Here is a 56,246-nt window from a genome sequence, read left to right as displayed (position 1 = left end):
TGTAGGCTCTGTGGAGAAACACGCGAGCTACAGAACAGCCACATCATCCCTCGATTTGTGATTCGGTGGATGAAGAAGTCTGGTCCGACCCCCTTTCTCAGAAAAGCGGTTGATCCGAATACTCGGATTCAAGACCATCACGAAAAGCTACTCTGCGAAGATTGCGAACAGGTTTTCTCCGACTGGGAGGCCAAATTCGCCTCTCAAGTGTTCTACCCGCATATTCGTGGCGAGAAGGAGGAGTTCGAGTACGGTGAGTGGTTGTACAAGTTTGTTCTATCTGTCTCTTGGCGGCTTCTTGTCTCCGAAATGGCTGTCTGGCACGAAGAAGATCACCCTCAGAATGCGGTCGTCGAAGAGCGGTTGGAGACGTGGGAAGCGATTTTGCTGGGTGAGAAACCGATCTCGGAGGACCCCTCTCAGCACCACATCTTCTTTGCCGACGAGATCGACCTAGTCAAGTCAGATCCGGGGGCACCCGAGGGGTTTGAGGTGTATATACAGCGGAACCTTGACGGCACTAGTGTCTACGGTGACGACCAAATCCACGCCTATTTCAAATTCCCCAGAATCCTGTTTTTCTCGACGATTGTCCCTCAGGATCCGGGTGGATTCACAGGGACTCGTATCGACGGAGAGGGGATTATCGAGCAACCGCAGGAACTGGGTGAGCTATGGGGGAGTTTCCTGTACGGTCGGGCTGAGATATTCGGACAGGTATCGATGTCTGAATCGGAACGTGAGAAGGTACAAGACCGTATTCTAGAGGACCCGGAGCGATTTTTCGAGTCGGACTACTTCGAAGCGCAGCTCGCAGAGATGCGGCGTCAGTACGCTGAGCACGACCTCCTGGATTATTTAGATGAGGAGGAGTGTCCTGTTTGTTTCACAAATCACAGGAAAGTCGATAGCTTGCCAAACAAGCCGTTGACGAAATCTACTGTTGAGAAACTAGACGAGCAGCTTCCGTTTGTCCGGGGGACGTTCCCGAATCCGGACGAGGTGGTGGATGAAATTCCGACACATATCACAGATGTGCTGGTAATCTCAACAAAGGATTCTACGCGTATTCTACAGTTCTACGTCGACCACGGCTGGATTGTCGGTGAGGAACGAGAGCATCCTGAAGAGGTGGAACCGGAAGAATTCGGCCAAGCAGCTTGGGAGAAGTATTCCGAGGACTTCCACAGGCAAATGCGGCAACGATTCGGCCGTTAGATGCGGCGTCATCGTCGACACTGTACATAGGTGATTTTGGAGCTGTTATGGTACGGCAACGTCCTCGAAGACTCCCTCAAACTCGCCCGGCCCGAGTGTTGGTGACGAGATCAGCCAAGAATCGTCCCCAGTCTTCCAGTCCTGGCGACGGCGTTGAACCTTGATATACGGAGTCCCAGTGTCGTCATTCCATTTCATCCGGAACTGTTTGCGAAGACTGTCCTCGTGACCGACCTCAGCGATAACATCGTCACCGTGTGTCTCGAGCCAGCCACGAAGCGGTTCGAAATTCGGCGCAGTAAAGGGATCGTCAACCTCAGATTTGACTTGCTCAATCATTGCCCGGAGTTCTGCCGGTGTGAATCGGACAGCTGGTGGGTTTCGGGTGTCGTCTTTGAATTTAGACCGGAATTCGTAGCCGACTTCCGCTTTTGCATAGTCTTGAACTGGTTCGACGGTGCTGCCATCCACGATATTGAGCTGGGTAATCCCGTTCCGCCAATCGCCTCGACCGAGTTCCCCATACATGTCGGACTGCAACGAAGTCGCATCTGTTAAATAAAGATACCGGTAGAATAGGCTCATTCAGGCCACCTTCACGGGTTTGGTCGAGCCTGTGAGTTGTCTTTGTCCAGTGTCATCGAGGTGGTCTCGGATTATCGGGGACAGCCAAAGCTCCGGAAACGATGGAGGGGCTTCCTCCGATTAACCAACACACCCGATTCGACCCGTTCTGTTGGTTATCGTCGCGATGCAATCTACTCTCGCAATTGCTATAATAATATCTATAGAATTTCCTATAGCCATTTCTCTTAGAATTCAGTGAGCTGTGGGTCGTGACAGCTTCCGACCGCTTGTCGCCGTCGTATTTTGTATCGCTCACGCCCAAAGTCTCAATTGGGGGGCACGAGATTGCTTACCCACGAATGGACGAGACGACGGCTCGCGATCTTCTTTCTCTGATTGACCAACCATCGCAGCGCGAGTTACAAGCGTTACAGGAGTCAGCCATCGACGATATCGAGTCGGTTCTGTCACAGGCAGGCTTCCCCGTTCAAGCAGAGGTTTGCAGGCGTCTCTCGTACACGTTCTACTACGACTGGGAAACTGACGATCCGGATTACGTGTTGCTGGTACAAGATCCGGGGAACCTCCACGAGCGACACCTCTCGGAACTGCGGCCCCACAATCCGCTTGCAGGCGACTGTGCTGCCCGCGATCAGATTGGTGTCTACCGGGCGTTCGGACAGAGCTGGTTGACTGGCCGCAACGCCGATTTCACCGAACGATTCTTCGAGACGCTTGCGAACCACGATCTCATCTCGCTCCCCAATGGCTGGCACCAGTACGTCGCCTCTGGGCAGTTCTACCACGACTTCTACCTCGGTGATGTAGTGAAATACCGTGTCGACGGGTTTGGAACGAGGGAGGAACGTGTATCGTATCACGCGCTGCTCGAGCGAGAACTCCAAGCGCTCGATCCGGAGGTGGTGTTCTCCTTTGGCGGCAACGCGTGGCCGGCACTTCGCCGGCACACGTCACCGGAGCCCGTTGTAGAGACGGATGCTGATCCAGCTAGTGTGATGGACATTCACGGAACGCTGCATCGGATCAGCGATCCCGTCGATACCTACGTGCTTCCCTTAGCGCATATGAGTGGGCAAGTCTGGTGGCGGTTCCCGCCCGACGAGTACATCGCCCGGCTCAGTACCGCACTCCAGGTCCTCCAGCAGCATAGATAGTATCAACGCTAGATTTGGGTCGACAGATTCTCGTGAGTCATCACGGCTTACCCGTTCACCCCTCCGTCGTCGTGAGGGTATCCCGTTGGACGACGAGCGTTGTCCAATACACGTCGTCTTGGTACCGAACCAGATACGTGCCGCTCAGGTCACCTTTACCGTCTTCGTTGAGCCCGTGGGCCTGTTCGTGTCCACGAAACCTGGTTGCGAGCGCCACAAGTGCATCAGACGACGTCTCATCGGGCCCGACAACGTACGGTCCGTCCGTGATCGCCGTCTTGACGATCTCTCGTTGGGCGTCTGGAAGATCCGTAAGTTCGAACGTAAACCGCTCGCGCATCTGTTGGCCGTACTCGGCGGCCGGTGCCACCTGGTCAGCCGTGTAGCGATAGGTGTTCAGCGTCGTGTCATACGCGTCGTCGACGACCCATTCGGCTTCAGTCCCATCGTCCCAGATGATATACGAGTACTCCGACTTGGGGATGAGGACGGATTGCTCGCGTTCGGCATCCGTATAGAGGAACGTCGTCCCGATCCCGACCGGGTCACCATCAGCGAGTCCGTGCGCGGCAAATTCCTCTTGATCAACTTCGGGGAGGTCAGCGAACTGGATAGCCTCTGCCTCGGTCACCGAGCCGGTGACGATATCCACCTTCACGGAGTACCTGGTGGCCGGCGTTTTCTCGATCACTTCGTATGCCAGCTCGTAGACGCCGTCTTGGTAGGCGATATGTTGTTGTTCGGGCAGTGGCGGCCGTGTGGCCTTCGTTGTCGTGCCACCGTCGAGAATCCGATCGAACAGTTGTGCCGTTTCGTCGTTGCCTTCAGCAGGGCGGACTGTATAGAGGACCTTCGTCGGGAGTTTTGCGTCGGCAATCGTCGTCAGTTCGAGGCGTGCTGTAGGGGCTTCTGCAGCGGCGTTGCTTCCACCCAACCCACCGGGACTGGTGCAGCCAGCGACTACTGCGGGGAGGGACGTAGCGGCGGTCGCGAGGAGGGCACGGCGGCGCATAATCGTGATTCCACGGAGACGCTCGAAAAGCCTTGTGTCGGACAGACGAAGACAGCAATAGCTCCGGAAACAGTGGAGGGGGCAGAATATTAACCAACAAACTCTGTTCCTGATTCGGATTGTTGGTTAACAGCCCGTACTTGTCCACTGTCGAGTTCGGACTGTGAACAAGCCGTCCCCTCAGTATATCGAGATGATGGGTTGTAGTACTGTCTACCTTGTACTGAAACCCCGTCGGGCAATTTTGAGTGGGTTTAGCGTCCCGAATTCGCGGGAATCGGGGGTCTCTTTCGGCATCTCACGGGAGAGCGCAGCCATCCAGCAAGGCGTTCTTGACACAGGGCTATTCGTATCTCTCATCAGTACTTCCCGAATTTACCCCGCTTACCCCGTGGTCGAGCAATTTTAGCGAAATAGTGGTGAGTCGGCAGCTCGTCGAGGTATTTTCTACCGTCTCAAATTGGCCCGACGAGGTTCTTCTGCGATTTGAGCGCGTTATTTTGCCTTGCATATCGCGGTTTTCGTCCAAAGAAAGAGGCGATATGCAATGTGCGAAGGCCGCCGGCTCTCTCAGGCCGAGGGCCATCACAGGGATATTGGATTCAGAGATATATCAGATTTAGTGGATAGAGTGAACAGATGCATTTCGGTGGTGTCTGTCGCCCCCGCGAGGGGGTGGCGGGGCACATCATGTGCCCCCGATAGACGATGGCTTCGGAACGAATCAGCGAGAAACGGTCAGCGGATCAAGCAGGAACCAATCCCGACGGTGAGGCTCCGTGGGCGGATATCGAGGTGACAGTGCCGACCGACCGGGATCACGCGTCGGTCGTCGCGCTCGTGGAGTGTGCTCTCGTCGAGTTGACGCACGAGGCCGTGGGTGCCGTCTTCGTCTCACGGCAGGTCGGGCGGTCGACGCGCACCCAGTACGTCGCCGTCGACGACGTCGGCGAGCAGTTCCAGAAGCGCCACTTCGACGACCGGCTGGGCTGGCACGAGACCACCGTCCCTCGACGGACTGTTCGAGACGAGCTCATCACCCAGCTCACGCAGTCAGCATCCCCGATGACGGAGCACCCACGTGAGGCGGCAGCTAGCGAGCCAGACACGTTCGCGGTGAAGCCAGTTCGAGAACTCCAGGCTCCATAGCGGTTAATCTTAACCAACATCCCGGTCTGACTCCGGCACAGTGTTGGTTAACGCTGAGGGCTGGATACACTCCCCCGACCCCACCCGTCGCCCAGTCCCTCAAGGTAGCGTAACCTGGCGGCCGGTCGGCCCGAACGTTCGTCGCGACGGGTTTTATCGGGCCGCTGGTCGTCGAAGGCCAGTATGGTCGTCGTCGAGCAGGTCACCTGATTGAGCGAGCGCCGCACCCAGACCTCGTCCGAGGCGTTCCCGGACGAAGCACTTGTGTCGATTCGGTCGGCCGTCGATGCCGTCCCGGCGAGCGTCTTCGACGGCTCGACGAAACACAGCGAAATCGGCGCGTTCGATGCCGCGATCGCCGACGGCCTCCCCCCCCCCCAGTACGGGTACGAAGGGGACGCCACCGGCGGCTACAACCCGAACTGCAAGCTCTGGTCGCATCTGGGCTTCAACTACAGCGTCGACCTCTACGACGCCGACGCCCGCATCGGCATCGAGGTCGAGAAGAGCGATCGGAAAAACGTCAGCGACGACCTGCTCAAGTTCCAGAAAGGGCATCGCACCAAGAAGGACGGCCGGCCGAAGATCGAGTTCGGCTGCCTGATCGTGCCGCTGAACTATCTCGGACAACATAACCTGTACCAGCACAGTCTGACGAAACTCGACTTCATGAAGGGCGTCCTGTTCATCGACGACGTCGCCGTTATCGGCTATCGCGACCCGCGACCGGACTGACGCTGTCCGACCTGGCCTGTTTGTCGGCGCCGCGAGGCGTGCAGCGCGCGACAGCGTGCGCGGCGTGATCACCATGTCTGATCCCAATCCTCGCGACGACACAAGTGCCGACTACGAACAGTTCGAGGCCGAACTTCTCGCCCAGGACCGCGACATCGCCGGCGTCGACACGGCGGACGTCGACGACGCGACGGCCCAGAACCTGGTCAGCGAACTCGTCGACGCGGACGTCGTCACACTCGTTCCCGAGGACCAAGTTCTGGTCCACGAGCCGAGCGGTAACGCGTTCGATTCATCCACGCAGCTAGCCGTCTTCCACCAGGGCTGGACGGCCGGCCGCGACGCCGACAAGGAGGGCGAGTGATGCAGCAGACGCTTACCGGCTGTGCCTTCTGCGATGCACCTCCAGGCGCCGAGACTGGCGAGGCACATACCTGGGGACAGGACGAGCGGGTCACCCATCCGGTCTGTGTCGACTGTGCCATCCAGGTGGAGCCGGATCCCGACGAGCGTGATCACTTCGCCTGCGACGGGTGTGGGCTCGTCGTCGACGCGCTCGCGGCGCTGACGCGGTTCCGCGTTGAACTCGGACATCTCGAAGGCCCGTTGCAACTGTGCGAGCACTGTAGCCCAGGCGGGCTCGCGACGTACTGGACGCGCGACCTCAAGGAGCATCTCGTCGCGACGCCGGCAGAGTGACCCAAACACTCTTTACTGTTTTTCTGTAAACTGTAATCAAGAACGACCCGTGTCACGCACCTCAAACCGCGCCAACGGCGACATCGTCCGGGACTTCCTCTCGGTCGCGGACCTCCTCGAGGAGCCGCAGCTGGCCCAGCTGTACGCGTATCTCGCTCGAGAGGACGAGGCGACCGTCCAGGATGTGATGGACGAACTCGAGCTCGCCCAGGGGACGGCCTACAGCTACGCCAACCGACTCGTTGACACCGGCGTCGTCGAGGTCACGCAGGACGAGCAGCCTCGGCGGTACGCCGCTCGCGAGATCGACCTGACCGTGACGACGACCGCGGGCGACCGGGAGTACACGATCACGCCGGTGCTGATCGACGCGGTCGGCCGTCGCGAAACCAACGGCGATATCGACACCTACATCGACCGCCACGGCGTCGCCGGCCTCGCAACAGCACTCACCTACGCCGTCGCCCGCGAACGCGGCGAGGTGACCCACTGGCTGATGGCCGAGGATCTCGATATCTCCCCGCTAGCTGCGGAGATGACCCTGCAGGCGCTCCGGCCCGTCGTCCACGAGCACCACAACATCGAGGCTTCGGGCGCGTCACTCGACGAACTGGACGTCGACGACGGCGACACAGCTAACGACGCGTGAGCGCGCTCCACATCGCCGACACCGGCCTGTTCGTCGCAATGGGCCAGCCGTCGAACAGCCGTTACCAGGCTGTTCGGCGATTCGCTCGCCGGAACGACATCACCTTCGTCCTCCCTGAACGGATGTGCGACGAGTTGGCCGTCGACGACCCTGACGTCGAGGCACCGCCCATCGACGCCGCGATCGACGAGGAGTGGACAACAGTCGCGTCGCCGCCCAAGTTTTCTGATTCCATCGTCTCGCGGGCGATGGACGGTGTGCAGCGGTACATCGAGAACTCTTTTCACGGATCAACCAATCACGTTCAGCGTGAACGGGGATTCGAGCGAGAGTACCAAGCGCCGGGCGCAGGAGCTCTTGGAACGTAGTATCGGACCGGGGGCGGAATTCCGCACAGATCAGTGGGAGGCTATTGACCGGCTGGTCAACCGACAGGAGCGAGTCTTCCTCGTTCAGCGGACTGGGTGGGGCAAGAGCACGGTGTACTTCATCGCAACTAAACTACTCCGTGAACAGGGCCACGGCCCAACGCTCATCATCAGTCCGCTACTGGCGCTGATGCGTAACCAGATCCAGGACGCCGAAACGCAGCTCGACCTGAACGCGTGGACCATCAACTCCAAGAACAAAGAGGAGTGGTCCGAGGCAAAAGACGCCGTTCGCGAGGGGCGCTGTGATCTGCTGCTGATCTCACCGGAGCGACTGGCGAATCCCGAGTTCCAGGAGGATGTGTTACTCGCGATGGACGAGGAGTTCGGGCTTCTTGTCGTGGACGAAGCGCACTGTATCTCCGATTGGGGGCACGATTTCCGCCCGGATTACCGCCGAATTAGACGCATCCTCCAGCAGCTACCGGACCACATCCCGGTGGCGGCGACGACTGCAACCGCCAACGATCGAGTCGTCGATGATGTTACCAATCAAGTTCCCGATCTCCAGGTAATCCGTGGTGATCTCGTCCGGAAGTCACTGCGTCTCCAGACAAACAAGCTGGGGTCACGGGCCCGGCGGCTCGCCTGGCTCGCTGAGAACGTCCCCGACCTGCCATCCTCGGGCATCGTGTACTGCCTGACGACCGACGAGGTTGAGACGGTCGCCGAGTGGATGCGACAACAGGGCCTCGAGTTCGAGCCATACCATGGCGGAATGGACGACGAGCGTCGCCGCGAACTGGAAGCCCAACTCATGGCGAACGAAGTGGACGGCCTGGCAGCCACGAATGCCCTCGGGATGGGGTTCAACAAACCAGATCTGGGCTGGGTTATTCACTTCCAACGTCCGCCGAATCTTATCCGGTACTACCAGGAGATTGGACGGGCGGGGCGTGACCTAGACGACGCCTTCGCTGTCCTTCTCTCCGGCGACGAGGACAACCAGATTGCGGAGTACTTCATCGAGGAAGCGTTTCCCGACCCCGAGGAGTTCGAGATCGTACTTTCGACGCTGGCGGACAGCGAGGTGCCATTGCACAAGTACCAGCTCCTCAAACGGGCGAACATCTCCTGGAAGGCGGCCTCCCAGTGTCTAGACATGGTTCGGGTCGACAACGCCGTCATTCGGGTTGAGGACGGATTTGAGCGGACAGCCGCCGACTGGAACTACGACCACGACCGCATCGCGTCAGTCACCCAGCAACGTCGACGGGAGCTCGAGCGTATCAAGCAGTTCGTCCAAACCGACGACTGTCTGACCCGGTTCATCGACGACGAATTAGATGGCTCCCTCGAGGAGGATTGTGGCCGCTGTGCCTCCTGTAGGGGGCCGGTCCTCCCGACGGAGGTGCAGGACGAAAGCCTCGTTTCGGCGGCCGTAGAGCACTACCGGGCTGAATCGGTAGCCGAGATATCGCCCCGATACTACATGCCCAAGGAAGACGGCCGCTCGAAAATCGCTGAAGAGCGGAAACCTGAACCGGGGCGTGCATTGGCAGTTTACGGTGACCCAGGGTATGGCGCGCTGGTCAGCCAACAGTTTGACCAAGACAATGGGTACAGCCAGAAGCTGGTTGACGCCGCAGTCGAGTACATCAAACAGGAGTGGACACCGTCATCAAGTCCGACCTGGGTCACTGCTGTTCCCTCCCCGACGGGCGAGGAGAAGGTTCAGGATCTCGCCAGACGAATCGCGACCGGACTGGGAATCGATTACGTCCACGCCGTCGAACAGGTCGAACCGATGCAGCCCCAGCACGAACTGGCGAACTCCTACCAGAAACGCTGGAACGTCGAGGGGGCGTTCGCGACGACTGATGAGGTTCGGGCCGAGCCTGTCCTGCTGATCGACGACACTGTCGGCTCACGGTGGAGTTTCACAGAGGCGGCACTGATGCTTCGCGATGCCGGGAGCGGTCCAGTTTATCCCTTTGCGTTGGCAGAACGGACCCGGTGGTAACACCGGCCGTTGCTGTCCGAGCCATCTCTGTTCGGTGACGATTCATCTCCGTGATGAGGCCGTTGTGTCGTTCCCGGCACGCCCCACTCGCCGCATTCCGCCCTCCGCGTCGCTCGCGACCGACCATTCCGGGCGTGCGGGCGCTCTCCGCACCGCGAGCGCCCGTTCCGGGCTAAAATGAATGTGCCCTCGACGCCAGCGGGTATCCCCGTCGGTTGCGCCCCTCGCGGGCTTTCGCGTTCCAGCGCTTTGTCCCGCCTGCGCTGTCGCGCGCCGCGGTGTGGCGCGCGTTCTCGGCGACAGTCGCTCTGGACACGAACCCACAGTCCGGGCCGGACACGAGCGGGCATATCGGTATCGGCACACCTCTGCACTGACTACGTCGCCGGTGGTTCTTTTTGCGCCTGCAATGGGTGCAGGCTCGAAGCGATCGTGCCTGCATGGTAATACAGGTGATTTCTGATGGAACAACGCCACCGGCGACAGGTGTATCGTCAATCAGCGGGGGACTGGCCGGATGTCCGTTGATCTTAACGGGATTGAGCAGGCCGAAGACGAACTGGAAGACTGGCTGGTCGACCAAGCCGAATCCGGCGTTCCCGAAGTCGTCCTCATGGGGCTCCTTCGTGACTACGCTGACGACATCGAGCATCTCGGCTATGTCCCGCGGATGTGGGGTCACAGCGACCAATGATGTGACCCCAACTCGACTTGCTTGTGTTGGTTTTTCGCGCCCGGAACGGGCGGAGGCGCGACGTGATCGTGCCTTCACCAGAGAGGAATTGAAAACGAGACGACGTTGCCAGACCAGCTCCGACAGTAGTTTTCCGAGAATCGTGCAGTCAACTGGAATCGGCGAAGGCGTGCCCTGGATGTAATATCGTTCAGATCCATGAAACGAACGAATACATTCGATATTGCTCCCGACTCTGAAACAACAGAAGAAATCCTTACGCGAGTGCTGGACGCGTCGGCAAGTCTCTGGAATAAACTCACCTACGACCGCCGCCAGCAGTTCTTCGACGGCGAAAGTGTCTGGGAGTGCGATGGCTACTACGACGAGTACGTCGACGTGCTAAGCGGAGCGACGACCCAACAGATTGCTCGCGTGAACGATACTGCATGGCGATCCTTCTTCGAACTTCTCAACGATCCTGAGTACGATCCGAGTCCCCCCGGCTACTGGGGGAATCAAGACGATGGCCGAGAACTCCGAACGTACATTCGAAACGATTCGTACACCATTCAGTGGAACAGGCGGTCCCGACTGGAAATCCGCATCGGCATGGATCTCAAAGACGAGTACGGATTCGGAATGTACGAACGGCTTCGGTTACCGGTTCGGGGCAATCCGAAGTGGCGTGGAGACAGTGGTCGACTCGAAATCTCGTACGACTCGGTCGAAGAGACGTACCGTGTGCATCAATCCGTAACCATCGACGACGTCGAAGAGAGCAGATCAGATGGCTCCGAGGCCGCTGCACTCGATCTCGGTGCAAACGTGCTCGTTGCCTGTACGACAACGACCGAGGAGCAGTATCTCTACAGTGGACAAACCCCGTTCGAGCAGTTTCGAGAGACGACTAACGCTATCGCCAGCGCTCAAGCGAAACTCCCTGATGGACGACACACGAGTCAACGAATCAAACGGCTCTATCGCAAACGCTCGCGGCGACGTGACCATGCAGTGAACGCACTCCTTCGGGACTTAGTCGAGCGTTTAGAGGCGGCTGGTGTCTCAACGCTCTACCACGGCGATCTCACCGGGGTGCTCGGTGAGTACTGGTCAGTCGAAGCGAACCTCAAAGCACAGACCTTCTGGGCTCACCGGCAGTGTATCGATCGACTCGAATCAGTCTGTGAAGAGTACGGAATCGACGTAGGAGCACTCTCGGAGGCGTGGACGTCCCAAACCTGTCCAGAATGTGGCGAACGGGACCGAACACGCCGGCATCGAGAGACGCTCACCTGTCCGTGTGGTTTCGACGGCCACGCCGACCTCGTTGCTTCGAGAACATTGCTCGAACGAGCAACGAACACAACAGTCAGGCCGACGGCACGGCCCGTGCGGTTCCAGTGGGACGATCACCAGTGGTTTCCCGTCGAGGGAGCCACAGTGACGCCCAACGAATAGCGCACAGACCCGCGAGGTGCCGCCGTAGCGTCCTCAACGCTAGCGAGCGGACGCTCCTATCTGTGGAGTGGATGTCGACCCGCTGGTCGCTTGCTTTTTGAACTGATACGCCGAACACACCTATTACAGCTCTGAATAGTATTACTAAATTCAGACACATTCTCAGGAGCGTGCTGTATACAGGGCGCGAATGCAGCAAACTCCGTAATGTTGAAAATAACGATATCTGCGACCTGGTTATTGTGGAGGTAAATCCGACTCGAAAAACACCAAATCATGTATTTGGGAAGCCCCGGTCAGTTCAGGATGAAACGCGGTGCCAACAACAGGAGGTTCCCGGACGGCAACAACCCGCCCATCATGCTCAGCAAGCACCTCAACCCCCTCTCCCACTTCTGTTATCGAGGGAGCCCGGATAAAGACGGCTGGAAACGGCTCATCTAACCCTCTGATTTGTAGATTCGTTTCAAAGCTATCTTTCTGCCGACCGAATGCATTCCGATCGACGCTAACTTCAATCAAGTCTAACGTCTCTACGCGGCTATCTTGGGCGTCTTGTGCTGCAAGGATCAATCCAGCACATGTCGCCAAAAGTGGCTTTCCGGCATTAACATGGTCGACGATTTCTGAAGCGATTCCTTCACGATGGATGAACTGGGAAATAGCCGTGGACTCTCCCCCTGGCATCGACAAAACATCACACTCAGGAACTTGTCCCGATTCACGAACTTCCAGCACTTCAACTGTCTCTCCGTGGCGGGATCCAGCGTGTTCGATGGCGGTGACATGCTCACTCACGTCGCCTTGCAGAGCAATGACACCAGCAGTCAGGGTCATAATTCCAGTTCGAGATGACTCGTGTTCACACACCGCGCCCCTGAAGGCGCTCATCTTCGGGGATATCTGCGTTGGCTTCGCCTTCCATCCCCTGACCAGCACCTTCAGCAATCGCAGCCAGCGTCTCGGGGGAGTCCCAGTTGTTGACCGCCTCAACTATCGCTTCACCCATCGCCTGAGGATTCTCGGCACCAAAGATGCCGCTACCGACGAAGATGCCGTCGCAACCGTGGTGCATCATCAGCGCCGCGTCCGCTGGTGTGGCTATGCCACCAGCAGCGAAGTTCACCACTGGCAGCCGACCCATTTCCGCAGTTTCGTGGACGAGTTCTGCAGGAGCCTCGTGTTCACGAGCCCATGACTCCCGCTCTTCATGAGTCATCCCTTCAAGCTGCCGGATTGCGCCCTTGATATTGCGCTGGTGATGGACGGCCTGGTTCACGTCACCGGTTCCGGCCTCTCCTTTGGTACGAATCATGGCGGCGCCTTCATCGATCCGCCGGAGTGCTTCGCCGAGGTCGCGAGCGCCACAGACGAACGGCGCGGTAAATTCGCGTTTATCGATATGATAGCGGTCGTCCGCAGGAGTAAGCACCTCGCTCTCATCGATCATGTCGACGCCTGTCGTCTCCAAGATCTCTGCCTCTTTCGTGTGGCCGATCCGTGATTTACCCATGACTGGAATCGATACCTCATCGATTATTTCCCGGACCTCCCCGGGATCGGCCATCCGGGCAACACCGCCACGCTTGCGGATATCTGCCGGAACGGCCTCAAGCGCCATCACTGCGACGGCCCCTGCATCCTCGGCGATCCGGGCCTGCTTCCGGTTGACGACGTCCATAATGACGCCCCCTTTCTGCATCCGGGCAAATCCCTGCTTGACGAGATCAGTGCCGTGACGAAGTTCCTCAAGATCTGTCGCTTCAGCCATGAGAACCATTCCCCCATTCAGGTTTCTAAAGGCTTCGATGGACAGGTGGAAGTGTAGTGACGATCATGACAATTCGACGGAAACCAACAAGTGTGACTGTATCCTGGCATCCTACGAAGAGCTATGATAAACGTGACGCTGGAAGAAAATGGGATTACAACTCGGTATTTTGAAACCGAGTCAGAGCGGGTGCTTGAATTTGGACATGCAGGACGTACCGCGGCAGTGATTCAGAATCGAGAAGGGTATGCGATGGTGAAAGTGCGAACGACACCGGATGGCGATGAACTGGAGCGGTACTATGGGTTCGACATGGCGCTCGATCACGCAGCTGAACTGCTCGGGGTCGCCCCTCCAGATCTTCCAATCCCCGGTGAAGCTGTCGATATGGGAATGTGAGCCAACCCACACGCCGCCCTCTCAGATATCAAGACAATCCATCGCTACCGCTCTACTAAATAGATGGTCTGTATGCAGCAGGCCTGTTTTCTCAAATTATAGAAATTTCAGCACAAGATCGAGGTTCGGTAAGCAGGCGCACTGACACCTCCTATTTTGGTGTTTCTCTCCGGCCCGTCCCGCTCGCCGCATTCCGCCCTCCGCGTCACTCGCGACCGACCATTCCGGGCGTGCGGGCGCTCTCCGCACCGCCCGCGCCCGTTCCGGGCTAAAGTAAATCTGGTCTCGACGCCAGCATTAAGCGCGTTTTCGGTTGCGCCCCTCGCGGGCTTTCGCGTTCCAGCGCTTTGGCCCGTTCCGCGCGGCGAGCCACACCACGGCTCGCCGTGCTCACGACCGTCGCCCTGGACACGGACCCGCAGTCCGGGCCGGACGCGAGAAACGGCTTAAAGCTGGCCGCTCGCTCCGGGCGGGTCGGCGCGCGGTGCTGGATGGGTGGCCTCCTGGCGCGCTCTCGCTCGCGCCCTAGGGCGCTCGCGAAGGCGCAAGCGAGAGCGCGCGATGGATGATGTTGGTCGTTGTGGACAGCCACGGCTGGAGAGTCGTGGTGTCGAAAGAAGACGCCGAGTGAGCGCCTTCGAGGTTCCGCCATGTCAAGTAAGAACGTCTCCAGTGAAGTAGTTTCGGTCGATGAACAGGCATTCGAGAAACACGATGAAGCCGAGGTCGACGAGAATGGCTTCGAGGTCGTCGATGAGACCCCGGAGTTCCGGGCGACGGTCGATATGGAAGTGCAGGCGAAAGTCGATTCAAACCATCCGGACGCGCGGGTCGAAGCAGGGCCGGATCACCTGTTCGGGAAGACCCTCGAACAGGAAGAACGCATCAAGGCGCGGGAGGCTGAGTTGGAGCGCATCAGTGCCCAAGCCGAACTCGGGACACAGGAGGGTCGGGAGAAGCGAACGCGAGATATCGCGGCAAAACAAAGTGCGAAGCGTCGGACGGAGTTCCAGAGGCGGAGAGCGAGCGTGGACCCAATGGCAGACCCGGATCGGCCGGACCCACGTGCAGAACTCAAACAGGAGCAGTTGGCGGCTGTGAACAAGCAGTCGATGCGGTTGGCCGAGAAGCTGGATGGGTGGTCGCGGGCGGCGATCAGTCGGCGGCTGGCCGAAGCGGTCGTCATGGGGAGAGACATGACGAGTGCGGTCGTCGGGGTGTTCGAGGAGCTCCAGACGGCGCCGGGACAGGTGATCCCAATAGGGAAGGTCGAGGACGTGAACCGGAAGGAGGTGAGCATCGAAGGGGCCGTGACCCAGTTGTGGGATGCGGATTCATCGGCCATTCAGCAAGTCGGGCTCATCGAGGACGAGAGCGGACGAACGAAGGTGACCGTCTGGGAGAAATCGAATCAACCCTGGATCGAAGAAGGCGAGCGCGTGCGGATTCACGGGGCGGCGCGGAACTGGTATCAAGAGCGCGTCTCAGTGGCCCTGACCGGGTGGAGCACCGTGCACTTCCCAGAGCGCGGTCGGTGGTGGGAGTAGTCGGCTAACGCGGCCTTCTTTTTTGCTGATGCCCGTTCACCCACTTCCCACCGCCCCACCCGCCTCCACGTTCCGGGCGGCTCACAGAGCCGCCGGGCTTTCGCCACAGCAGAGCACTGCGCCGGCTCCGTCCCGCTGGGTATTTATGTGCCCCTGATGGGTGAGGGGCATTCCGAGAGGCGCGATTCATTGGAATGTCCCTCTGAGTATCATGGCAACCAGAGAGATCTACGAGACGACGTTCGACGAAGACGTACAGACTCACTCCAGCGCGAACCAGTGCCCCGAATGCGACGGTCGGGTCACCACCAATGCGGTCGAAACCGTCTGCGAGGAGTGTGGCCTCGTCGTCAATGAGCACCAGATCGATCACGGGCCCGAATGGCGAGCATTCGACGAGGACGAACGGGAACGGACGGGTGCGCCGCTCACGGCGGCGCGGCACGATCGGGGCCTATCGACCGAGATCGGCCGTGGGACTGACGCGAATGGAAACACACTCTCCGGACGGAAGCGCCGTCAAGTCGCCCGGATGCGCCGGGAACAGACTCGTGGGCGGTTTCAGTCGAAAGCCGAGCGAAACCTCGCACATGGCCTTGGAGAGGTCCGCCGGATCGTGAGTACACTCGAGCTGTCCGAGACGATTCGTGACCAGGCGTGCCAGCTCTTCCGGAGCGCCCAGAACGAAGACCTCCTGCCGGGCCGGTCGATCGAAGCGATGGCCACCGCGAGCGTCTACGGAGCCTGTCGGTGTAACGGGATCTCGCGCACGCTCGACGATGTCACCGACCCGGCGCGCGTCGAGCAGTCGCGCGTGACGAACGCGTACAAGACGCTGAATACGGAACTCGGCCTCCCAGCCAAGCCCGTGACGCCCAGTGCGTTCGTTCCGCGGCTCGCGTCGGAACTCGACGTCCCAGATCAGATCCGTCAACGAGCCAGGAAGTTGGCAGAAGATTCCGAATCGACGGGAGTTACCACGGGCGTCCGCCCGTCAGGATTCGCCGCCGCCTGCCTGTACAAAGCAGGGCACGAACACGGCCAGTTGCTCACACAGTCAGCGGTCGCAGAGGTCGCGAACGTCTCACCGGTAACCGTCCGAACTCACCGAGACGCGCTGGATGAACTAGCTGTCTAAAAGACGCTCATTCGGTGGATTTGCGTGTCTGTAGAGGAATTGACGTGAGAGCAATCCTTTAAAAACGAAGACGAAGCATGTGGCTATCAGACGACTCTATGACCGGACGTAACTCTGACTACGAAGAGCTCCGGCCGCTTGGCGAAGCGACGCATCTTCCCGACAATGAACTCTCCAGCAGTGGCGATGGGAGGCCAGTTCGCAAACGAACAGGCGAAGCTCACGCAGGCTATCCAGACGATTCGGCGGCAACGGCGGCCGAGTGTGTCTCCTGTGGGGCGTCGATCCCCGCTGGCCAGACGAAATGCCGGTTCTGTCTCACGAATCATCTCAATGCACCCTCCGATGACCAGAACACCCCTGATTCGGAGTGGAATCTCCTCCATGTCATCCACGCTCTCGTCGAGTCCTCGACGTTCTACGGCGCCGTCGCAAAGGGATCCGCTGCGGCCTCTCTCCTCGAGAAGTCGAATTCTGATTCTGCGGTCGGTGACTGCCAGCTCATCTACGATCTCGACGAGGAACCTGCAGCGCAGCTTACCGACCAGTGGCCCTCACTCCCTTCGGCGAAACGGGTCACGTCCGAGAGCGGCGTACAGTTGCTCGCGGCGGCGCGTGAGCGGACGACGTTGCGAGACACGACGCAGTCGTCTCACGACGGCGAGCACGCGGCGTTCCTCTACGACGAAACCGGGAACGGTGTTCGCGACGAGGCTCGTCTTGCGACCCTCCGTGAGGACGCAGACGATGACGTCTGGCTGGTACCGGCGATTGCGCTTCAGCGATCCTCCAAGGATACCGGTACCGAAAGTCCGCGACACCCGAGCCCGAACAGAGGTCACCTCGAGTGTCGGGAGTGCAATCGAGAGACTGAGCATCGATTCAACGAATTCGAAGCCGTGCCTGACAACGGGTGGACCGGGCAGCCGATGTGGGAGTGCCAAGTATGCGGAACTCCTCGATACGGGCCGGAACCAGACGCAGATCAGTAGAGGATGTCGAGCTTAACCAACGCCAGAGAGTGGAGTTCTGGAATCGTTGGTTAACCGAAGACGAGTCAAGAACCATCTTGGAGATGTCTTGCTATCCGCCCCTGGCGTTTTTCCGCGCCGAAAATCGGCGGAGGCGTACACATGGACCCACGAGACACACCTGGTTACCGGCTGCACCGCGCGCTCAGCAATATCAGCAATATTGACATCGATGAATTGGATCCCGCTGATCGGAAGCGAATCGACACAGCGGTCACGCTCCTGGAGCAGGTAAGTCTCCTCACTCGACCACCTGCCACGGAGGACGCCGGCGTCCAGGTAGAATCCTGATACACGATCCTCGAGTAGCGGTTCTTCCTGGTTCGTCTCAGAATGGTTTTGTTATTCCCCTGAAAGGGGTGTGGGGCAGAAGAACGCCCCCGAGTACGAACAATGGCAACGCTCCAAGCAGCGACGACATCGACCGGCGCCATCGTATCAGACGCACAGACAGTCCGCCAGCTCTGCGAGAGCTATTGCTTCGAGACCCTCAACTGGGAAGTGGACGAAGACGGCGAACTCACCATCTGGGGCTACGATAGCTTCGAGGTCTATGAAGCCCGTGACGACGGCCTCCCCGACTACGAGGGTGGGATCGTGACCCACGAGTTCCTCAGACAACTCGCCGAGTACATCGACGGCGACCAGGAGATCGACATCCAGACGGCCGGGTATACGAAGTGTCGATTCCCGGTGCTCGCCACACGGTACGTCGTTCGCGACGGTGAGGTCCTTCACGCCGATCTCAGCGGACTCGACCCGATCGACGAGTAACTGGTGAGGAACCCTTGGCGGATGCAGAAGAGGCGTTTATCGGGGGCTGACGGACTGAGCCCCACACTGGGCTTCGTGATTCCATGTCTGAACAACCACCCGACAACTCATTCGAGGACTGTGAGCTAGGCCCCGATGCAATCCTCGGGACACAAATCTACGAGGGCGTCCTGTTCACCGACGAGACAGAGACGCCCGTGAACGTACTGACCGGCGAGACGCCCGAGCATTCACAAGCAAGCGTCGACGAAGCTCGATCCTTTGCCGCCGGAATTGACAGCGACACTCCGCAGATTGCGCTGCAAGCGTCGGTCGGGGCACAGATCGAAACCGCCAGCAAATCGTACACGGCAGCGGCGTTCTTCCACTTCAAGGCGACGGGGTCGCTCCAACGGCATCGCGCCTACCACGCCGCCTACGGGTCAGAGGCGTTTGCTGTCGATTTCGAGGCCGACTACGAAACTGGAGACCTGACGATTACCGTCGAGGAGGTCACCGAGTCGGAGCAAGACGAGTCCTAACGACTGCGTGTTCCGGTGGCGTTTGTATTGCGCCGGCGATGGGTGCCGGCGCACCAAGCAGCGTAGCGGAGTGCAGTCACGTGCGTCGGCAGACCGAGGTGAACACCGATGCATATGGTCATTTACACGCTCGTAGAGGCATCGACACGAGATGACGCACTCGCCACCGGAAAGACAGTGTTCGATCGACTCGTCGGCGCTGTTCCACACGCAGGTGCTGTGTTTGACTACTATATCTGCTTCGACGACGATGAGACAACCGTTGCTGGCACGGCCCGCTGGGGCGAACTCCCGGTTGCAGCCACTGTGGAATCCGACGAGGGCAAGGAGCTGCTCGAACGTGGCTGGGAAGCCACGAAGGAGGAGTTCCAGCGGAATCTCGACCGCGTGAAGAGGGCGCTCGACGAATTCAGCGACGAGGACATCATGCGCGACGAGGACCTCGCCCGGCACGCATTCCACCAGGTCGGCGCGTACGACGGGCCCTCAGTGTTCCTGTACGACGAACATGGAAGCGGTATCCGACATCGAGGACAGCTCGATCGGATTCTCGACGAGAGTGACGATCTCTGGATCGTCCCGGCGGACGTCCACTTCTAAGGGAACAAGCCAGCTCCTGATCCGTGACGCAGTGACCGCAGAGCGTTTTTTCACCCCTGAGGGGTGCGGGGGTGCTCAAACGAGCATTCCTCGAACAAAACGATGAGTGGAACTATCAACACACAATCAGTCGAACAGACACGCCCGAGAAGGGACCGCGACGTCGTCTACGTCGGCTACCGACAGCGCGGACGCGCCATTGTGGAGAAACTCCCCGAACAGGAACGGCTAACCCCACGTCGGAGTCTCGAGCTGGCGAACCACAGTCCCTCGGGCTTCGAGTGGGGATACGGTGGCAGTGGCCCAGCGCAACTCGCGCTCGCGCTCCTGCTCGATTTTACCGATGATGAAGCGGTCGCCCTCGCGCACTACACCGAGTTCAAAAACAAGGTCGTGAGCCAACTGGACTGCACTGGTCGCGACGGGCACTGGCGACTCACCGGCGGTGATATCGACGCAGCCCTTCGCGAAATCTCCGACGAAGTAATCGCACCGTCCATCTGAACAGCGATCACCGAGAGTAACATATGTCGGAACACACCCAACCGTCTCGTGCAGATGTCGAATCGACAGAAACCAATGAACAACCGTCACCAACGGAGCACGTCGAGCGCAGCGACGTCGGTGTCTCGCTGACCGTGAAGCTCAAACGCGGAACCGGGACCCGAGATCAGGATGAGGTGATCGCGAAAGCGAAAGGCAAGACGCTCGAGGACGCCCGCGAGGATATGGAGACGCTTCGCGAGTACATCCACGACCTCGCCGAAGACGCTCGACAGATCCAACCAGCAGACTCACACGAAGAGTAATTCTTTTGAGTGTTGCACAGAATTGTGTAACTATAGGATGTACGAAGTGTGTGGTGAGAAGGAACTCAAGGTCATCCTCGCGCTCGACCCAGGAGATTCCATCTCGGGCGTCGCGCGGAAGATCGACGAGAACCGGGAGACGATCCGGCGCGTCGTGAACCGCATCGAAGAGGCAGGGTACATCGCATACGATGATGGACTCCAGGTCGTTGATCAGACGATCCAAGACGTCGGACTCGAGTTCCTGGCTGCAGCAGCGGCTACCTCGCCGCCGTCAATTTCGGAAGCGTACGTCCTCCCACAGTTCGCCGGCATGGACTATGCATACACTGCCATCGATGCGGTCTACGTCTGGACCCGCGGAGGCTACCAAGTCGCTCGCGACCCAGAGGACTATCCGCTGTTCATCGCCGTCCACGAGTCCGACCTCGACGCCTGGACGGCGTTCTTCGATCGGTTCGGAATCCCGACTTCGGAAGAGCGCCAGCCCGCCGAAGACCTCGATGGCGCCATCCAGGTCGTTCTGGAGCCACGGTCACAGATAGATGCCGAGCTGGTCGACGGCCGGCCCGTCATTCCGCTCCAGGAAACCGTGGCGTTCGCAAACGAGTACTATGCGACCTTCCAGTCCGCCCTCGACATGCTCGGCCGAATGTACGACGAGGTCGACACTGACGCGAGCTACCGCATGGAGCCAGCCTGAACATGAGTCAAGAAGACCGAAGCGAGGCACTCATCGACGTGCTCGAAGAACTGGAGCAGTCAGATATCGGGTTCGTCCTCGTTGGCGGATATGCGATCAGTCAGTTCGAACCACGATTCTCGACCGATCTCGATCTCGTCATCGCACCAGACGACTACGACGAAGTCATTGCATTCCTCGAAGCACGCGACTTCGAACGAACAGCCGATCTCGAAGTCCCACCGGAAGAGACAATCTACAACCGAGAAATCGAACTGTTCGAGCGAACCGAAGGACTGCCTCACCCGGTCGGCGTGGACATTCTCGTGAACGGTCTGGGCTGCCGACAGACCAAAGCCGAGTGGTCGTTCGACTATCTGCGTGAGTATAGTACCCTAACGATGATTTCGGGAGGAACCCGGTCGACGACCGCACGAGCAGCTGACGGGGAAGTACTCGTCGCGGCCAAGCTCCATAGTGGCCGGAAAACGGATCTCGCTGATGTCCTCGCTGCAATCCCGTCAATCGACTTAGACATGGTCGAGACGCATCTGCATCGCGGCGATGCTGATGCCCTCCGGGAACAGCTCAGTGAGGCACACGCGTTCATCGAAGACGGCGGGCTCGATCACCGGTTCAAGAGTATGTTCGGCCAATCGTCGGCCTCGGCCGAAGACATCGAGACACTCCTCGAATTCCTCAAGCGACAACAGCGGTGAGACGCCGCCCATCGTGACTCCAGCATCGACGGTATCTGTGACTGGGTGTCGCTGAGAGGGTAAGCAAGACAGGGAGTGAACTGGGCTGTTTGTCATCGCCTCGAGAGGGCGGAGGCGAACACAAGTGAGTAACTCGCCAGAGCAATCTATAGACTCGGATGGTCTATCACCGGAGCAGCGTCTCGAACCACCAAATACGGGACTTCTCAACGCCGGCATCGTGACGATCAACGACATGGAGACGCTGCGAGCCTGCGTCGCCTACGAAAACGCCCACCAGAACCGCGTCCAGATCCTTCGACGTCTCGAACACCGAGCCAACGAACTCTGCTCTCAAGAGGACTGAGACGGCGCTCACGGGGAGTTTTTCGGAGCCTCCATTAGGTGGAGGCTCGATACACATGAGCAATCGACCAGAGATCGAGATTCAGCAACAAACGGCGTTCGGCGAGGATGGCCAGCTCGAAGTGACCGAAACGAGCGTCGAAACCTCGCTCGAGGACTTCGGTGCGGACGTGGATCACCGCGACCGTGATTCACGGCTTGACCGGCCGGAGGCAAGTGAGTTCGGCGTCGACGACCGTCCGGAGGTAGAACAATCTTCCGAGGGTGACCAGTCGACCCTCTTCACCGATGCGGACGAAGATCAGCAGACGCTCGCCGGTGAGCAGGCTGCTGGGCAATGTCTCTTCGAAGACGCCGGAGCTGACGACACCTGGTGAACTACCCCTGTCTACTCGCTCGCTTGCGCTCGCTCCTTGAGGCAGGGGCTTCCTGTTTCCACGACGCACTTTACAGGAACCACCGTGGTTCCCGTAGGGAGCGCAGTCTCCACAGGCGTGCCTTCGGAGTGTCCCACTCCTAGTTTCGAAAGACCGCGAGAAAGAAAATTCCACGCCGTGTTCGCGTCCCTGTCCGCTTCGAAGCCACAGGCTGGACAAGAGTGTTCACGCACTCAGAGTGGCTTTTCGGTTTCGACGCCGCAGTTGGCACACTCTTTTGTCGTGCCTTCGGGGTCAACTTCCACGAAGTGCGTGCCTTCGCCCCACTGCGCTACTCGGTCGCTCCGCTCCCTGCGTTGCTTCTTGAGGACGGGGGCTTAGCGCCTGTAATTAGCTAAAAGTTGAACCGGCGAGTGGCTAATTCAGCGTGGGTCGACTCGTCCCCTCAACCGTTCAAGTGTAGAGTCGGAAGCTGGAATGGGACTCGTTCTGATTCAATTCTGTACTGACTCCCGCCACTCAATATTCAACTCTCAACCCGAAAACGTTGAATGGCCTGTGTGTCGATTCGGGCTAGGTTGAACTGACCCCATCTTCATTCAACCATAACTACTAAACCTTTAGTCGCCCCGAAGAGATTATACGACATGGATCAGGACCAGTTCACAGAAAACGCCCCTGGGGAGCTTGTCACCACCACCGTCGACGGATACGAGTCATCCTCATTCATCCCCGACGATCTCCATGCAATCGACCTGGACCAGGGTGACTTCACGAAGGAAATCGGGCAGGCAATGCGGATGCTCGGCGCACTCGAATACCTCGGTCCAAAAGCAGGCTCCAGTACGATGCTCATCGAAGCGTTCGCCCGGAAAGAGGCAGTCCAATCCTCTCGTATCGAAGGGACCCAGGTCACACTCTCAGATGTGTATCGATATGAGGCGCAGCAAGCTGTCGGTGAAGCCTCCTCCGATACCGAAGGGGCACGACAGGCAAAAAACTATCTCACGGCCCTCCAAACCGGACTCAACGCCATCGACCAAGACGAACAGATCACCACAGACACCCTCTGTGAGATGCACTCGATTCTCCTCGACGGCGTCCGAAGCGAAGATCCATCACCCGGCGAAATCCGGGACATCCAAAACTACCTCGCTTCCTTCGAGGCCGCAGATATCTCACAGGCAACATTTGTCCCGGCGCCACCCAAGCAAGCCCGTGAAAAACTCGACGAGCTCCTCGAGTACACGAACGTCCCGCAACCAATTCACTCGCTCATCAAGCTCGGTCTCGTCCACTACCAGTTCGAAACCATCCACCCCTTCCGCGACGGGAACGGCCGCCTTGGCCGTCTCTTAGTCAGTCTTGGGCTCCAGCGCGAAGAACTCCTCACAGAACCGTATCTATACCTCAGTGCATACTTCAACGAATACCGCGATGACTACACGAACCTCCTCACGCACGTTCGTACTCACGGTGCGTGGGACGATTGGCTCCATTTCTTCCTTCGGGGTGTCTGGCAGCAAGCGAAGGAAGCCGTCGAGCGGGGTGAACAACTGCTAGAACTCCGGCGAACATACGTCACCGAGTATCAAACCCATCGCTCAGAGTACATTCTCCCACTCACCCAACAACTCTTCAAGAACCCCTACATCACGGCCAAGCAAGCCGAACAGCAGTTCGGGTTCTCCCACACGACCGCATACTCGCTCATCGAAACACTCGAAGAAGACGGTGTCCTCACCGCGGTTGAAAGCGACGGGCGTAGTCAGCTATACCAAGCTACCGACATTTACAAACGTCTCGACAAACCACTCTCAGAATCGTAACGGTCTCTCCCAACACATTCGCTCTACACCAGATGGTACCGTCTCTATGGGACGATCAGTCACCGAGAGTGTAGAATTATGCATCAGTAGACCAGAGTTTTGACTCTCTGTTGTAGCGTGCACCTCAGCTAGTCTTATACATCACTTAAATCCAGAATTACTGATAGACGGCGGCTGAACCGCGAGATGAGGCGAGACAAGGACACTGACACTGAACGAGGCTGTTTTTTGAGCGCCCGAGAGGGGCGCGGGCGCGACCGAACGTGCCCCAAGAGGTGACCAGAATGAAAGATACAGACCAGACGACAGCGTACCGGCTAACGATCACCGTCGACGATGCCGATCTCCCCGTCGACGAGGAGGTGCGCCATGCACTCCTCGACGATCTTCGCACAGTGGTCCGTGACCGACTCGGAGAGCGCCACGACGTCGAAGTGGACCAAGACCACATCACCGTCGCGACGGGCTATCGCTACGTGCAGGTCCCAGCAGAGTGTCCACTCTGTAGCGAGAAACTCGACCTCCTGAGCGTCCATCTGAACACTGAGAATGGCGCGTACGCAAGCGCGATGTGTTCCAACGACCACTGTGAGTGGAGCGGCGACGCAGTCTATCGAATCATCGATCTCGAGGGCAGCGAGACTGACGCCGTCGAGAGCAGCGTTCTAACCGGCGATATCACGCCGAATCATTCTCCCTACTGAGATGAACTCTATGGAGGACTCGCCCACGTTCACGCGTATCGAGCCGATCTGCCCCCGTGACGACTGCGACTCTCACCTTGGGATCGGGAACCCCGTTTACGCTGGTGAGCAGACCGATATCGTCTACGCCGATGTATGGTGTCGCAACGAGGCCTGTTCGTTCACTGCCTGCGCGCAGTTCGCACTCGTCGATCTGCTTCACGAAGAGGCAGATTCACAGACGAGTCTCGTCCACGCCGGAGAGATCGATATGTGGACGCTCCATTCCGGTGCGACGTACGCACTAACGCATTTCTTCCAGGGGAAAGAGGGGGGCATCCCTCGATCAGTACGTTCGCATCGCCAACGACATTCTGTTCAACCCGGAGGGCACCATCGAACGCGTCGAGCAGGCGTACGAGCAGCAACTGGAGGGGGACGGCGACGACGGTTCGCAGGCGTCGCTGGCCGGCGAACGAGCGCTGGCGAGCATCGAGCGCGTCAGCGACGACCTGCAAGAGAAGGTGGACCAATTCGAGGAGCGCGAGGATGCACTTCGCGAGCGATTCCAGGACACGATGGCGTGACGCCGCGACGGTGATGTAGTCGTCTGTTCTGTCTTTCTCGCCCTCGAGGGGTGGAGGGCTACAGAGATGGAGCAGACCACGATCAGCGACGGGAATGACGACGAATAACCACCTGAGAAGCGTCTCGAAGCACCGAATTACCGATTGGTCGAGGCCGGTATCGCGACGATCCCCGATATGGAGACCCTTCAGGAGTGTGTTGCCTACGAAAACGCCCACCAGAACCGGACGCAGATTCTGCGACGGCTCAAGTGGAAAGTTGAAGAGCTGCGTGAAGACGAGGAGTAAGCTCCGCTCTTAACCAACACCTGCGAGTAGATTCACCGGTTGTAGGTTAATAGAGTGTAGTTCCCGTTTTTCGTACCCTTGAAAGGGTGCGGGGCGGCCAGCAGCGGCCTCGCAAGTTCAGTCATGTCTCTCGATCTGAGTGCTAACGCCAGTACTGCTCGCAAGATTGCCGAAGCCAGACAAGCAGACCATGTAGCGTTCCTTCATCGAGCGCCGTTCGTCGCCGACGCGTTGGCCCTCGGCTTCCTTCCCGGCTTTCGGGAGGACTGTGGGTATCAGGAGACCCAACATCAGAACCTCACCCTCCCCGTCGGAATGCTCGACAACGACTTCCGGAATCCCGATCTGGAGCGGTTCGTCGATCGCTTCTTCGAGCACGAGCCACAGGTCGGTGTCATCGGCGACGTCTACGAACCTGCTGACGTCGACGACCACGTCGCTGCCGCTCGCAAGATCTATGGCAGCTACCCCGAGGCTGAACTCATCATCGTCCCAAAGTGCCAAGCGGTAATCGACGCGATTCCCGAGGACATCGTTCTCGGGTATTCGCGCGGGTACGCCGACCGGTTGGCCCACGACTTCTCCGCGCCAACTGACTGGCGTGGCCAGCGCGTTCATATCCTCGGTGGGAGTCCACCCAAACAGCTCGACGTCATCCAGCAGCTGACTCGACCGACCCTCACGGACGACCCACCGGCCGACATCGTCGGCCTCGACTGGAACGGCCTGCATCGCGGGGCGCAGTTCGGGGAGTTCTGGTCAGCTGATGGGTGGGACGACAGCGGTCGCGACGCTGACCATGTTACAGTTCGCAAGACTGTCCGGCACAGCCTCAGTCGTATTCAGGAGTTCTGGCAGGATCACGGGATCTGGCCTGAAACGACACCACAAGAGGACGATATCGCCGTCGCCTACGAAGGCCCGTCACCGAGCGATCTCGACAGCGCCGCCTGTGTCGAGTGTGGATCGAATGTCTGGACAACCGAGCGCAGTCCCTACGTCGCCGAGTACGGCACGGGCGAGATCTGTGGATACTGTAGCTACGACTGCTACTTCTCGCACCGGCACCGGAACGATCTCGAGGAGCTCGCCGGTGAGCAGAGCGTCTCCTTCCCGCCAGCGTGACGCCACGAGTGTTTTTTCGCGCCCAGAGAGGGCGAGGGCTCGAAAGAGGGCCTTCACACAGAGGTGAACTCCTGTGAGTCAACAACAGAGTCCGAACGACGTCTCGATCGATGCGATTCCAGTCGATATCGCGAACACCCAATCCGGTGCGGTCAAGCCCGCCGATGTGCCCGAGGAGATCCGGTCAATCACTCGTGGGCTCGCGAGCGACCAGCCACCAACGAATCCGCTGGTCGTGTTGAAAGCGGCCCGGTGGTGGTACATCCACGGGAAGGGTGGGACCGACCCTGCGTTCCGATGGGCTATCGAGTGGGCGCGTCATCTCGCGACCGACACGCCCAGCGACGTGGATCAGTTCGATGAGTTCCTCGAGTATCTGGTTGCGGTCGGCTTCGCTGACGAGAACGCAGCGCTTCGCTAATCAGAACTCGTAGCTGGCGATACTCTCAGCACCGCAGGTTGGGCACTCATCAGCGTCCTCGGAGAGTGTCTGCCCGCAGTTTCTACACTCCCACAGGGTCGAAGTCTCACCGTCGACGCCCCTACGAAGCGTACTGAGGAGTCCCATTCTGGCTTGACTGAGGTTCGTCCAGTTGTTAACACCTGTCCCCGACAGCCGCCCCCATATAAACCGCGTTCGCGGAGCCGTGTTTTTTGTGCGCCCCCAAGGGTGCGGCGCGATCTGAACTGACGCAGTCGCCGTGAACGCGATTTCCTGAAACCCATGGCTACGACCAGTGACTCGTCGGTCTCCTTCAATCAGACCGACACCCGACACGACGAGATGCACAGTACCATCGAAGCATGGATCGACGACCTCGTCGACCACGTCGACGACGCGCAGGCCACCGAGGAGTTCCAGGAGTGGCTCGACATCCAGAGTCGCTTCCACGACTACTCCCATCGAAACACGCTCCTCATCACCCTCCAGTGTCCCGAAGCGACGAAGGTCGCCGGCTACAACACCTGGCGGAACGAGTTCGACCGACACGTCCAGGAAGGCGAACAGGGCATCTGGATCTGGGCACCCATTATCACCACGCAGTGCCCGGAGTGCGAGAATTCGCCCAGCTACCACGAGCAAAGTTACTGTGAATACGACGAGACGCCGCCGGACGAGTGGTCGAAAGGGCTTGTCGGATTCAAGCCAACGGCTGTCTTCGATGTGTCCCAGACCGAGGGTGAGTCGCTCCCCGAGCTGGAGACTGAGGCGACTGGCGACGCCGATGACCTCGTGCCCGCACTCGAGGATGCAGCCGCTGATGTCGGCGTGACAGTTCGTATCGTCGCTGCTGACGAGTGGGAGCATGGCGACGCAACGGGCGTCTGCAAATACCGGAGTACGCGTGATCTCCACCCAGTCGTCGAGGCGAAAGCCCGCACGAATCAGGCTGATCTCGCCGTGACACTCATTCACGAGTACGCCCACGCGCTCCTTCACGCAGATGTCACCGACGAGGCTGAACGGGCGAAACGCGAGGTCGAAGCGGAAGCCGTCGCGTACATCGTCGGGCGATATTTCGAGCTGGATACGAGCGGGTCCGCGTTCTACGTGGCCGCGTGGCAGGGCGATGACTCGGAGGCGATTCTAGATCGTCTCGGTCGGATCAGTTCGACGGCTCAGGAAATCATCGGATCAGTTGTCGAAAACTGAGCCATCGTGCTCCCAGTAGTACCCAACAGTCGGATGTAATCCGCTCTATTTGTTGGGTACGTTTATCAGCGCCCGCCGAGGGGCGGAGGCGCAGTCTCGTCTCCACCGACCCATGAGTGACCAGTATCTAACCGCCGTCCTCGAGGAGGCGGAACGAGTTGCAGAACAGCACGACCAAATCGCCCGGTCGACAGACCAGCCTGCACACGAGTATCTTCGATACGCGGTTCTCCGGGTGCTCGAAGGTGAGCCTGATGCGACACCAGGAACCGTGCCGCCGAGCGATGGCCTGACTGTCGGCTACGGGAGTGACGAAGCAATGTTCGACAGCTGGGGCTCCAGCGAAGACTGGTGGGAGACAGTCCCGCCGCAGGACGCGTGTACCCGCTTCCGGGTGTTCTTCCCAGACGACCATCAAACCGTACCACGCGTCATCGTCGACGTGATGGCCGCGCTCGGTGCCTGGCGGGTCTGGACCGGCAGCGCTGCCGCGTGCGGATCCTACGACCATCGCGAGCGCCGCGAAGTCCACTACCTCTGGCCAGAGGGCCATCCGGTCGAGGACCTCCTCCACGAGCGACTCACTGGTTCTGAGACGGCCGTGGCTCCGGACGGTGGACGAACCGGCGACGTCCGCGACCGGCTGGTCGTCGACGATCACCCAAACCCACAGAACAACTTCGAGCCACGTACCCAGCGCGCCGTCGACGAAGCGATGGACGTCTCGCTACTCTCAAAAGGTGGTCGGTACGAGGTGCAGTCCGCATCGGGAAACCGGTACGAAGTCGATGTCATCGGCGAGTCGTGTACCTGCCCCGACTGGCAGCAGCGAACACCCGAGGGTGGCTGTAAGCATGTGCGTCGAGTAGATCACGAGATCAAACAGGGGCGGGTTCCCCGACCAGATGGCCGACTCCCAACTGGCCCGAACTAATCCTGGTTAACCAACAGAGCTCTCCAGACCGCGCTTGCGTTGGTTAACGCAGGCAGTATCGGTCGTCCCACCCGCTGTTACGGCAGCTCGCCAGTCACGTCAACGAGGTCCTCCTCGGTTCGCCAGCGATACAGCCGTCCCTCCCGGTCAAACAACTCGAAGACACCGTCCTGCATCCAGCCGAACGGGTGCTCCTCATCCTCGTACTTCCGCTTGAGGACGTGACTTTTCGCGAAGTACTCGGTCGTGCCGACGAGCAACCCCTGTTCGACGAGGAAATCATTTGGCTCCTTCTCGGCGACACCGACGAGGTACGTCACGATATCGGCAATCAGGCAGAACTTCTGAATGCTGTTGTCCCACTCCCCACGGATATCGACCATTCGGAACGCGTACGCGTCGGTGCGACGATTGAGACGGTCCACTACCAGGTTCAGCCGTCGGATCGGCTCCCGGTCGTAGTTCCCGAGTACGAAGTACGACCGGTCGTTCTCGTAGACCGGGGTCAACTCGCTCAGGGCGTGGAGGATCTCTTCGTTATCCGCCAGCATTATTTCCTCCTCGTCAAGTTGGTCTTTGGCACTTTTGAGAACGTCATCAGGAACGGGCGACTCCTCATCAGGCATACTGCGAGCTTCTCGTGGCGGAGAGATATGGTTTATGGAGTAAATCACTCGTTCAAGTAATTGCGGTTCACTGTAAAGTGATTTACTCAAGAGTAAACTACTTGTCGCCGCGTCGTGTACCGTACGGTATGAACACCGAACTTGGGACTGCTGAGGAGATGGAGCCTCGCGAACTCGTCCACTTCGTCACCCAGCAGACGCGATTCTCCCTCATCAACAACATCCTCCAGCATCCCGATCAGCTCCCGTCGATGTACGAACTCGAGGAGCTCAACCCCAGCGTGAGCGATGCCACCGTCTACAAGCACATCCAGAAGCTGATCGACGTTAGCATTGTGAAGGAGGTCGCCCTCGATGACGACCAGCGCCGGCAAGGGTATCCCTGGAAGTTCTACGGGCTTACGGAGGAGGGTCGCAAGTTCCTGGAGGAGCACAATCTGCTCGCCGCCGAGGAGACGCTCCAACAGATCTACGAGACAATCTCAGACAAGCCCGAGAAGATGAGTAAGTACGAGAATGCGCCGCGGCCGAACGAAAAATAAGCACACAAATTGGAAGTAGTGTGGAGCTACACTAGGCTTTTCACACTGCGTTGTCCTCGGAGCGATCCTCGAGGGCGTCCAACACTCCAAGCAAGCGTTCTGTCAGTGTCTGCGCGTCGGTGGCGAGTACTCGGGTCATCGGCTCTTTGCCGACGGCGCCCTCGTCGACGATGGCAACCGGCGTGTCGGCCGCTGCCTCGAAGGCCCGACCGGCTGCCCAGCCCATCGTCGAGCCCTCCTCGTCGGCCCGGGGCTCCTGCGTCCGGTCAATCTCGACGACGGGTCCATCGAGCGTTTCGAGGGCCGAGGCGACAGCTGCATCGCACCGGACGTTCGCAGCAAACCGAAGCGCCGGGTCGTGCTCGCGGGCGGAAAGGAGGAATCGAGCGACGTGGCTCGACGCGCCAAACCGCGTGCCCCGCGTGGTTCGGATGCCGGTCTCCGTACGGCTAATCCGGCCCTCGACGCCCACGGTGTCCTCGACAGATTCCGCGTACGGCGTCGCGCCAACGACGTTCATACCCACCTCCGGGACCAGCGGCCTGGCGTCCTCCCTGACGAGGGTGGCCACGACGTCCTCGACTGCCTCCTGTGTCGACGGTGCCGCCGCACGATCGCGAATCGAAACGAGGTGATGGACGGAGCCCGGGCCCGCACCCACGTCGAGTGGATAGCGAACGGCCCGGGTCATGAACTCGATTCCGGCCGTGACGGCATCCAGGAGGTCGTCGCCCTGTGCCAGACGTGCGGTGATCGCACTGGAGAGCGTGCAGCCCGACCCGTGGGTCGCCGTCGAATCGACGCGTGGATGAGTGAACGTCGTCGTCTCGGTCGGCCCGACGAACGCGTCCCGAACGGCGCCGTCGTCAGTGTTGAGGTGGCCACCCTTTACGAGCGCGGCGGGGGCTCCCATCTCACGAAGTCGCTCCCCAGCTGCGTGGAGGTCGTCCACGTCCTCCACGTCAACGCCCGTGAGTATCTCGGCTTCGTCGACGTTGGGAGTGACGAGCGTCGCCTCGCCGATCAGTGCCTCGTACGCCGTCTCCGCGCCTGGATCGAGGAGGCGATCGCCTGTCGCCGCGACCATCACGGGATCGACCACCAGTGGGGCGTCCATTTCCGTCGCGTGGGTGGTCATTTCGCGGATGACGGGTTCGCGGCCCAACATTCCCGTTTTCGCGCCCTCGACGGCGAAGTCCGAACGGATCGACTCGATTTGTGCCCGGACCTCCTCGAGTGGGACGGGATGAATCGAGTCCACTCCCTGCGTGTTCTGAGCGGTGACGCTCGTGATGGCGCTCGTCCCGAACGTGCCCAGGGCCTCCAGCGTCTTGAGGTCCGCCTGGATGCCGGCGCCACCGCCTGAATCACTGCCGGCGACGGTCATCGCTACGGGTCTGTCGATGGGGGCCGGTCGTCTGCGCTCACTCATGGTCGAGTGTATAACCTGGTACTACAAACCCGTAATGGTCGAGACCAACGTCGCGCTTGACCAGAACCTGCGCCGCCGAACTGGGGAGCTGACCAGGGAGAAAAGACCTATTTACACAGGCATGTCCTCGAGAAGGGTGCGCACGTACCTGGCGGCCCCCTCGGCACTCTCGGCGATAACGTAGGTGATTGGCTCGATGCCGAACGCGCCTCGATGGTAGACGACCGTGGGGACGGACCCATGGGTTTCGAAGCGCTCCGTGAGGCGGCTCTCGCGGTCCTCGTATCCGGAATCGAACTCGAGGGTATCGTCGCCTCGGTCGCGGGCCGCCGTGATGAGTGCGTCGTCGGTCGCTACGTTGAGGGCGGCCCGCTTCGTGGGATCGACCGTCATCGCAGCCAGGACGACGGTCGCAACGTGGCGCGAAGCTCCGAACTCGGGGTTAGCGGGCACCTCGACGGCATCGCCCCGTGCGTAGATGCGACCCGGTATGGCCGCCACGTCGATCGCGTCAGTGGCGTCCCGAAGCGCCGCCCCGACGTTAGTCCCGACGTTGGGAACGTACGCGGCCATCCCAGGGGTCGTCGAGAGGACACGCGCCGCTTTCCGGACGTCGGCGAGAACGTCGCGTTCCTCGGTGACCCCTTCGTCCGGCCCGCGAACGCAGAGATCGCAGCCCACGTTTTCCAACGACGGCATCGCCTCTTCGTGCAGTGTGCAGATCGGCCCCCGGTCCACGAAGTCCCGGAGCAGGGAGAGCATCGCCGAGAGGGCGTCGTACCCGTCCATCTCCTGTGTCGTGAATCCATCGGCGATGCGTTTGACCGTTTCACGTGTGCGAGGGTGGTCCGCGATTCGACCGTCGACGTCGGGGTCGTCGAGGTACTGCGAGACGGCCGCCTGCGTGACACCGAGGTGGGTCGCGATCTCCTGCTGGGTGAGTCCTCGTTCCGAGAGAGCGTCGGCGAGTTGGACCCGAAGAGTCGGAAGCACCCGCTCGACGACGACCTCACTCGGCAATCGCAACGTCATGGCTCCCCCTTGTGGGCGCCGGTTCTTAAGTCGTCAGGCTGAGATAAGGGAGTTATATTACAAAGTTATATTACTGCGGAGACGTTCGATTCGATTCATGACGTTCACCGACGAACTCGAGCCGATTGCCCGCCCAATCTGGGACGCCATCGTCGATCATCCGATGGTGACCCAGCTGGGCAAGGGAACGCTCGACGTGAAACCGTTCAGATACTGGGTCCGCCAGGATTACGTCTACCTCCAGGAGTACTCGCGGGTATTCGCTCTCGGCGCCAGCAAGGCGCCGGATCTCGAGAGGATGACAACGTTCGCGGAACTGCTCGAATCGACACTCACGACAGAGATGGAACTCCATCGCGACTACGCGGCGTCCTTCGACATCGACGAATCCGAACTGGCGGCGACCGAACCCTCGCCGACGACGCAGGCGTACACCGACTTTCTCGTTCGCACCGCCGCGACGGGCGAGTTCGGCGAACTCGTCGCCGCTCTCCTCCCCTGTATGTGGGGGTTCCACGAGACGGCAACCCGACTCGCAGAGCGAGGGTCACCCGAAGACGACCGATACGCCGACTGGATCGAGATGTACACCGGCGAGGAGTTCGCGGAACTCACGCGCTGGACGAAAGACCTGATGGATACGGTTGCCGCGGATGCGACCGAGACCCAACGTAACCGATACGTGGACCTGTTCCGGACGTCCGCGCGCTACGAGTACCGGTTCTGGGACGCCGCGTGGCGCGAAGAGGAGTGGTCGGTATGAGCACTCGAGAGACCGTCAGTGAAACCTTCGAGAAGTACCCTGAGAACGTCGAATCGGGGGTCACCAATGGCGAGGACGGCGACGCCCCACGGTTTACTACCTGGTGTCGCACGCGTGCGCAACCCAACTGGACTGGCGCGACCGAACACCGATTTACCGAGCAACTACATGCCGGAACGCTGGACGACGACGTGTTCCGCCGGTATCTCGTCCAGGACTACGCCTTTCTCGAGATGTTGGTTGGGACGTTCGACCATGCGCTCGGTGACGCACCGTCGATGGCTTCCAAATCCCGGCTTACCGACTTCCTCGGAACGATCACCGGCGACGAGAACGACTACTTCGAGCGGTCCTTCGAGGCACTCGACGTCCCCGATATCGATCGCACCGATCCAGCGTTGCACCCCGTAACGCGAGCGTTACAGGATCTGCTCGGGCGTGCCTCTCGGGAGGGTGGGTATGCAGAAACCCTCGCGGTCCTCGTCCCAGCTGAGTGGATCTACCGCACGTGGGCCGAAACGGAACGCGCGGAAGCGCCAGAGCGGGATTACCTCGCCGAGTGGATCGCCCTCCACGACACTCCTGCGTTCGACGAGTTCGTCTCCTGGCTCCGGACAGAACTGGACCGGGAGGGCGCAGCCGCCTCGCAACGGCGACAGGAGCGCCTGGCGAGGCTGTTTGGACGAACGGTCGAACTGGAAGTCGCGTTCTTCGATGCTGCGTTCCAACCGGAAGACGACGAGATGGAAACCGCAGTCATGGGAGGTGATGGACCGTGGTGAGTACGAGCCTAGCGCTTGGGCTGACTGTTGCAGTATTGGTCGGCTTCACCGTCGTCGGTCTCTGGTTCTCACGGGGCGGGGTCGACTCTGCCGAGGACCTCATCACGGCGCGAAATTCAGCCGGGCAGGGTCGGCTGACGGCCACCCTCGTCGCGTCGGTGATGGGCGTCTGGATCCTGCTGTCGGCCCCCGAAGCCGGCGCACTGTACGGGATCGGTGCCGTGATCGGCTATGGCATCGCCGAAGCCGTGCCGATGCTGGCGTACTCCTCCCTCGGCCCGCGAATTCGTAAAATGATCCCTAATGGACACACGCTGACCGAGTACGCATACGTCCGATATGGGCCCGCCATGTACGCGTTCGTCATCGCGGTCAGCGTGCTCTACATGTTCGTCTTTCTGGCGGCAGAACTGACGGGTATCTCGCTGGCACTCGATTACCTAGCGGGAATTCCACAGTGGCAGACCGCCGTCCTGGTCGGCCTCTTCGTACTGGCCTACACGGGCTATGGAGGGCTCACCGCCAGCATCGTCACCGACACCGTACAAACGCTGGTGATCCTCCCACTCCTCGTTGGCAGCGTGGCCTTCGCGATCGTCTCGTTGGGCGGAACCGCGAGCGTCTATCAGGGAATCCAGGCCACGAACGCATCGCTTCTGGACCCTGGATTTGTCCCGGGCATCCGCTTCGGCATCGCACTCGTCTTCGCCGTTCTCGGTGCAGAACTCATCAACCAGACGTGGTGGCAACGGATCTACGCCGGTGATGGCGCGGCGGCCGTTCGCCGGAGTTTCCGAACGGCGACGGTCGCTAACGGGTTCATCCTGCTACTCGCCACGCTGTTGGGGCTCGTGGCGGTCGGCGCTGCACCGGTCGTCACGGAATTCGGAAGCCAGAATTACAATGCCGGCATCGCGTTTTTCGTCCTCCTCGAGGAGGCGGTCGGTGGGCCAGTGGTTATCGGCGTGGTCGTACTCGCGCTCGCGCTCGTCATGAGTACGACGGATACGCTGTTCAACGCCCTCTCGAGTCTCGTCACCGCAGACCTCCCACGACTTCTCGCTGATCCCGACGACCGAACGTTGAGGGTGGGGGCTCGACTCTTCACGATCGCCGTCGCGATCGCTGCGATCGCGGTCAGTTTGCGAGCAAGAAGCGTGCTCCGCCTATTCTTCGTTGCGGATCTCCTCGGCGCGGCGGTGGCGTTCCCGCTCATATATGGCCTCTACGATGAGAGTCTCACGGGGCCACGCGCACTCCTCAGTAGCGTGAGCGGGCTCGCGGTCGGGAGCGCGTTCTTCCCGTTCCCCTTCGGCCTCCACGGGCTCATCGATAAGTGGCTCGGCGGCCTGCTTCCGACACCTGATGCAACCTATCTCGTCCCCTTTGCCGGGGCGTTCCTCGTCTCGACGGTGGCTAGTATCCTCCTCGCGTGGCATTCGGACCACGATTTCGATCTCAGTTCCCTTTCAGAGGAGATAACCCGCCTTGAGGACCCGTCCACGGCCACAGACGGCGGGGCACCACGTGAATCGACCGACGGAAAACAGGAGGAGTGGTCACGATGACCATCGGTGCGACGCTGTTCGCGGTGTTAGTCTGGGGGAGTATGCTGGCCGTTTTCGCGGTATTCCTCTACGTCCTCGCGATGGTAGTCAGACGGTGATTTGACACGACGGCGAGGTGAGCCGTCGCTTATATTATTATCCAGTGTTACCATCGAGGTATGCCCACGAACAGCTCCGATATGACCGCCATCCTGGAGGGATCTATCCCCGAGTATCTCCGTGCAATGGGGCCCTCCTGGGTCGCGGGATCGATTGCTGCCGGCCCGGCCTCGATGGCGAGCCTCATCGCGGCTGGTGCAGGCTTCGACTACACACTCCTGTGGGTCGTCCTCCTCTCGCCCATCGCGGGCGCACTCGCACAATATCTGGCGATGCGATTGGGACTGCTCACCGAGGCTGGAATCGTTACCGTCGTCGAGCAATCACTGGGCGAGAAATGGGCCTGGCTTCTCGTCGCAGACGTCGTTATCGCAGCCGGTGTTGCACAACTCGTCATCATGAAAACGGTCGCGACGGTCTCCGCGACGATCACCGGAATCGGGACCGGGACGTGGGGGGTCGTCTGGGCGGTCATCGTCGCCCTCGGCCTCGCCGGTCGCGGGTATCGACTCCTCGAAATCGCGGCCAAGCTTCTCGTGAGTGGCGTCGTCATCGCCTTTGTCGCCTCGGCGTTCGTCGTCCCCCTCGACGTGGGCCAGGCGGTGAACGGGCTCGTTCCGACGCTTCCCGGCGGTACCGCTCTGGTCGCAGCCGGTATTCTCGGCGGCGCCGTCCACATCACCCTCATCACGATGCACTCCTACACGATGCAGGCCCGTGACTGGTCGGTTGGCAATTACGGACTCGCCACCTTCGACGTAATCGCCTCAATGCTCGTTGCCTTTGGAATCTACAGCATCGCCATCTTCCTGGTCGCGGCGAGCGTCCTCTCGGATCCCAGCTTGTCTACTGTGGGTGCCGCCCAGGCGCTTGGCCCCCTGGTCGGCGAGAGCGCCAAGTGGCTGTTCTTGCTCGGCCTCGGCGGGGCCGCCGTCTCGACGCTGGGCGGTAACACGATCGTTCCGCCCTTCCTCGTCGCGGACAAGCTCGGCTGGCAGACCAGCGTCGAGGACACGCGCTATCGCGGTCTCGTGGCGGCGTTCGCCCTGCTCTCTGCGCCCGGTGCGTTCATCGGCGGCAGGGTCCTCGGCCAACTCGTCCTCGTTCTGGCGCTTGGAACCATCGGCACGCCGTTCGCCATCGCCATCGTCCTCTACTTGTTGAACGCCGACGCAGTGCCGGCGTCGAACTCGATACTCGCCAACGTAGGCGGCGGGCTCCTCCTGGTCGTCTCGGGCACCCTGGCTGCTAATTTCGTCCGCGAACAACTGGGCGCTGGCGTCGGGCCGCTCTCCGGAGCGGTTCTAGTGTTCGCCGTAATTCTGGGTCTGGCGACGTTCGTCGTAATCGGGAAGTTCCTGCGCGAAGAGGTCCTCACTTCGTGACGAAACCACCAGCGCTCCACGAGGGACGAACGTTGATCCTCGGCCCCTCGCAAACCGGTAAAACCCGACGCACGGCCCGCGCCCTGGAGTCCTGGATCGACGAGGAAGGAACCGACGGTGTCGTCGTCCTGGATTTTGCCCCGGAGTTCGAGCGCGACGGAACGATCCTCGGCGGGCGACTCGATCGATTCACCACGATCCCCGATGCCGTGTGGTACGGGGTCATCGAAGCGCACGCGCCACGAGCCGAGGGTGAAACACCCGAGGAGACGCAGGCGCTCGCCCGCGAGAACGCGACGATGGCCAGGCAGGTAATCGAAGCATGTCCAGACCCAGTCGCCGCCTTCGTCAACGACGCGACGATTCCCTTCCAACACGACTCGCTAGAGCCCGAGCGACTGACGAACGCCCTGGACTCTGCCGACCACGTGGTGCTCAACGCCTTCGAGAGCGAAGAACTCGGAACGGACGACCCCGTTTCCCGTCGCGAGAAAGCAGTCCTCGACGAATTCCGAGCCTGGAGCGACCGGACGATCGACCTCGGCTAAGTCGGCCGCCAGCGTGGTTTATCAGCAGACGGTCGACGGCGGAAATCAACAGCCGTGCAATCAGTGGGGTGCTACACTGTTGGCCGAAGCGCGATCAGTACAGCACCAATCAGCGCTAGTATCGCCGTTCCGAGGCCAAATCCGGGGGTGGAGGTCGTCGTCGCGACCCGCGATCAGTTTGAACAGGAAGATATCCTCGTTGCTGACCAGCCGGACCGTCAATCGCTCCGTCGCGAGGAACGGCTCGCTCCGGTCGCGCATCCCCTCGGTCAGCACGAGCTTGTTCGCGACCTGCTGGTTGAAGATGTCGAGACGACACCCATCGTCGTTCTCGACGCAACTGGTCGCACCCAGCGCCCAGTAATCGGCGTCCAGCGATTGTACCTCCGCATACCCAAGATCCATCAGGACAGCCCACAGCTGGCCGTACGCGTCGCCGTCGGCAACGACCAGGTCGGTATCCTTCGTCGCCCCCTTGAGGTCGCGCAGCGACATCGCGCCACCACCGATCAAGTAGACCGTGAGCGGTTCAGACAGTCCATCCCCGATTCGCTGGAACTCGTTCTCGATGTACTCGCGCCCGAATGTTGGTCTCATTGTGGTAGTGGCACCTTATAATCAGCCGCCAGCTCCTGGAACTCGTCCCACTCCGGAAGACGGTCGTCGTCGACCTCGCCGTGCGTCTCGAGGTAGCGGAGCAAGGCGTCGATTTCGTCTTCGAGGCCATACTTCACCGCCTGCTCTCGGAGATCCTCCTCGTCGACGTCGACGTGGCTGAGCAGGAGGAGACAGTACGAGCGGTGGCGGCTGCCGTCGTCGATGAGCAGCGTGTGACAACACAGCTCCGCCGGCGAGACTGCGTTGAGCTCCTCGGAGTAGACGTAGTAGCGGTGGCCGGTGAGCAGGAACTGGAGATCGAAGGCCGCGAACCGAACGAGGCCGGTTTCGTGGAACGGCGCCGCGTCGATCTCCGTCTCTGTCTGGGCGAGGAATTCATCGTAGCCCTCCCAGAGAATCGTCCCCTTCGGGGCGACCGCTTCGAGGCGTTGTCGGTGAAGATGATGAGCTAGTTCGCGTGCGAACTCGTGGAGTTGATCGAAGTCGCCGTTGAAGTCGTAGCGGCCGTCGTCCGTGCCGACGAGACCACGGTCGCGAAGCCGCTTGAGGACTCGGTTGACCGTGTTGCGGTAGTTGTCGCTCAGGTCGGCAATCTCGGAAACGGTCCGCGGCTGATTGAGATAGTACAGCACCTCGAGTGCCTTGCCGGTCAACAATTCAGAAAAGTCGATGTGGGAGTGCTGACGGACGAGGTCCTGGTAGACTTCCACGGCTCGAGCATCTGAAGGGACGACCCGCTTTCGGCGGCCGTCGCGTTCCGTGTAGACGAGCCCCTTCTCGACGAGGTCTCCGACGGCACGAGAGAGGTGGCTCTCGCTATAGTCAAGCTTCGTCGCGAGCTCGGAGATCGTGTCGCCGCGTTCGACGGTCGCGAGGACCTCAAGTTCGATTCTCCGGAGCACAGTGTAACATAGTACGAAATTTGTATATAAATAAGTTTCGAGTAGTGTTACAGTTAGAGGGCACAGGAACCGCCACCACCGTCTTAACCAACAAAACTATGGATTAGCGGTCCGTGTTGGTTAACGCGAGAGTAGCCGATGTCCTCCGAACCACCGACCCCACCAACAAGCCTCTCGACGGATTTGATCAAAACGCTCAACGAGTCGACTCCGGATTATCTCCGAGACGTTGCCACGTACGCCGAAGCGCTATCCGAGTACAAGGAACGCGAGGCTCGTCTCGAGGAGGAAGCGGACCAAAAAAAGGTGGAGAAGCGACCAGACGACCTCCCGGACGACGTCCCTGCAAAAGCGACGATCACGATCAAGGAAATCAACGACAATCGCTACTACTACTGGCAGTGGCGAGAGGGAGATCGGGTGAAGTCAAAATATAAACGCCCCGTCAATCCGGACGAATAGACGGAACTACGTCTCAATCGGGTGGTCAAAAGTTCGGAGAGACCCCGTCTACGATATAAAAGCTAGCGCTGTCAGTGTTCAGGACGTGGGGCAGTCTCGTACCGTTTGATGTCCTCGGTTTTCTCCACTCGGTCGTAAATTTCTCGAAGCGTGTCTTGTGCGCGGAGAAGTTTGTGCTCCTCGAGGAACTGCCGACCACTTTCGCTGATTCCGTAGAACTTGTACGGCAGATCGTTCTGCCGACGGTTTTCTGGCAGGAGCGCTTCCTCGACGATGTCGGCGTCGACGAGCTGCTGGAGGTGCTGGCGAATCGTCGTCTGGCTCTTGCTCGGGTTGACGTAGTCGAGTTCCTTCAGCGTCGGTAGTTCCAACGGATGCCCGAGGATGTCCTGGAGGAGCGCGAACCGCGTCTCCTGGGTGACGACGTTGAGTCGTTCCCGAACGGATTCTAGCTCGCTTGGCGGGTGATCGGACGTGCTCATTACTTCGCTGTTCGGGTGGTACGCTCAAAAACGTTTCGTTTAAATACGAATTGGTTGTAGGCGAATCGGTCTATAATAAGGTCGCCACATTAAAGCACGCGACCCGAGTAATCTCGGTTAGATGAGTGAGGATCCGGTCACTGTCGACGAACTCGCGGAGAAGGCCGACGAGTATCTCCATGAAACCTCACTCACTCCAGAGGAGTACGAAGCGCTCAAACAGAGCGTCGCGGAACTCACCCCGATTTTCTCGGCTGAGAAAGCGTACTTCGTCCTCGGCAGCTATGGCCAACCCGAGATTCGCCGTCTCCAGTTGGTGAAAGACCGTCTCAATCGACAATCCGGCGCGTATGCATTTTTGATGGTTGACATCCGGAGCGAGTGGACGAATACCTATCTCAAGTTTCGGCTGCTCGCCGATTATACGGATACGATCGTCGGTGTCGCCGAACACTCCCAAGGAGGGTTTCTGGTCGAACAGGGCTACTTCACGGCCCTCAAGGAATATTTCGCGAAAACGCACGTATTCAAGCGCGAATACGAACCCCTCGATCTGGAACACGTTGATACCGGAGTCACGAGTAAGAATCCGTATAGCGGAATGCAGACGGCTATTTTCGAGATGTTGGACGACGGAGGTCGATTGTGTCGGTGGGTTACTGAAGACGATCTCGTCGAGTGTGTTAACACTCTCTGAGCGGAGACCTGGACTTGAAGACCAGCTGACGAACCCGGCCGATGTTTGTCTCAGCAACGCGTAATGGATAGCCGACTTGAGGCCCCCAGAGTGTGAATTGGGCCCGTCAAGCCGACACCCCTCGGTGTGAATGGCCAGCCAACCATCTTTGCTCGACATTACATCCTATCCATAGGAGGAGTAGAAATACGTGGAGTATTCATGAACCAATCACCCCCACACCCCTCAGTGTGAATGGTTCACCACCCCGTGCACCACAATTAAGAAGATCCTAATAGTGAGAGTCGTGGGACGGCTAGAGATTTCTCGCCTCTCCAACAGAGTATTGGCATCGGTACAAGTGCCTCGCTTTTGAGTATTATTCTACTTGGTGGATTGTTTCGGCTAGTGTGTAATAAAGATAACTACTAGTTCGGTGCGGTACACCAGCAAGCTACCACAAACAACCGGGTTAACACGTGAAAGACACTCAACACTCGTTTCTGTTCCATCCGATAAATGAAAACCGCTCCTACAACCCAGCTCTATCCTTACAATCGCCGTAACCTATGGCAGACCATTCACACCGAGGGGTGGGGGTGTTACCATCCCATCAGCGTCTGGAGTTCCGGTGTTGAATTGATCAGTCCAGCTCGAGTGCTCTCTACGTCACCCTGGAGCGAATACGATCTGAATTTTCCTTGATCTCCGCCTTCCTTCTTTTTTGATTCAAGAACTCCTGTTGTCACGTGTTTGTTCAGGAGTTCGAGCGCACGATTGTACCCCTTCGGCTCCACCTCGACGTCCCGTGCTACTGTCTGGTAAACCTCGTGGATCTCTGACGTTCGGAACCATTCTTTCTCCGGATCATTCCGGTCAAGACGTGTGAGAGAAAACAGGAGTAATTTCCCGGACAACGGAGTGCCCTTCACCATCTCCATAAAGAGTTCAACTTCGACGAGTTCGTCAGCCTCTAGAACGTGATTAGCTGTCACGATGTCGTCGCCTTCTTCGTCGGCGATTTCACCTGCATTCCGGAATAATCGGACTGCACGTCGAGCATCACCGTGTTCTTCAGCTGCGAGTTCAGCTGTTGTTGGAATCACCTCGTTATCGAGGACACCATCGTAAAATGCGTCTCGCCGATTTTCGAGGATAGCGATAAGCTGATCTTCTTCGTACGGCGTGAACGTTCGGTGTTCTGGCTGGAGAGTCGATTGAACCCGTGATTCGATTTCTCCTTTGAATTCGATGTCGTTCGAAATTCCGATTGTAATGACTGGGATGTCAACGTCATCTTTTGATTGTGTCCGTGATAGCGTGTAGAGTACTTCGTTGACTTCGCCGTGCTTGTCGATTTCATCGATGATGACGACGAGACCGCCAGAGAACTCCCTCTCAACAACGGGCCACAGCTTCTGATCCCGATAATGTTCTGCTGAGAGACCTTGATAGGGGACATCAATCGGGTTCTCTGCTTTAGCGTTCACCTGTTCTGCAATCTTTCGGAAGGTGGAGGTATACGTAGAGATGGGATCTGGATTAATATATGCAGTAACGATCGGAGACTCCGTTCCTTCAGTTGCTGCCTCGAGTCGCTCACAGACGTGTCTGGCAACTAGTGTCTTCCCCGTCCCGGTTTCACCCCACTCCAGGACGTTATCCGGGACGCTATTTGTCCGCATTTTCCGGAGATTCTTCGCCAAGAACGTGATGTGACCGTCTCGACCGACGATCCGATTGGCGTCAGGGACGTTATCGATCTCGAGCAACCATGGTTTCTCAAAAATGACCGATTCGTCTTCGCCATCTCCTTCACCGACATTTAATATCTCGTCGACGGTTGTTTGCGTGGAATCGTTGTTTGTCATGGACGGACCAATTCGCCCCATTCACATATAGGTTGCCCACCCTCGGTGTGATTGATTTCCCCCCATTCACACTCCGGGGGGTCTTGCTGAACGGAGCACCCCCCGGAGTGTGAATGGGATTGACCCCGTCGTCCACTTGTGTTTTTGCTCACCTCAGGTGACATCTATCCTTCGAGCGAGGCACCGTCATCAACTCAGTGAGGGATAAGTCGATAGAGGGCTGCTATCGACATCTAATAACAAATCATCCGTTCCGGACCGCTGTAAATTCCGTCAAGTCCATCTCCCGTGTCCCGGAGAGTTCCCGCCGGATCCCTGTTCGGTCCCATCCGAGCGGTGACAGCACACTCTCGACAGCTCTGACGAGTTGCGTCTCGTAGTACGACGCATCGTACGAGTCTTTTTCTTCGTGGGCTAACACGACCCGCTCTCGCGAGCTCTTCTCGTCGTCGACGACTACGTACTCGATATCCTGTCCCGGGTGGACGGCGAGGTCCTGCTCTCGAGCCCGCTTCAGCGCCGCCACGTTCTGAGTGTTCTGCGTGTATCCCTCCAGCGGCTTGGAGACGCGATTCCGTTCGACGAGCTGCTCGACCGGCACCGTTCCAGCGTGGAGGCGCTTGATCGCGTCCTGAAGATAGTCGAGTACGGCGTCCGGTGACCGCGTGGCATCGAGTCGGTCGAGACAATCCCGCTGGACGTCCTCGATGAACGCCGGGGTTGAGCGCTGCCGGGCTTCGATGCCTCTGATCTTGAACTCGTCGTCGCCAGCCACTTTGCCGAAGTACTTCGTCAGCGCGCCGGCGTCGCTCTCGCGCTGCGGCACGAACGCCACCCAGTCGTAGTGAGCTTCGTGTTCGACCCGAATCTCGACGCGCTCCGTGATTGCCGTCGCGAGCGCCTCAAGGTCCTCGCGGTCATCGTTGTCGACGTCGGGGTCCGGTGTCACCCAGATGGAGTCGACGATGCCGTGGACGACCCGCCAGCCGCCGGCTTCCAGCCGTTGTTTCGCCGTCAACAGAATCTCGCGAGCGAACGCGTTGATCGCCTCGTGACACTCGATGCGCCCGAACTTCGCGTTGCTGAACCCTTGATAGCCGAAGCAGGCGACCAGGATCCACTTCAGCGCTCCCGATCGCCCCTCGAGCTCCGCCAGTCGGTCGTCGTCGGGATCGTTCCGATCCTTCTCGCGACGGATGGCCGCCTTGATCTCGTCGCGTGCGTCGATGATCGGCTGCAGCACGTCGACGAGGTAGCCTCGGTCGTCGCAGATTGAGTACCCCAGGTCGGGGACGTCGTCGCGGTCGCTGTGGCAGCTACACCGGATGACGTCCGGCGAGACGTTCCGCGTACAGATGATGTTCGGATACAACGAGGAGAAGTCGAGTTCGTGGACGTTCTCGTGGAGGCCGACCTCGGGGGCGAAGATGAAGCCGCCGCGGTCGGCGTCGTGGAGCGTCCCTATCGGCTTGTAGAACTCGTGGTGCCAGGAGTTCCACGGGACGAGGACGCCGCGGTCGTGGGCCTCGCAGATCTGGATCGCGGTGAGGACGTTCCCGATCGACCCCCACGCAAGCTCCTGGACGGGTTTTTTCGAGCGCGACACGAGGTCGAGGACGCCCTCGAGGTTCGTCTCCCCGTAGAAGAACGTGTTCGACTCGTCGATGATTGCCCGGCCGGGCACGTTGTACCGCGCCGGGGAGTGACCGACGCGGCCGTAGCTCGAGTACGTCGACCGGCTCGCGAGCTGCTGGTAGTCGACGTCCGGCCACCGACTCAGCGAGAAGTCGTCGACGCCGGCAGCCGTGGCCATCTCGTATAGCGTCGGGATGATCTCACTCGTCGAACAAACCAGTATGTCCGGATCGTGTGCGTCGAGCGCCCCCTGGACGGCGGTCAAGAGATCTGTCGGCGAGCCGGTGACGGTGTCGCCGGCGACAGCCAGCTCCCCATAGACGTCGTCGCTCGTTTCGGTCAACGGAACGCTGAGCCGGAGGATCGACAGCTCGCTCGCCGGCGTCGGATCGACGTCGGTCTCCAGACAGTATCGTCATCGAGTTCGTCGTCGCAGGCGGCTCCCAGCCGCTCCAACGCGAGCAGTTCGAAACGATAGCCGAGCACATTACCGACACTGGCGGGACCTTCGACCTCCAGCGCCTACCCCCGGACGCAGACCCGTACGCGGCCGTTCTCAGTCTCCATCCCCGCTACGAGATCGACGACCGAGCGGGGACGCTCACTGAAACCGACGAGCCGACGACGTCCCAGCTCATCACCGGGACATCCACCCGGTCCGCCGCCGACCAGGACGATGCGGCGGATCGCACGGAACCCGATCTCGACGTCTACCCCGATATGCTATTGCTGATCGATGCCCTCGAACACCACGATCCGACGGCGCTCGAGGACTGTGAGACACCGGTGCTCATCAACCTCTACACGCTCCTCTCTGACGTCCAGCGCAACGCCGGCGATCTCGCCAGGACGTGTATGAGGTGCTCCTCGAGCGGCTCCACCACGACCAGCCGGTCCACGGCCAGTATGGGTCGGTCCAGCGAACGAGTCGCCGCAATCGCTCGCTGAAGGACGACGACGAGGTCATCGGCGTGCTCGAGGACGCGGGGATTCCCCGCGAGCGGATTCTGGCTGTCGATCGGGAGAAAGTCGACGACGCGCTCGATGTGACCGACCTCTCCGAATCGGCGGTTTACGAGATCGAGGAAAGCGAATACGTGCGCAAAGCCGACGTCGACGACGGAGACCCTGTCGCCATCCGGACGTACCGCTTCTTCGGGTCGATTGACGGGCTGTCTCTCCGTTTCGTACGGCCTGTGAGGATCCTCTGAGATATCCATCACTTCAAGCCTCGTCGAGGGTGTCTTTCAGTCCTATTTTCGTCTCAGCAGGGTTAGGTTCGCCACTTAAACTCCTTATAAGCAAAAGGACGTTGTAATCCCACCAGGTAGTATTCCCTTGCTACCCTGTGTCACTCGTTGAATGTCATCCCGTATCCCCACTCTTCCAGGTTTGCTTCGACTTCGTCGAGATGTTGGAGCCCCGCTTTCATCACGGCTTCGCGCAGGTCCGTAAGCGAGACGTCGTCGTCGAATCGGTCTTCAAGCTCCCGTTGGGCATCTCGTTCCTCACTTTTGGTGTCCTCCTGGATGAATAGCGGGACGCGATCTCGACCGTCCTGGACGCCGTCGCGTCGGAATTTATATGGAATCCGCATCGATTGCTGCTGCTCCTTCCCTTGGCGCCCGTTGCCGTCGTCGGTCCTGCGATCGGATTCTTCCTCAGCGCCGGTGGCCCGCTCGTCCGCGGCAGGCTCCGCGTTTGCGTCATCATCGCTGGCGAATGGGTCTTCGCCGGCGCCCTCCTTCATGCCCGTCATACGGATAGCACCTCGTGGTCGAGGTCCCCGGATTCAGGCGGATTCGGGGCTTCCAGGCCGACCTGTTCCTCCAGGTGGCGTGCAATGCGATCGAACTGAGCGAGCGTCTCGATCTCGTAGTCGCGTTGTCGATCACGGTGTTCGCGGACGTACGTGTACGCGGAGCACTGTTCCATCCAACACCCCTCCATCAGGGATGCACGCTCACCGATTACTTCCGGAATCGGGTAGTCGATCTCGTCAAGGATCGTCTGTTGGTCCCGTGTATTCTTGAACCCCATCGGGACTGCAGCGAGTACGCCAACCTCGACGTCCAGTTGATCTTCAAGGCCAGCCACAAGTGATTCTAGCCCTTGAACGGCAGCCCGGCCTTTCGCGCTTGGCTCGACCGGGATGACCAGTGATCGCGTCGCGTGAATCGCGTTGTAGAGGTGTGGCCCCTCCGTTGCTGGTGGGTCACAGATGAGGACGTCATACTTGTCCGGCACACCAGCATCTCGAAGTATGCGTAACAACTGTGCGTGCATCCCGAACGCTTCACCCATGGCTTCCGCCTGGTCTTTCTCCCGCTGGAGATACTCTGCGAGGTCTGAGAGCATGTTGTGCTCCGGCACGATATCCACCCCCTCTACCGTTCGAATGAGGTCGTCGAAGTCGCCCTGTGGCCGGCGGATCATGTGGCGGACGATATTATCGACCGATTCGGTGCGGTCGGTGTCAACGCCGAATAATCGGGAAAGGTTGCCGTCCTGTGGATCTAGCGGGACAACGAGAGGTTTGAGTCCGGCACGAGCGTGAGCAACAGCTAAATTTGCAGCTGTGGTGGTTTTCCCAACCCCCCCAGCCTCACTGTACGTCGAGTACGCTAACATACTCATGCCATGGATACAACTCGTCTTGAAAGTTCGGTTCATCAATTCATTATTGAATGCCACTACGCACACTAATGAACACTACTAGTGAACACAATTCATGAATACATCTTATGAACATCATCCAAGAACACAACTAATGAATACACCAAATGATTTGTGTTCCTAGAGTTCTCCGATGAATGCGCAGACAGCAGAGGGTGAGATTGTACGTCGCTAGCGAACTTCGGCTTTGCCAACCGGCTCGGCGAAGGCAACTGAGTCGTTAACGTTGGTGATTTTGACGTCAACACGATCGCCGGGCTGCGTGCCAGGGACAATCACGATGTATGCACGTTCAAATTTCGCGATCCCGTCGCCCTGATCGCCGAGCGTATCGATGGTCACCGACCGGACGCCACCAGCTTCGACTGGTGGGTCCTGTGACTCAATCCGTTGTTCATCGGTGGGCTCGGTCTCCCGTGGGTCGTCTCGGACGGATCCAGCTTGGACTGCCGAGATTCGCTTGCCGACTCCAGGAGGGCAACACGATAGACGATATCGTTGGTGAGTGAACTATTCTCAACGGGTTCCTTCGGCAAGGTGTGTACATATTCATCTTCGCGTTCTTCAAGCGCCGTCTCGTAGAGCAAGCGCAGTGAATCGGAGATCTCGGTCATTATCGGGTGTATTCGGGGCTGCATAAACGGAATTAGGTTAGACGAGAGGGACGTTAGAACAGCGTTATAACCGGAGTATTTGGCATCTTGAGGGCGCTGACGATGCAGCGTCAACGAGGGACACAGTAGAGTTACAGAAGTTGAGACTGGCCATCTCAATGCATAGCTGGTAGTGAGGAACGAATCAGTTGTGTGGATACTGTTCTCTTCCGGGCGAAAGCGTAGCTACAACCATCTTGACTGAGAAACCGGCACAACCGTGTAATGCACGTCGTATGATGACATCTATAGTATAATAATAACCGTCCTTATCTCCTATCCCGAACGATTTAGTATTGTGATGTCTACGCAAAATACGTCGTCGGGTCGGATAGGGTCACTTACCCAGCTCCAGTGGCTGGCAGTTGCGTTGGTCGTCATCACTGGTGTCATCCACGTGTATGCTGGTATCGTCGAGGGGCGGATTCCTGTTGCACTCGCAGGTGTTGGCTATGCTGGCGCACTTGTGCTGTTCTTCTTCGACTATCGGCGTCGACTGCTCTACCTGATCGGGATTCCGTATACGGCCGTCCAGATCCCGCTCTGGATCGTGGCCAAGTCGGAGTACGGGATAATCGACTACGTCGACAAGGCGGTTCAAGTCGTCTTGATTCAGCACTCGGGTCCTTCCAGAATCCGGATAAGTCTTTGAGAGCGTGCTGAATATAACACGCGTATATGGTATCGTAGTCGTCCATCGATTCGCTTTCATGCGAATCTCATACTCTGCCGGTCGAGGGTCTCTGAACCTCCGACCGGCTACCATAATCCCGATCAGTCCACCACTGAATCATCCTCTTCATGTTCGTGAACCCAGACCGTCGAAATTCGGGTCCCCTCAACGCTCGTCACCTCGACGACGTACCCGTCGACCTCAACGCGATCGCCACGTTCTGGCGCGCGGTTGAGTTGCTCGAGTACCAGTCCACCGATCGTTTCGACCTCTTCACTTGTGAACTCTCCCTCGATCATGTCGTTGATTTTCGATAGCGGGACGCCCCCGTCAATGTCGTACCCCTCATCGCCACGCCGGCGAATCGAGGGTTCACGCTCGTCCATATCAAACTCATCCCGGAGGTCTCCAACGAGCGCCTCGACGACGTCTTCAACCGTTGCAATCCCCTCGAATGCCCCCCACTCGTCGATAACTGCGACCATTTGCTGTTGATCTTCTCTGAACTGTCTCAGGAGATCGCTCAGTGCCATCGTCTCGGGAGCGATGACGATCTCGCGGGCGATGTCGCCGACTACCTCGGCGTCCTCGCCCTCCACCTCGGCTCGTAACACGTCCTTGGCGTCGACGAATCCGATCACCTGGTCGCCGTCGTCGGCATCGAGAACTGGATAGCGCGTATGACCAGCCTCGAGGATGATCGACTGGAGGTCGGAGAGGGGGGCATCGGCCGGAACGCTCACCACGTCCGGTCGTGGAACCATGACCTCCCGCACCACGATGTCGTCGAGATCGAAGACCCGCTCGATCATCGTCACTTCCGCAACGTCGATGTCCCCTCCCTCGCCCGACCGTGTTAGTACTCGGAGGAGCTCTCGCTCACCGAGTGTCTCATCCGTTTCGGAAGCGGGCGGCACACCGAGCGACCGCGTGAACGCGTTGGCTGCCCCGTTGAACACCACAATTCCCGGATAGAGGATGTAATAAAAGAACTTCATTGGCGGGGCGAGAAACAGCGAGAGTCGCTCGGTTTGGGAGATTGCGATCGTCTTCGGCGCGAGTTCACCGAAGACGACGTGGAGGAACGTGATGAGACTGAAGCCGATTGCGAACGCGACGAGATGGATGAGACCCGCCGGGAGAATCGGTTCCAGTACGGGTTCGATGAGCGCCGCCACGGCGGGTTCGCCGACCCACCCCAACCCGAGCGAGGCGATGGTGATGCCGAGTTGCGTCGTGGCGAGGTAGTTATCGAGATTGGTCATTACTCCTTGGAGTGTCCCCGACCCCGGGCGCCCCTCCTCGACGAGCTGGTCAACCGATGTCCCCCGAATCCGAACGAAGGCGAACTCTGCAGCGACAAAAAAGCCGTTGAGCACCACGAGAAACAGCGCTAAGACGAGTTGTCCCACTGAGAGCGCGACGTTTACCATCGGTACTCCCAGAACGGACTGCCGTTCGATTGTAATGTGTCCATAGCTATGCATCTCGTTACGTTTACTAAAACCATCTACAGGATTCGCGGGTGATTGACTACTGTCAGTAGTGAGTTGTTCCTGTGGATCCCCTGGCCATAGACTGTCCTCCTCGTTTCGCCGACTGACAGCGGATATAGAACCTCGACATTCAGTAGGCAATTAGCATCGGGTCCTGCTGAATAGATCGTTTGGGCCTTGTTTAGACCCGGTGTAGATCGGACGTAACGGTTGCTATCCGAAGCACAAAATCAGACAGAGAGGCTCTTATACACTGATCCTGCTCAGCCAATACAGGCGCTAACTCACGATTTCGGGAGCGTCTAAACAAGGCCGATCGTTTGTATTGGTCACACGATTAGCTGACAACCCGCAAATTGATTCCTTCGGAGCATACAAGATGGGAGACGCGACTCTGGCATGAGATGGAACTGATCTACGAGAACATAACCGGTCAGGACAGAGGACATAGATATCGACCTTTCTAGTGGTAGAATATATCTGGTTGATATTGACTGATGTATCCCGAACGCTATAGTTCACTCTGAAATCTGGAAGCGCGCTATCTCGTCTGACCCACACTTGGGACACTCATCTGCGCCCGACCCAAGATTCTCACCGCACTGACGGCACTCCACGACGACCTCTGTCTCGTCGCCGGGCAGCAGCCGAGTAAGTACTGTGCGGACACTCATGGATTCGGAGGTTTTGGTGGCTATGAATTAATTCTACTGGTGATCTGTATCCACCGGAAATCCGGTGCGTTCGACCCGCAAAGCCGCCAAAGGCTTAGGTTCAAGCTCGATTGAAATTCATTTGGAAGGAACACTGTCACACGCTCCTTCCATCCCTTTCCATGAACGCTGACGAATCGATTCTCGGTCGCTGTCCGGAATGTGGTGAGAACATATCGGAAGCGTGGATTCTTATTGAGTACGAGAAGGACGACGGCGCCGAGGGCGTGTGGACTGAGTATCCGGCGTGTGAGGACGTTGTAGCGCCGGAGTAGTTGCAGACAGCAAAATACTGTATTCTCCGTCGCGTATCCGGTGTGAAGTCTATAAATGTAGACTTCAGAGCAACTTCGTTGTCTGTCCTTGGGCACGTTCAAAGAGTGTAACGAGCGATATGGTTGAGGTACCGGAGCAAGAGCCCCGCCTTGGCGACCTACAGGCAGACGAAACGTACCGTGTGGCTGTTCTGCCGGTACCACTAATGAGGCTAACAATACTGACGCCGGTCTACAGCCCGAGCAAGCGTCACAGACGGGACTGACAGACACTGCTACTACACGCGCATATCAGTCACTGATCTTTGGACAACCCGTGTGGAGACGAATCGGTAGAGACTAGTGGGACTTCAGTTGTGAATCACTAAATCTCCGTATTACTGCGTCTATCGCTCGTAGCCAACAGTTCAGCAGTGAAACGGCACTATTTTTTCGTGTGGGAACCGAATCGCAGACACGTGGCAGAATTACTGATTCTCTTGGGGTTTCTGGTAGCAGTATTCGTCGGGTACAATATCGGCGGGTCATCAACCGGTGTTGCCTTCGGTCCGGCGGTCGGCAGCCGGGCCGTCAGAAAAGTCACCGCTGGAGCACTGTTTACCGTGTTCGCGTTCCTCGGAGCGTGGACGATCGGGCGGAAGGTCATCACGACGATGAGTACCGAAATCGTCGATGCAGCAGCCTTTACACCCGCAGCGAGCGTTGGCGTCCTCTTTTTCACCGGGCTCGCGCTCCTGATCTCGAACCTCTACGGTGTCCCGGCGTCAACCTCGATGACAGCCGTCGCAGCAATCGTCGGACTCGGATTGGCAACGGGGACGCTCAACACTGCGCTGATGTTTACTATCCTGTCGGCATGGATCGTCGCCCCGTTGATCGCCGTCTTCACAGGTGCGTTTATCGGCAGATATCTGTACCCGCACCTCGACGCCAAATTCGAATTTGGTCGCCTCACGAACCCGTTGATCGCAATCGATACCCAGGGGGGGCTCCCACAGCTATCGGTCAACGATAACGTGGCACCTCGGGATCTGATCGGGTCGGCGCTTGTGGTGGCAATTGCCTGCTACATGGGGTTCAGCGCCGGAGCCTCGAACGCGGCGAACGCGGTCGCCCCGCTCGTCGGCAACGGTTCCCTCGACCCCAGCCCGGCGATTCTCCTCGCGGTCGGGGCCATCAGTGTGGGCGGATTCACGATTGCCCGGCGGACGCTGGCAACCGTTGGCAACGATGTTACTGACATGCCGATTCTGGCAGCGCTCATCGTTTCGACCGTGGGTGCGACGATCATCACTATCCTCTCGTGGCTCGGAATTCCAGCCAGCCTCGCCGTGAGTACCACCAGTTGCATCATTGGGCTCGGGTGGGGCCGTGCAAGCCGAGCGCGGACGCTCGCAGAAATAGTCACACAGTCCCCTGCCGATGAATCCGCTCCAACGTTTACGACTGGTGCACTCAAACTTCACCCAGTTGAGGACGACAAGGGGGTCGCTGCGGGCCCGACTGTGGGCGAACTCGCTGAAGGCGAGTCTCCTCACCCGGACAGGCAGCACGCATCCGGGGATCGTGTGTCTAGCATTGGCGAGAAAGACCCGGAGGAACTGTCCGCCGAAAGTCTGTTTGACCCCGCAGCTACGGCACGTATCGTGGCGCTCTGGGTCATCACGCCGACGATGGCGGTCGTGGGATCCTATGGCTTGTTTTCACTCCTCGCCTAAGAGAACACCACGTCCGTCCATCGGTCTCAGTCGCAGCCACTCACCGAGCGACGATCACAGGGACGGGCGAGTTGCGGAACACTTTCTGGGCGACGTTCCCGACGACCAGTCGATCGACTAACGAGCCGCCGTGGCTCCCGATGACGACCGCATCGAAATCGTCGGCGCTGTTCACAATCGCTCGAGCCGGATGGCCCAGTTGAACCTCGGTGGTGATCTCGACATCGTACTCGCCGGCAAGTTTCTTGGCGTCATCAAATATGTCCTCTGCGCGCTCCTCTGCGGCCTCTTCAACATCCTCTTCAAGAGCAAGCGACGTGGCTGCTCCTCCCCACAGTGACGGTCCGCCCACGACGTGCAAGACGGTGATCTCCGCGTCGGGATGGTTCTCGAGGGCGTACTCGAGCGCTCGCTGGGCCATCTCCGAGTCGTCCATCGGAACGAGGATCCGTGAGATCATAGTACCAACTACGGTTAGAATGTGGATAAAATGATGGTGTCTATTTTCTTTCCGCTTGGCTAATATGGCTATTGAGCCTCTAGAGGCAGAAGACCATTCTCGGGTGGTCGGACGGGGCAGTCGATTTAACCGGTCTGGTGCTAAAGGTTTGGTATGGAACTACTTGTCGCCGTTGATGGATCAGAAGAGAGCAATCGGGCACTTGCGTATGCTACGGACATCGCTAACGCGACCGGCGGATCAATCACGGTAATCCACGCAATCGAACCGGATATCTATGACGCTGGTGGTGGAGAACCGATATCCGGGTCCGACCGCAGGGACCGGCTAGTCATCGATAGCCTTGACGCCGCAGAGGAGCACGGTCGAGCGATCATAGACGAGGCGATCGAGTTTGCAGCGGAGCGGGGGCAAACCGTGTCTGGAGAATTACTCTACGGAAAACCGGCGAAGAGAATACCCGAATATGCCGAGAAAGGAGAGTTCGACACGCTCTACGTTGGTCACCGGGGCTGGTCCGAACGAACTATTGAGTTCTTGGGCAGCGTGGCACGAGACGTAGTTGAGCGTACTACCATTCCGGTCACTGTCGTCAGGTAACACCGACTGATTCAATACACGCCACCCATCACCTTGGCCAGGCTCATCTCGTGGAATCCCCGTGTAACCGCTCGATAGTGATTATCGACCAGTACATCCAACTACCACCATGATTATTAATATATATCGATGTCTGCAGTGACTGTTGGGACGCTCCTCATCTTTCTGATTATTCTCGTCGCTTTCATTTTGTTCGTCACCGAACCCGTCCCGATCGACGTCACAGCGATCGGGATCATGGTGACGCTTATGATACTCGGTCCGTGGACGGGCGTTTCGCCGCGCGAAGGCGTTTCCGGATTCTCGAACCCCGCAACGATCACGATTCTCGCGATGATGATCCTGAGCGAAGGCGTCCGTCGGACGGGGGCGATTCAGCGTCTTAAGAAGATAGTCGCCTCGTTTACAGGCGAAAGCGAACACAAACAACTCGGCGCAACGGTTGGGCTCGTTGGTCCACTCTCGGGAATCATCAACAACACCGCGGCCGTCGCCATCTTGTTGCCGATGGTGAGCGACCTCGCTCACGAGAACGGAACGTCGCCCTCAAAGTTGCTCATTCCGCTTTCCTACGCGTCGATGGCTGGTGGAATGCTCACGCTCATCGGCACGTCCACGAACCTCCTAGCCAGCGACGTGGCGAGCCGACTCGCTGCCGACTACCCATCTCTGCACGCGTTCTCGATGTTCGAGTTCGCCCACCTCGGCTTCGTGGTATTTCTCGTCACCGGGGTGTACCTCCTTACGATCGGATACTGGCTTGCTCCCTCTCATGTGACACCTCGCAGTAAGCTCGAAACGGCCCAAAAGGAAGAATTTTTCACGGAAGTGATCGTGGGCGAAGAATCGCCGTTCGTCGGCTTGACGCTCCAAGAGGCGCTCGAAGCGGTCGAATTCGAAGCGAACGTCACTCAACTGATTCGTGATGGTGACTATTATCGAGAGCCGAAACTGTCCATGACGATACGGGAGGGGGACACCTTCACGATCCGGCTCACCGAAGACGCGTTACGGACGCTACACGGGGTAGAGGGAATCGAAATTGTTTCGGAAGTCACGCCGCCAGGTGGTTTCGACGCGCTTGGCCCCGAGCAAACGCTCGTCGAAATCGTCGTTACCGCCGGGTCCAATCTCGTCGGCGAAACGGCCGAGTCGTCACGGTTTCAAGACCAGTATCAGACGGCTGTTCTGGCCATCCGTCGTGGCGGTGAGACCGCCTACGAACGCCTTACAGAGTATCGAATCCGTCCGGGCGACCTGCTCCTCATCGAGTCCGACCCCGACACCGTCGACCGACTCGCGGACGATCCGAATATGATCGTGGCTGGCGAACTCGCCGTCCAGCAGTTCCGGTCGTCGAAACTCCCGATCGCAGTCGGTGTCGTGCTCTCGGTCGTCGGAGTGGCGGCACTCGGCATCCTGCCGATCATGGTGGCTGCGCTCGGCGGCGTCCTCGTGATGATCGTCGCCGGTATCATCAAACCGGCAGAGGCGTACGATGCCGTTCAGTGGGATGTGATCTTCCTCCTAGCCGGCGTCATTCCGCTCGGCAGGGCACTATCGGAGACGGGTGGTGCCGATCTGCTCAGCACGCTCGTCGTCTCGACGGCTGACTTCTTGCCCACGATCGCCGTCCTCGGACTGTTCTATCTGCTGACCGCTGCGATTACCAACCTCGTTAGCAACCAGGCCAGCGTCGTGTTGCTCATCCCCGTCGCTGTCGACGCGGCCGCCAAGTTGAACGCCAACGCATTTGCCTTCGTTCTTGCAGTCACGTTCGCCGCCAGTACGGCGTTCATGTCGCCAGTTGGGTATCAGACCAACCTCTTCGTCTATGGTCCCGGTGGATACGATTTCAGTGACTACATCCGAGTCGGCGGGCCCCTCCAGGTGATCTTGGCCGTTGTCACGACCCTCGGGATCGCCGCATTCTGGGGGCTCTAACAAATGTTGCAACGATTATTCATTTGAGGCCCCGGGGCGATGTTCTCAAGATAGTAACCGAATTCGAACATAT

59 protein-coding genes and 8 pseudogenes (1 of these 67 running past the window's edge) are annotated in these 56,246 nt (G+C 59.1%); 47 read left to right on the top strand and 20 right to left on the bottom strand.

The genetic code is table 11. The annotated features are described in order from the left end of the window. On the top strand, positions 1-1,218 hold the 3' portion of the coding sequence (locus RH831_RS11620; RefSeq protein WP_148561344.1) for a hypothetical protein. The gene continues 9 nt to the left of window position 1, outside the view; 1,218 of the gene's 1,227 nt are visible here — the last part of the coding sequence; the start codon falls outside the window, past its left edge; its stop codon occupies positions 1,216-1,218. Positions 1,219-1,263: 45 nt separating this feature from the next. Here the strand turns inward: RH831_RS11620 and RH831_RS11615 are convergent, their stop codons facing one another. Further along, positions 1,264-1,803, bottom strand: coding sequence for a hypothetical protein (locus tag RH831_RS11615; RefSeq protein ID WP_148561345.1), 540 nt, complete (start codon positions 1,801-1,803; stop codon positions 1,264-1,266). A gap of 341 nt (positions 1,804-2,144) precedes the next feature. Between RH831_RS11615 and RH831_RS11610 the strand changes: the two genes are divergently transcribed. Next, the gene (locus RH831_RS11610; protein ID WP_079977879.1) at positions 2,145-2,960 is read left to right on the top strand and encodes a hypothetical protein; all 816 of its coding nucleotides are present in this window, start codon (positions 2,145-2,147) and stop codon (positions 2,958-2,960) included. Positions 2,961-3,015: 55 nt separating this feature from the next. On the opposite strand, the gene RH831_RS11605 is transcribed toward RH831_RS11610, so the two are convergent. Continuing rightward, the gene (locus RH831_RS11605) at positions 3,016-3,972 is read right to left on the bottom strand and encodes a hypothetical protein (RefSeq protein WP_050049457.1); all 957 of its coding nucleotides are present in this window, start codon (positions 3,970-3,972) and stop codon (positions 3,016-3,018) included. A gap of 708 nt (positions 3,973-4,680) precedes the next feature. On the opposite strand from RH831_RS11605, the gene RH831_RS11600 reads away from it, so the two are divergent. The 9 genes and pseudogenes from RH831_RS11600 (at position 4,681) to RH831_RS11560 (ending at position 11,729) form a co-directional block, all read left to right on the top strand. Further along, the gene (locus tag RH831_RS11600) at positions 4,681-5,121 is read left to right on the top strand and encodes a hypothetical protein (protein WP_050049458.1); all 441 of its coding nucleotides are present in this window, start codon (positions 4,681-4,683) and stop codon (positions 5,119-5,121) included. A 210-nt stretch (positions 5,122-5,331) separates the two neighbouring features. Beyond that, positions 5,332-5,856: a hypothetical protein gene (locus RH831_RS11595; protein ID WP_310554347.1), complete on the top strand. Its 525-nt coding sequence runs from the start codon at positions 5,332-5,334 to the stop codon at positions 5,854-5,856. Between the two features lie 73 nt (positions 5,857-5,929). Continuing rightward, positions 5,930-6,220, top strand: coding sequence for a hypothetical protein (locus RH831_RS11590; RefSeq protein WP_050049504.1), 291 nt, complete (start codon positions 5,930-5,932; stop codon positions 6,218-6,220). Continuing rightward, a complete protein-coding gene (locus tag RH831_RS11585; RefSeq protein WP_050049459.1) occupies positions 6,220-6,555 on the top strand; it encodes a hypothetical protein in 336 nt (111 codons plus the stop codon). The genes RH831_RS11590 and RH831_RS11585 overlap by 1 nt, the downstream gene beginning before the upstream one ends. A gap of 49 nt (positions 6,556-6,604) precedes the next feature. Continuing rightward, positions 6,605-7,204 (top strand): helix-turn-helix domain-containing protein, encoded by a 600-nt coding sequence (locus RH831_RS11580; RefSeq protein WP_050049460.1) that lies wholly within the window; start codon positions 6,605-6,607, stop codon positions 7,202-7,204. Next, positions 7,201-7,515: pseudogene (locus RH831_RS11575) on the top strand (hypothetical protein); the annotation flags it as partial. The gene RH831_RS11580 and the pseudogene RH831_RS11575, both read left to right, overlap by 4 nt. Beyond that, entirely contained in the window at positions 7,514-9,595 is a 2,082-nt protein-coding gene (locus RH831_RS11570; RefSeq protein ID WP_310554346.1) for a RecQ family ATP-dependent DNA helicase, read from the top strand. The pseudogene RH831_RS11575 and the gene RH831_RS11570, both read left to right, overlap by 2 nt. A gap of 517 nt (positions 9,596-10,112) precedes the next feature. Beyond that, a complete protein-coding gene (locus RH831_RS11565; RefSeq protein ID WP_186007757.1) occupies positions 10,113-10,289 on the top strand; it encodes a hypothetical protein in 177 nt (58 codons plus the stop codon). Between the two features lie 198 nt (positions 10,290-10,487). Next, a complete protein-coding gene (locus tag RH831_RS11560) occupies positions 10,488-11,729 on the top strand; it encodes an IS200/IS605 family transposase (protein WP_050049462.1) in 1,242 nt (413 codons plus the stop codon). A gap of 237 nt (positions 11,730-11,966) precedes the next feature. On the opposite strand, the gene pdxT is transcribed toward RH831_RS11560, so the two are convergent. Continuing rightward, positions 11,967-12,566 carry a pyridoxal 5'-phosphate synthase glutaminase subunit PdxT gene (pdxT, locus tag RH831_RS11555; protein ID WP_079977884.1) on the bottom strand — a complete coding sequence of 200 codons (600 nt, stop codon included), beginning with the start codon at positions 12,564-12,566 and terminating at the stop codon, positions 11,967-11,969. A 25-nt stretch (positions 12,567-12,591) separates the two neighbouring features. Beyond that, complete coding sequence (gene pdxS / locus RH831_RS11550) at positions 12,592-13,500, bottom strand: pyridoxal 5'-phosphate synthase lyase subunit PdxS (protein ID WP_050049463.1); 909 nt, start codon at positions 13,498-13,500, stop codon at positions 12,592-12,594. A gap of 123 nt (positions 13,501-13,623) precedes the next feature. On the opposite strand from pdxS, the gene RH831_RS11545 reads away from it, so the two are divergent. The 14 genes from RH831_RS11545 to RH831_RS11480 all read left to right on the top strand — a co-directional run bounded on the left by RH831_RS11545 (position 13,624) and on the right by RH831_RS11480 (position 22,442). Beyond that, entirely contained in the window at positions 13,624-13,899 is a 276-nt protein-coding gene (locus RH831_RS11545) for a hypothetical protein (protein ID WP_050049464.1), read from the top strand. A 650-nt stretch (positions 13,900-14,549) separates the two neighbouring features. Further along, a complete protein-coding gene (locus RH831_RS11540) occupies positions 14,550-15,446 on the top strand; it encodes a DNA-binding protein (RefSeq protein ID WP_310554345.1) in 897 nt (298 codons plus the stop codon). A 211-nt stretch (positions 15,447-15,657) separates the two neighbouring features. After that, positions 15,658-16,584, top strand: coding sequence for a transcription initiation factor IIB family protein (locus tag RH831_RS11535; protein WP_310554344.1), 927 nt, complete (start codon positions 15,658-15,660; stop codon positions 16,582-16,584). A gap of 98 nt (positions 16,585-16,682) precedes the next feature. Beyond that, positions 16,683-17,576: a hypothetical protein gene (locus RH831_RS11530; RefSeq protein ID WP_310554343.1), complete on the top strand. Its 894-nt coding sequence runs from the start codon at positions 16,683-16,685 to the stop codon at positions 17,574-17,576. Between the two features lie 141 nt (positions 17,577-17,717). Beyond that, positions 17,718-17,906, top strand: coding sequence for a hypothetical protein (locus RH831_RS11525; protein ID WP_310554342.1), 189 nt, complete (start codon positions 17,718-17,720; stop codon positions 17,904-17,906). A 102-nt stretch (positions 17,907-18,008) separates the two neighbouring features. Further along, the gene (locus RH831_RS11520) at positions 18,009-18,389 is read left to right on the top strand and encodes a hypothetical protein (protein ID WP_310554341.1); all 381 of its coding nucleotides are present in this window, start codon (positions 18,009-18,011) and stop codon (positions 18,387-18,389) included. Between the two features lie 83 nt (positions 18,390-18,472). Beyond that, entirely contained in the window at positions 18,473-18,910 is a 438-nt protein-coding gene (locus tag RH831_RS11515) for a hypothetical protein (RefSeq protein ID WP_310554340.1), read from the top strand. A gap of 108 nt (positions 18,911-19,018) precedes the next feature. Then, positions 19,019-19,510, top strand: a complete 492-nt coding sequence (locus RH831_RS11510; RefSeq protein WP_050049481.1) for a hypothetical protein — start codon at positions 19,019-19,021, stop codon at positions 19,508-19,510. Between the two features lie 102 nt (positions 19,511-19,612). After that, positions 19,613-20,014 carry a DUF6166 domain-containing protein gene (locus RH831_RS11505; RefSeq protein ID WP_050049482.1) on the top strand — a complete coding sequence of 134 codons (402 nt, stop codon included), beginning with the start codon at positions 19,613-19,615 and terminating at the stop codon, positions 20,012-20,014. 23 nt (positions 20,015-20,037) lie between these two features. Next, positions 20,038-20,319, top strand: a complete 282-nt coding sequence (locus RH831_RS11500; protein ID WP_050049483.1) for a hypothetical protein — start codon at positions 20,038-20,040, stop codon at positions 20,317-20,319. Between the two features lie 37 nt (positions 20,320-20,356). Next, positions 20,357-21,022, top strand: coding sequence for an RNA polymerase subunit sigma-70 (locus RH831_RS11495; protein ID WP_050049484.1), 666 nt, complete (start codon positions 20,357-20,359; stop codon positions 21,020-21,022). 2 nt (positions 21,023-21,024) lie between these two features. Beyond that, on the top strand, positions 21,025-21,720 hold the full coding sequence (locus RH831_RS11490) for a nucleotidyltransferase family protein (protein WP_050049485.1): 696 nt from the start codon (positions 21,025-21,027) through the stop codon (positions 21,718-21,720). A 124-nt stretch (positions 21,721-21,844) separates the two neighbouring features. Next, positions 21,845-22,066 (top strand): hypothetical protein, encoded by a 222-nt coding sequence (locus RH831_RS11485; RefSeq protein ID WP_054520069.1) that lies wholly within the window; start codon positions 21,845-21,847, stop codon positions 22,064-22,066. Between the two features lie 55 nt (positions 22,067-22,121). Further along, on the top strand, positions 22,122-22,442 hold the full coding sequence (locus tag RH831_RS11480; RefSeq protein ID WP_050049487.1) for a hypothetical protein: 321 nt from the start codon (positions 22,122-22,124) through the stop codon (positions 22,440-22,442). An 11-nt stretch (positions 22,443-22,453) separates the two neighbouring features. On the opposite strand, the pseudogene RH831_RS11475 reads toward RH831_RS11480, so the two are convergent. Continuing rightward, a pseudogene (locus tag RH831_RS11475) lies at positions 22,454-22,762 on the bottom strand (zinc ribbon domain-containing protein); the annotation flags it as partial. Between the two features lie 327 nt (positions 22,763-23,089). On the opposite strand from RH831_RS11475, the gene RH831_RS11470 reads away from it, so the two are divergent. The 8 genes and pseudogenes from RH831_RS11470 to RH831_RS11435 all read left to right on the top strand — a co-directional run bounded on the left by RH831_RS11470 (position 23,090) and on the right by RH831_RS11435 (position 29,542). Beyond that, the gene (locus RH831_RS11470) at positions 23,090-24,271 is read left to right on the top strand and encodes a Fic family protein (RefSeq protein ID WP_310554339.1); all 1,182 of its coding nucleotides are present in this window, start codon (positions 23,090-23,092) and stop codon (positions 24,269-24,271) included. Between the two features lie 284 nt (positions 24,272-24,555). Then, a complete protein-coding gene (locus RH831_RS11465) occupies positions 24,556-24,975 on the top strand; it encodes a hypothetical protein (RefSeq protein WP_310554338.1) in 420 nt (139 codons plus the stop codon). Positions 24,976-25,165: 190 nt separating this feature from the next. Then, positions 25,166-25,541 (top strand): annotated as a pseudogene (locus RH831_RS11460) (hypothetical protein); the annotation flags it as partial. 66 nt (positions 25,542-25,607) lie between these two features. Beyond that, a pseudogene (locus tag RH831_RS11455) lies at positions 25,608-25,829 on the top strand (hypothetical protein). 123 nt (positions 25,830-25,952) lie between these two features. After that, a complete protein-coding gene (locus RH831_RS11450; RefSeq protein WP_310554337.1) occupies positions 25,953-26,954 on the top strand; it encodes a DUF6610 family protein in 1,002 nt (333 codons plus the stop codon). A gap of 73 nt (positions 26,955-27,027) precedes the next feature. Further along, on the top strand, positions 27,028-27,375 hold the full coding sequence (locus RH831_RS11445) for a hypothetical protein (protein WP_310554336.1): 348 nt from the start codon (positions 27,028-27,030) through the stop codon (positions 27,373-27,375). Between the two features lie 303 nt (positions 27,376-27,678). Beyond that, on the top strand, positions 27,679-28,608 hold the full coding sequence (locus RH831_RS11440; protein ID WP_310554335.1) for an ArdC-like ssDNA-binding domain-containing protein: 930 nt from the start codon (positions 27,679-27,681) through the stop codon (positions 28,606-28,608). Between the two features lie 112 nt (positions 28,609-28,720). Continuing rightward, on the top strand, positions 28,721-29,542 hold the full coding sequence (locus RH831_RS11435; protein WP_310554334.1) for a hypothetical protein: 822 nt from the start codon (positions 28,721-28,723) through the stop codon (positions 29,540-29,542). A gap of 77 nt (positions 29,543-29,619) precedes the next feature. On the opposite strand, the gene RH831_RS11430 is transcribed toward RH831_RS11435, so the two are convergent. Beyond that, positions 29,620-30,168, bottom strand: coding sequence for a hypothetical protein (locus RH831_RS11430; protein WP_310554333.1), 549 nt, complete (start codon positions 30,166-30,168; stop codon positions 29,620-29,622). A gap of 128 nt (positions 30,169-30,296) precedes the next feature. On the opposite strand from RH831_RS11430, the gene RH831_RS11425 reads away from it, so the two are divergent. Then, positions 30,297-30,710 carry a PadR family transcriptional regulator gene (locus tag RH831_RS11425; RefSeq protein WP_310554332.1) on the top strand — a complete coding sequence of 138 codons (414 nt, stop codon included), beginning with the start codon at positions 30,297-30,299 and terminating at the stop codon, positions 30,708-30,710. 40 nt (positions 30,711-30,750) lie between these two features. On the opposite strand, the gene thiD is transcribed toward RH831_RS11425, so the two are convergent. Next, positions 30,751-32,142, bottom strand: a complete 1,392-nt coding sequence (gene thiD / locus RH831_RS11420; protein ID WP_310554331.1) for a bifunctional hydroxymethylpyrimidine kinase/phosphomethylpyrimidine kinase — start codon at positions 32,140-32,142, stop codon at positions 30,751-30,753. 111 nt (positions 32,143-32,253) lie between these two features. After that, positions 32,254-33,174: a thiamine-phosphate synthase family protein gene (locus RH831_RS11415; protein WP_310554330.1), complete on the bottom strand. Its 921-nt coding sequence runs from the start codon at positions 33,172-33,174 to the stop codon at positions 32,254-32,256. 97 nt (positions 33,175-33,271) lie between these two features. Between RH831_RS11415 and tenA the strand changes: the two genes are divergently transcribed. From tenA to RH831_RS11390, 5 genes are all read left to right on the top strand, one after another. Then, positions 33,272-33,937 (top strand): thiaminase II, encoded by a 666-nt coding sequence (tenA, locus tag RH831_RS11410; protein WP_310554329.1) that lies wholly within the window; start codon positions 33,272-33,274, stop codon positions 33,935-33,937. Beyond that, positions 33,934-34,719, top strand: coding sequence for a TenA family protein (locus RH831_RS11405; RefSeq protein ID WP_310554328.1), 786 nt, complete (start codon positions 33,934-33,936; stop codon positions 34,717-34,719). The genes tenA and RH831_RS11405 overlap by 4 nt, the downstream gene beginning before the upstream one ends. Beyond that, on the top strand, positions 34,713-36,287 hold the full coding sequence (locus RH831_RS11400; RefSeq protein WP_396275479.1) for a sodium:solute symporter family transporter: 1,575 nt from the start codon (positions 34,713-34,715) through the stop codon (positions 36,285-36,287). The genes RH831_RS11405 and RH831_RS11400 overlap by 7 nt, the downstream gene beginning before the upstream one ends. Before the next feature lie 158 nt (positions 36,288-36,445). Beyond that, positions 36,446-37,771 carry a divalent metal cation transporter gene (locus RH831_RS11395; protein ID WP_310554326.1) on the top strand — a complete coding sequence of 442 codons (1,326 nt, stop codon included), beginning with the start codon at positions 36,446-36,448 and terminating at the stop codon, positions 37,769-37,771. Then, positions 37,768-38,319, top strand: coding sequence for a hypothetical protein (locus RH831_RS11390; RefSeq protein ID WP_310554325.1), 552 nt, complete (start codon positions 37,768-37,770; stop codon positions 38,317-38,319). Before RH831_RS11395 ends, RH831_RS11390 begins: the two co-directional genes overlap by 4 nt. Positions 38,320-38,390: 71 nt before the next feature. On the opposite strand, the pseudogene RH831_RS11910 reads toward RH831_RS11390, so the two are convergent. From RH831_RS11910 to RH831_RS11380, 3 genes and pseudogenes are all read right to left on the bottom strand, one after another. Further along, positions 38,391-38,444: pseudogene (locus tag RH831_RS11910) on the bottom strand (hypothetical protein); the annotation flags it as partial. A gap of 25 nt (positions 38,445-38,469) precedes the next feature. Further along, positions 38,470-38,916: pseudogene (locus RH831_RS11385) on the bottom strand (DUF6036 family nucleotidyltransferase); the annotation flags it as partial. Beyond that, entirely contained in the window at positions 38,913-39,839 is a 927-nt protein-coding gene (locus RH831_RS11380) for a winged helix DNA-binding protein (RefSeq protein ID WP_310554323.1), read from the bottom strand. The gene RH831_RS11380 and the pseudogene RH831_RS11385, both read right to left, overlap by 4 nt. Positions 39,840-39,977: 138 nt before the next feature. Here RH831_RS11380 and RH831_RS11375 point away from each other — a divergent pair, with 138 nt between their 5' ends. Then, complete coding sequence (locus RH831_RS11375) at positions 39,978-40,301, top strand: hypothetical protein (protein WP_310554322.1); 324 nt, start codon at positions 39,978-39,980, stop codon at positions 40,299-40,301. Between the two features lie 71 nt (positions 40,302-40,372). Here RH831_RS11375 and RH831_RS11370 read toward each other — a convergent pair whose 3' ends face one another. Beyond that, entirely contained in the window at positions 40,373-40,783 is a 411-nt protein-coding gene (locus RH831_RS11370) for a helix-turn-helix domain-containing protein (protein ID WP_310554321.1), read from the bottom strand. A gap of 121 nt (positions 40,784-40,904) precedes the next feature. Between RH831_RS11370 and RH831_RS11365 the strand changes: the two genes are divergently transcribed. Then, positions 40,905-41,480, top strand: a complete 576-nt coding sequence (locus tag RH831_RS11365) for a hypothetical protein (protein WP_310554320.1) — start codon at positions 40,905-40,907, stop codon at positions 41,478-41,480. A gap of 581 nt (positions 41,481-42,061) precedes the next feature. Here the strand turns inward: RH831_RS11365 and RH831_RS11360 are convergent. Continuing rightward, positions 42,062-43,330 (bottom strand): orc1/cdc6 family replication initiation protein, encoded by a 1,269-nt coding sequence (locus RH831_RS11360; RefSeq protein ID WP_310554319.1) that lies wholly within the window; start codon positions 43,328-43,330, stop codon positions 42,062-42,064. A 244-nt stretch (positions 43,331-43,574) separates the two neighbouring features. Continuing rightward, positions 43,575-45,380, bottom strand: a pseudogene (locus tag RH831_RS11355) (type B DNA-directed DNA polymerase); the annotation flags it as partial. On the opposite strand from RH831_RS11355, the pseudogene RH831_RS11350 reads away from it, so the two are divergent. Beyond that, positions 45,377-46,086, top strand: a pseudogene (locus RH831_RS11350) (hypothetical protein); the annotation flags it as partial. The pseudogenes RH831_RS11355 and RH831_RS11350 sit on opposite strands and share 4 nt — an antisense overlap. Positions 46,087-46,316: 230 nt before the next feature. Here the strand turns inward: RH831_RS11350 and RH831_RS11345 are convergent. The 4 genes from RH831_RS11345 to RH831_RS11330 form a co-directional block, all read right to left on the bottom strand. Beyond that, the gene (locus tag RH831_RS11345) at positions 46,317-46,724 is read right to left on the bottom strand and encodes a hypothetical protein (RefSeq protein WP_310554318.1); all 408 of its coding nucleotides are present in this window, start codon (positions 46,722-46,724) and stop codon (positions 46,317-46,319) included. Next, the gene (locus RH831_RS11340; protein WP_310554317.1) at positions 46,721-47,596 is read right to left on the bottom strand and encodes a ParA family protein; all 876 of its coding nucleotides are present in this window, start codon (positions 47,594-47,596) and stop codon (positions 46,721-46,723) included. The genes RH831_RS11345 and RH831_RS11340 overlap by 4 nt, the downstream gene beginning before the upstream one ends. A 216-nt stretch (positions 47,597-47,812) precedes the next feature. Next, positions 47,813-47,983, bottom strand: coding sequence for a TRAM domain-containing protein (locus tag RH831_RS11335; protein WP_310554316.1), 171 nt, complete (start codon positions 47,981-47,983; stop codon positions 47,813-47,815). Further along, complete coding sequence (locus RH831_RS11330; RefSeq protein ID WP_310554315.1) at positions 47,980-48,255, bottom strand: hypothetical protein; 276 nt, start codon at positions 48,253-48,255, stop codon at positions 47,980-47,982. Before RH831_RS11330 ends, RH831_RS11335 begins: the two co-directional genes overlap by 4 nt. Positions 48,256-48,664: 409 nt before the next feature. Here RH831_RS11330 and RH831_RS11325 point away from each other — a divergent pair, with 409 nt between their 5' ends. Further along, a complete protein-coding gene (locus RH831_RS11325) occupies positions 48,665-48,946 on the top strand; it encodes a hypothetical protein (RefSeq protein WP_310554314.1) in 282 nt (93 codons plus the stop codon). Positions 48,947-49,068: 122 nt separating this feature from the next. On the opposite strand, the gene RH831_RS11320 is transcribed toward RH831_RS11325, so the two are convergent. Then, entirely contained in the window at positions 49,069-50,400 is a 1,332-nt protein-coding gene (locus RH831_RS11320) for a hemolysin family protein (protein ID WP_310554313.1), read from the bottom strand. Positions 50,401-51,298: 898 nt separating this feature from the next. On the opposite strand from RH831_RS11320, the gene RH831_RS11315 reads away from it, so the two are divergent. Continuing rightward, positions 51,299-51,451 carry a hypothetical protein gene (locus tag RH831_RS11315; RefSeq protein WP_310554312.1) on the top strand — a complete coding sequence of 51 codons (153 nt, stop codon included), beginning with the start codon at positions 51,299-51,301 and terminating at the stop codon, positions 51,449-51,451. Positions 51,452-51,909: 458 nt separating this feature from the next. Further along, a complete protein-coding gene (locus RH831_RS11310; RefSeq protein WP_310554311.1) occupies positions 51,910-53,169 on the top strand; it encodes an anion permease in 1,260 nt (419 codons plus the stop codon). Positions 53,170-53,209: 40 nt separating this feature from the next. Here RH831_RS11310 and RH831_RS11305 read toward each other — a convergent pair whose 3' ends face one another. Next, positions 53,210-53,629 (bottom strand): universal stress protein, encoded by a 420-nt coding sequence (locus RH831_RS11305; protein WP_310554310.1) that lies wholly within the window; start codon positions 53,627-53,629, stop codon positions 53,210-53,212. A 153-nt stretch (positions 53,630-53,782) separates the two neighbouring features. Here RH831_RS11305 and RH831_RS11300 point away from each other — a divergent pair, with 153 nt between their 5' ends. Beyond that, positions 53,783-54,229: a universal stress protein gene (locus RH831_RS11300; RefSeq protein WP_310554309.1), complete on the top strand. Its 447-nt coding sequence runs from the start codon at positions 53,783-53,785 to the stop codon at positions 54,227-54,229. 129 nt (positions 54,230-54,358) lie between these two features. Continuing rightward, the gene (locus RH831_RS11295; protein ID WP_310554308.1) at positions 54,359-56,173 is read left to right on the top strand and encodes an SLC13 family permease; all 1,815 of its coding nucleotides are present in this window, start codon (positions 54,359-54,361) and stop codon (positions 56,171-56,173) included. The last annotated feature ends 73 nt before the right edge of the window (positions 56,174-56,246 follow it).

Origin of the sequence: Halodesulfurarchaeum sp. HSR-GB, assembly GCF_031432215.1 — an archaeon.
GTDB lineage: Archaea > Halobacteriota > Halobacteria > Halobacteriales > Halobacteriaceae > Halodesulfurarchaeum.
The sequence above is the reverse complement of the archived record's forward strand: the minus strand, read 5'-3'. Positions and strand labels throughout refer to the sequence as shown.

Coding starts and splice junctions, on each gene's coding strand:
- RH831_RS11615 (WP_148561345.1), bottom strand. CDS start 1,803: ATGAGCCTATTCTACCGGTATCTTTATTTAACAGATGCGACTTCGTTG.
- RH831_RS11610 (WP_079977879.1), top strand. CDS start 2,145: ATGGACGAGACGACGGCTCGCGATCTTCTTTCTCTGATTGACCAACCA.
- RH831_RS11605 (WP_050049457.1), bottom strand. CDS start 3,972: ATGCGCCGCCGTGCCCTCCTCGCGACCGCCGCTACGTCCCTCCCCGCA.
- RH831_RS11600 (WP_050049458.1), top strand. CDS start 4,681: ATGGCTTCGGAACGAATCAGCGAGAAACGGTCAGCGGATCAAGCAGGA.
- RH831_RS11590 (WP_050049504.1), top strand. CDS start 5,930: ATGTCTGATCCCAATCCTCGCGACGACACAAGTGCCGACTACGAACAG.
- RH831_RS11585 (WP_050049459.1), top strand. CDS start 6,220: ATGCAGCAGACGCTTACCGGCTGTGCCTTCTGCGATGCACCTCCAGGC.
- RH831_RS11565 (WP_186007757.1), top strand. CDS start 10,113: ATGTCCGTTGATCTTAACGGGATTGAGCAGGCCGAAGACGAACTGGAA.
- RH831_RS11560 (WP_050049462.1), top strand. CDS start 10,488: ATGAAACGAACGAATACATTCGATATTGCTCCCGACTCTGAAACAACA.
- pdxT (WP_079977884.1), bottom strand. CDS start 12,566: ATGACCCTGACTGCTGGTGTCATTGCTCTGCAAGGCGACGTGAGTGAG.
- pdxS (WP_050049463.1), bottom strand. CDS start 13,500: ATGGCTGAAGCGACAGATCTTGAGGAACTTCGTCACGGCACTGATCTC.
- RH831_RS11545 (WP_050049464.1), top strand. CDS start 13,624: ATGATAAACGTGACGCTGGAAGAAAATGGGATTACAACTCGGTATTTT.
- RH831_RS11540 (WP_310554345.1), top strand. CDS start 14,550: ATGTCAAGTAAGAACGTCTCCAGTGAAGTAGTTTCGGTCGATGAACAG.
- RH831_RS11535 (WP_310554344.1), top strand. CDS start 15,658: ATGGCAACCAGAGAGATCTACGAGACGACGTTCGACGAAGACGTACAG.
- RH831_RS11530 (WP_310554343.1), top strand. CDS start 16,683: ATGACCGGACGTAACTCTGACTACGAAGAGCTCCGGCCGCTTGGCGAA.
- RH831_RS11525 (WP_310554342.1), top strand. CDS start 17,718: ATGGACCCACGAGACACACCTGGTTACCGGCTGCACCGCGCGCTCAGC.
- RH831_RS11520 (WP_310554341.1), top strand. CDS start 18,009: ATGGCAACGCTCCAAGCAGCGACGACATCGACCGGCGCCATCGTATCA.
- RH831_RS11515 (WP_310554340.1), top strand. CDS start 18,473: ATGTCTGAACAACCACCCGACAACTCATTCGAGGACTGTGAGCTAGGC.
- RH831_RS11510 (WP_050049481.1), top strand. CDS start 19,019: ATGCATATGGTCATTTACACGCTCGTAGAGGCATCGACACGAGATGAC.
- RH831_RS11505 (WP_050049482.1), top strand. CDS start 19,613: ATGAGTGGAACTATCAACACACAATCAGTCGAACAGACACGCCCGAGA.
- RH831_RS11500 (WP_050049483.1), top strand. CDS start 20,038: ATGTCGGAACACACCCAACCGTCTCGTGCAGATGTCGAATCGACAGAA.
- RH831_RS11495 (WP_050049484.1), top strand. CDS start 20,357: ATGTACGAAGTGTGTGGTGAGAAGGAACTCAAGGTCATCCTCGCGCTC.
- RH831_RS11490 (WP_050049485.1), top strand. CDS start 21,025: ATGAGTCAAGAAGACCGAAGCGAGGCACTCATCGACGTGCTCGAAGAA.
- RH831_RS11480 (WP_050049487.1), top strand. CDS start 22,122: ATGAGCAATCGACCAGAGATCGAGATTCAGCAACAAACGGCGTTCGGC.
- RH831_RS11470 (WP_310554339.1), top strand. CDS start 23,090: ATGGATCAGGACCAGTTCACAGAAAACGCCCCTGGGGAGCTTGTCACC.
- RH831_RS11465 (WP_310554338.1), top strand. CDS start 24,556: ATGAAAGATACAGACCAGACGACAGCGTACCGGCTAACGATCACCGTC.
- RH831_RS11450 (WP_310554337.1), top strand. CDS start 25,953: ATGTCTCTCGATCTGAGTGCTAACGCCAGTACTGCTCGCAAGATTGCC.
- RH831_RS11440 (WP_310554335.1), top strand. CDS start 27,679: ATGGCTACGACCAGTGACTCGTCGGTCTCCTTCAATCAGACCGACACC.
- RH831_RS11435 (WP_310554334.1), top strand. CDS start 28,721: ATGAGTGACCAGTATCTAACCGCCGTCCTCGAGGAGGCGGAACGAGTT.
- RH831_RS11430 (WP_310554333.1), bottom strand. CDS start 30,168: ATGCCTGATGAGGAGTCGCCCGTTCCTGATGACGTTCTCAAAAGTGCC.
- RH831_RS11425 (WP_310554332.1), top strand. CDS start 30,297: ATGAACACCGAACTTGGGACTGCTGAGGAGATGGAGCCTCGCGAACTC.
- thiD (WP_310554331.1), bottom strand. CDS start 32,142: ATGAGTGAGCGCAGACGACCGGCCCCCATCGACAGACCCGTAGCGATG.
- RH831_RS11415 (WP_310554330.1), bottom strand. CDS start 33,174: ATGACGTTGCGATTGCCGAGTGAGGTCGTCGTCGAGCGGGTGCTTCCG.
- tenA (WP_310554329.1), top strand. CDS start 33,272: ATGACGTTCACCGACGAACTCGAGCCGATTGCCCGCCCAATCTGGGAC.
- RH831_RS11405 (WP_310554328.1), top strand. CDS start 33,934: ATGAGCACTCGAGAGACCGTCAGTGAAACCTTCGAGAAGTACCCTGAG.
- RH831_RS11395 (WP_310554326.1), top strand. CDS start 36,446: ATGCCCACGAACAGCTCCGATATGACCGCCATCCTGGAGGGATCTATC.
- RH831_RS11375 (WP_310554322.1), top strand. CDS start 39,978: ATGTCCTCCGAACCACCGACCCCACCAACAAGCCTCTCGACGGATTTG.
- RH831_RS11370 (WP_310554321.1), bottom strand. CDS start 40,783: ATGAGCACGTCCGATCACCCGCCAAGCGAGCTAGAATCCGTTCGGGAA.
- RH831_RS11365 (WP_310554320.1), top strand. CDS start 40,905: ATGAGTGAGGATCCGGTCACTGTCGACGAACTCGCGGAGAAGGCCGAC.
- RH831_RS11360 (WP_310554319.1), bottom strand. CDS start 43,330: ATGACAAACAACGATTCCACGCAAACAACCGTCGACGAGATATTAAAT.
- RH831_RS11345 (WP_310554318.1), bottom strand. CDS start 46,724: ATGACGGGCATGAAGGAGGGCGCCGGCGAAGACCCATTCGCCAGCGAT.
- RH831_RS11340 (WP_310554317.1), bottom strand. CDS start 47,596: ATGTTAGCGTACTCGACGTACAGTGAGGCTGGGGGGGTTGGGAAAACC.
- RH831_RS11330 (WP_310554315.1), bottom strand. CDS start 48,255: ATGACCGAGATCTCCGATTCACTGCGCTTGCTCTACGAGACGGCGCTT.
- RH831_RS11320 (WP_310554313.1), bottom strand. CDS start 50,400: ATGGTAAACGTCGCGCTCTCAGTGGGACAACTCGTCTTAGCGCTGTTT.
- RH831_RS11315 (WP_310554312.1), top strand. CDS start 51,299: ATGAACGCTGACGAATCGATTCTCGGTCGCTGTCCGGAATGTGGTGAG.
- RH831_RS11305 (WP_310554310.1), bottom strand. CDS start 53,629: ATGATCTCACGGATCCTCGTTCCGATGGACGACTCGGAGATGGCCCAG.
- RH831_RS11300 (WP_310554309.1), top strand. CDS start 53,783: ATGGAACTACTTGTCGCCGTTGATGGATCAGAAGAGAGCAATCGGGCA.
- RH831_RS11295 (WP_310554308.1), top strand. CDS start 54,359: ATGTCTGCAGTGACTGTTGGGACGCTCCTCATCTTTCTGATTATTCTC.